This window comes from Nonomuraea sp. NPDC049750, from assembly GCF_040659625.1.
GTDB lineage: Bacteria > Actinomycetota > Actinomycetes > Streptosporangiales > Streptosporangiaceae > Nonomuraea.
In genome coordinates, this window is record NZ_JBFANB010000026.1 from 1 (window position 1) to 57177 (window position 57177).

48 protein-coding genes and 2 pseudogenes (1 of these 50 only partly in view) are annotated in these 57177 nt (G+C 70.6%); 24 read left to right on the top strand and 26 right to left on the bottom strand.

The genetic code is table 11. From position 1 onward, the window contains the following. From AB0J16_RS43770 to AB0J16_RS43780, 3 genes and pseudogenes are all read right to left on the bottom strand, one after another. Nucleotides 1-642, bottom strand: a pseudogene (locus tag AB0J16_RS43770) (RNA-guided endonuclease TnpB family protein); the annotation flags it as partial. 304 nt (nt 643-946) lie between these two features. Next, a complete protein-coding gene (locus AB0J16_RS43775; protein ID WP_358551229.1) occupies nt 947-2845 on the bottom strand; it encodes a protein kinase in 1899 nt (632 codons plus the stop codon). 45 nt (nt 2846-2890) lie between these two features. Continuing rightward, on the bottom strand, nt 2891-3589 hold the full coding sequence (locus AB0J16_RS43780; protein ID WP_358551231.1) for a M50 family metallopeptidase: 699 nt from the start codon (nt 3587-3589) through the stop codon (nt 2891-2893). 241 nt (nt 3590-3830) lie between these two features. Here AB0J16_RS43780 and AB0J16_RS43785 point away from each other — a divergent pair, with 241 nt between their 5' ends. Continuing rightward, nucleotides 3831-4307 carry a nuclear transport factor 2 family protein gene (locus tag AB0J16_RS43785; RefSeq protein ID WP_358551233.1) on the top strand — a complete coding sequence of 159 codons (477 nt, stop codon included), beginning with the start codon at nt 3831-3833 and terminating at the stop codon, nt 4305-4307. Nucleotides 4308-4328: 21 nt separating this feature from the next. Further along, nucleotides 4329-5450 (top strand): magnesium and cobalt transport protein CorA, encoded by a 1122-nt coding sequence (locus AB0J16_RS43790; protein WP_358551235.1) that lies wholly within the window; start codon nt 4329-4331, stop codon nt 5448-5450. Between the two features lie 17 nt (nt 5451-5467). Here AB0J16_RS43790 and gap read toward each other — a convergent pair whose 3' ends face one another. Next, nucleotides 5468-6463, bottom strand: a complete 996-nt coding sequence (gap, locus tag AB0J16_RS43795) for a type I glyceraldehyde-3-phosphate dehydrogenase (protein ID WP_358551237.1) — start codon at nt 6461-6463, stop codon at nt 5468-5470. Between the two features lie 47 nt (nt 6464-6510). Between gap and AB0J16_RS43800 the strand changes: the two genes are divergently transcribed. After that, entirely contained in the window at nt 6511-7056 is a 546-nt protein-coding gene (locus AB0J16_RS43800) for a MarR family transcriptional regulator (RefSeq protein WP_358551239.1), read from the top strand. Nucleotides 7057-7517: 461 nt separating this feature from the next. Here AB0J16_RS43800 and AB0J16_RS43805 read toward each other — a convergent pair whose 3' ends face one another. Genes AB0J16_RS43805 through AB0J16_RS43815 form a run of 3 tightly spaced genes read right to left on the bottom strand, consistent with a single transcriptional unit; the run spans nt 7518 to nt 9836 of the window. Continuing rightward, nucleotides 7518-7982 carry a nuclear transport factor 2 family protein gene (locus tag AB0J16_RS43805; protein WP_358551241.1) on the bottom strand — a complete coding sequence of 155 codons (465 nt, stop codon included), beginning with the start codon at nt 7980-7982 and terminating at the stop codon, nt 7518-7520. Nucleotides 7983-8041: 59 nt separating this feature from the next. Then, nucleotides 8042-8683, bottom strand: coding sequence for a response regulator transcription factor (locus AB0J16_RS43810; RefSeq protein ID WP_358551243.1), 642 nt, complete (start codon nt 8681-8683; stop codon nt 8042-8044). Next, entirely contained in the window at nt 8658-9836 is a 1179-nt protein-coding gene (locus tag AB0J16_RS43815; protein ID WP_358551245.1) for a histidine kinase, read from the bottom strand. Before AB0J16_RS43815 ends, AB0J16_RS43810 begins: the two co-directional genes overlap by 26 nt. Before the next feature lie 130 nt (nt 9837-9966). Between AB0J16_RS43815 and AB0J16_RS43820 the strand changes: the two genes are divergently transcribed. Genes AB0J16_RS43820 through AB0J16_RS43830 form a run of 3 tightly spaced genes read left to right on the top strand, consistent with a single transcriptional unit; the run spans nt 9967 to nt 12660 of the window. Further along, nucleotides 9967-10680, top strand: coding sequence for an ATP-binding cassette domain-containing protein (locus AB0J16_RS43820; RefSeq protein ID WP_358551247.1), 714 nt, complete (start codon nt 9967-9969; stop codon nt 10678-10680). Continuing rightward, a complete protein-coding gene (locus AB0J16_RS43825; RefSeq protein WP_358551249.1) occupies nt 10677-11411 on the top strand; it encodes an ABC transporter permease in 735 nt (244 codons plus the stop codon). Before AB0J16_RS43820 ends, AB0J16_RS43825 begins: the two co-directional genes overlap by 4 nt. Before the next feature lies 1 nt (nt 11412). Then, on the top strand, nt 11413-12660 hold the full coding sequence (locus AB0J16_RS43830) for an erythromycin esterase family protein (protein WP_358551250.1): 1248 nt from the start codon (nt 11413-11415) through the stop codon (nt 12658-12660). Here the strand turns inward: AB0J16_RS43830 and AB0J16_RS43835 are convergent, their stop codons facing one another. Continuing rightward, nucleotides 12661-13413 carry an IclR family transcriptional regulator gene (locus AB0J16_RS43835; RefSeq protein WP_358551252.1) on the bottom strand — a complete coding sequence of 251 codons (753 nt, stop codon included), beginning with the start codon at nt 13411-13413 and terminating at the stop codon, nt 12661-12663. Nucleotides 13414-13460: 47 nt separating this feature from the next. On the opposite strand from AB0J16_RS43835, the gene AB0J16_RS43840 reads away from it, so the two are divergent. From AB0J16_RS43840 to AB0J16_RS43850, 3 genes are read left to right on the top strand one after another with little or no spacing between them, the layout of a single operon-like run. After that, nucleotides 13461-14501, top strand: coding sequence for a cupin domain-containing protein (locus AB0J16_RS43840; protein WP_358551254.1), 1041 nt, complete (start codon nt 13461-13463; stop codon nt 14499-14501). Between the two features lie 40 nt (nt 14502-14541). Then, nucleotides 14542-15363, top strand: a complete 822-nt coding sequence (locus AB0J16_RS43845; RefSeq protein WP_358551256.1) for a fumarylacetoacetate hydrolase family protein — start codon at nt 14542-14544, stop codon at nt 15361-15363. Further along, nucleotides 15353-16051: a maleylpyruvate isomerase family mycothiol-dependent enzyme gene (locus AB0J16_RS43850; protein WP_358551258.1), complete on the top strand. Its 699-nt coding sequence runs from the start codon at nt 15353-15355 to the stop codon at nt 16049-16051. The genes AB0J16_RS43845 and AB0J16_RS43850 overlap by 11 nt, the downstream gene beginning before the upstream one ends. A gap of 24 nt (nt 16052-16075) precedes the next feature. Here the strand turns inward: AB0J16_RS43850 and AB0J16_RS43855 are convergent, their stop codons facing one another. From AB0J16_RS43855 to AB0J16_RS43870, 4 genes are all read right to left on the bottom strand, one after another. Continuing rightward, nucleotides 16076-17647, bottom strand: coding sequence for a heparinase II/III family protein (locus AB0J16_RS43855; RefSeq protein WP_358551260.1), 1572 nt, complete (start codon nt 17645-17647; stop codon nt 16076-16078). Nucleotides 17648-17865: 218 nt separating this feature from the next. Next, nucleotides 17866-18723, bottom strand: coding sequence for a hypothetical protein (locus AB0J16_RS43860; protein WP_358551262.1), 858 nt, complete (start codon nt 18721-18723; stop codon nt 17866-17868). Continuing rightward, on the bottom strand, nt 18716-19363 hold the full coding sequence (locus AB0J16_RS43865) for an RNA polymerase sigma factor (RefSeq protein ID WP_358551264.1): 648 nt from the start codon (nt 19361-19363) through the stop codon (nt 18716-18718). Before AB0J16_RS43865 ends, AB0J16_RS43860 begins: the two co-directional genes overlap by 8 nt. A gap of 49 nt (nt 19364-19412) precedes the next feature. Next, nucleotides 19413-20444, bottom strand: coding sequence for a DUF5937 family protein (locus AB0J16_RS43870; RefSeq protein ID WP_358551266.1), 1032 nt, complete (start codon nt 20442-20444; stop codon nt 19413-19415). Nucleotides 20445-20504: 60 nt separating this feature from the next. Here AB0J16_RS43870 and AB0J16_RS43875 point away from each other — a divergent pair, with 60 nt between their 5' ends. The 3 genes and pseudogenes from AB0J16_RS43875 (at nt 20505) to AB0J16_RS43885 (ending at nt 23511) form a co-directional block, all read left to right on the top strand. Next, nucleotides 20505-21722: an MFS transporter gene (locus AB0J16_RS43875; protein WP_358551268.1), complete on the top strand. Its 1218-nt coding sequence runs from the start codon at nt 20505-20507 to the stop codon at nt 21720-21722. Nucleotides 21723-22229: 507 nt separating this feature from the next. Next, a pseudogene (locus tag AB0J16_RS43880) lies at nt 22230-22808 on the top strand (LLM class flavin-dependent oxidoreductase); the annotation flags it as partial. Nucleotides 22809-23214: 406 nt separating this feature from the next. After that, nucleotides 23215-23511, top strand: a complete 297-nt coding sequence (locus AB0J16_RS43885) for an SCP2 sterol-binding domain-containing protein (protein WP_358551270.1) — start codon at nt 23215-23217, stop codon at nt 23509-23511. 41 nt (nt 23512-23552) lie between these two features. On the opposite strand, the gene AB0J16_RS43890 is transcribed toward AB0J16_RS43885, so the two are convergent. Next, on the bottom strand, nt 23553-25772 hold the full coding sequence (locus AB0J16_RS43890; protein ID WP_358551272.1) for a thiamine pyrophosphate-dependent enzyme: 2220 nt from the start codon (nt 25770-25772) through the stop codon (nt 23553-23555). 198 nt (nt 25773-25970) lie between these two features. Between AB0J16_RS43890 and AB0J16_RS43895 the strand changes: the two genes are divergently transcribed. Further along, nucleotides 25971-27320: a hypothetical protein gene (locus tag AB0J16_RS43895; RefSeq protein WP_358551274.1), complete on the top strand. Its 1350-nt coding sequence runs from the start codon at nt 25971-25973 to the stop codon at nt 27318-27320. Nucleotides 27321-27384: 64 nt separating this feature from the next. Here the strand turns inward: AB0J16_RS43895 and AB0J16_RS43900 are convergent, their stop codons facing one another. From AB0J16_RS43900 to AB0J16_RS43920, 5 genes are all read right to left on the bottom strand, one after another. Further along, nucleotides 27385-27936, bottom strand: coding sequence for a hypothetical protein (locus AB0J16_RS43900; RefSeq protein ID WP_358551276.1), 552 nt, complete (start codon nt 27934-27936; stop codon nt 27385-27387). A 95-nt stretch (nt 27937-28031) separates the two neighbouring features. Further along, on the bottom strand, nt 28032-28886 hold the full coding sequence (locus AB0J16_RS43905) for an ABC transporter permease (protein ID WP_358551278.1): 855 nt from the start codon (nt 28884-28886) through the stop codon (nt 28032-28034). Nucleotides 28887-28941: 55 nt separating this feature from the next. Continuing rightward, the gene (locus tag AB0J16_RS43910) at nt 28942-29922 is read right to left on the bottom strand and encodes an ATP-binding cassette domain-containing protein (protein ID WP_358551280.1); all 981 of its coding nucleotides are present in this window, start codon (nt 29920-29922) and stop codon (nt 28942-28944) included. Nucleotides 29923-29925: 3 nt separating this feature from the next. Beyond that, a complete protein-coding gene (locus AB0J16_RS43915; protein WP_358551282.1) occupies nt 29926-30408 on the bottom strand; it encodes a PadR family transcriptional regulator in 483 nt (160 codons plus the stop codon). A gap of 232 nt (nt 30409-30640) precedes the next feature. Beyond that, nucleotides 30641-31225, bottom strand: a complete 585-nt coding sequence (locus tag AB0J16_RS43920; RefSeq protein ID WP_225289634.1) for a TetR/AcrR family transcriptional regulator — start codon at nt 31223-31225, stop codon at nt 30641-30643. A 64-nt stretch (nt 31226-31289) separates the two neighbouring features. On the opposite strand from AB0J16_RS43920, the gene AB0J16_RS43925 reads away from it, so the two are divergent. Genes AB0J16_RS43925 through AB0J16_RS43940 form a run of 4 tightly spaced genes read left to right on the top strand, consistent with a single transcriptional unit; the run spans nt 31290 to nt 36948 of the window. Next, nucleotides 31290-32858, top strand: a complete 1569-nt coding sequence (locus tag AB0J16_RS43925) for a carboxyl transferase domain-containing protein (RefSeq protein ID WP_358551284.1) — start codon at nt 31290-31292, stop codon at nt 32856-32858. A 20-nt stretch (nt 32859-32878) separates the two neighbouring features. Beyond that, nucleotides 32879-34894 carry a biotin carboxylase N-terminal domain-containing protein gene (locus AB0J16_RS43930; protein ID WP_358551464.1) on the top strand — a complete coding sequence of 672 codons (2016 nt, stop codon included), beginning with the start codon at nt 32879-32881 and terminating at the stop codon, nt 34892-34894. After that, nucleotides 34894-35805 carry a hydroxymethylglutaryl-CoA lyase gene (locus AB0J16_RS43935; RefSeq protein ID WP_357642855.1) on the top strand — a complete coding sequence of 304 codons (912 nt, stop codon included), beginning with the start codon at nt 34894-34896 and terminating at the stop codon, nt 35803-35805. Before AB0J16_RS43930 ends, AB0J16_RS43935 begins: the two co-directional genes overlap by 1 nt. A gap of 6 nt (nt 35806-35811) precedes the next feature. Then, complete coding sequence (locus AB0J16_RS43940; protein WP_358551286.1) at nt 35812-36948, top strand: acyl-CoA dehydrogenase family protein; 1137 nt, start codon at nt 35812-35814, stop codon at nt 36946-36948. A gap of 5 nt (nt 36949-36953) precedes the next feature. On the opposite strand, the gene AB0J16_RS43945 is transcribed toward AB0J16_RS43940, so the two are convergent. Genes AB0J16_RS43945 through AB0J16_RS43960 form a run of 4 tightly spaced genes read right to left on the bottom strand, consistent with a single transcriptional unit; the run spans nt 36954 to nt 42526 of the window. Then, a complete protein-coding gene (locus AB0J16_RS43945) occupies nt 36954-37718 on the bottom strand; it encodes a hypothetical protein (protein WP_358551288.1) in 765 nt (254 codons plus the stop codon). Further along, entirely contained in the window at nt 37715-39283 is a 1569-nt protein-coding gene (locus AB0J16_RS43950) for a serine/threonine-protein kinase (protein ID WP_358551290.1), read from the bottom strand. The genes AB0J16_RS43945 and AB0J16_RS43950 overlap by 4 nt, the downstream gene beginning before the upstream one ends. A gap of 2 nt (nt 39284-39285) precedes the next feature. After that, nucleotides 39286-40887 carry a serine/threonine-protein kinase gene (locus AB0J16_RS43955; RefSeq protein WP_358551292.1) on the bottom strand — a complete coding sequence of 534 codons (1602 nt, stop codon included), beginning with the start codon at nt 40885-40887 and terminating at the stop codon, nt 39286-39288. 4 nt (nt 40888-40891) lie between these two features. Further along, nucleotides 40892-42526 carry a serine/threonine-protein kinase gene (locus AB0J16_RS43960; protein ID WP_358551294.1) on the bottom strand — a complete coding sequence of 545 codons (1635 nt, stop codon included), beginning with the start codon at nt 42524-42526 and terminating at the stop codon, nt 40892-40894. Nucleotides 42527-42562: 36 nt separating this feature from the next. Between AB0J16_RS43960 and AB0J16_RS43965 the strand changes: the two genes are divergently transcribed. The 4 genes from AB0J16_RS43965 (at nt 42563) to AB0J16_RS43980 (ending at nt 48838) form a co-directional block, all read left to right on the top strand. Beyond that, nucleotides 42563-43474, top strand: a complete 912-nt coding sequence (locus tag AB0J16_RS43965) for a hypothetical protein (RefSeq protein WP_358551296.1) — start codon at nt 42563-42565, stop codon at nt 43472-43474. A 109-nt stretch (nt 43475-43583) separates the two neighbouring features. Further along, nucleotides 43584-44018 (top strand): GNAT family N-acetyltransferase, encoded by a 435-nt coding sequence (locus AB0J16_RS43970; protein WP_358551298.1) that lies wholly within the window; start codon nt 43584-43586, stop codon nt 44016-44018. A gap of 206 nt (nt 44019-44224) precedes the next feature. After that, entirely contained in the window at nt 44225-45835 is a 1611-nt protein-coding gene (locus tag AB0J16_RS43975; RefSeq protein WP_358551300.1) for a carboxylesterase family protein, read from the top strand. 69 nt (nt 45836-45904) lie between these two features. Further along, entirely contained in the window at nt 45905-48838 is a 2934-nt protein-coding gene (locus tag AB0J16_RS43980; RefSeq protein WP_358551302.1) for an AAA family ATPase, read from the top strand. A gap of 174 nt (nt 48839-49012) precedes the next feature. Here the strand turns inward: AB0J16_RS43980 and AB0J16_RS43985 are convergent, their stop codons facing one another. From AB0J16_RS43985 to AB0J16_RS44000, 4 genes are all read right to left on the bottom strand, one after another. Next, a complete protein-coding gene (locus AB0J16_RS43985) occupies nt 49013-51904 on the bottom strand; it encodes a hypothetical protein (protein ID WP_358551304.1) in 2892 nt (963 codons plus the stop codon). Nucleotides 51905-51987: 83 nt separating this feature from the next. Further along, on the bottom strand, nt 51988-52917 hold the full coding sequence (locus AB0J16_RS43990; protein ID WP_358551306.1) for a sugar kinase: 930 nt from the start codon (nt 52915-52917) through the stop codon (nt 51988-51990). Further along, on the bottom strand, nt 52914-53840 hold the full coding sequence (locus AB0J16_RS43995; RefSeq protein ID WP_358551308.1) for a pseudouridine-5'-phosphate glycosidase: 927 nt from the start codon (nt 53838-53840) through the stop codon (nt 52914-52916). The genes AB0J16_RS43990 and AB0J16_RS43995 overlap by 4 nt, the downstream gene beginning before the upstream one ends. Before the next feature lie 100 nt (nt 53841-53940). Then, a complete protein-coding gene (locus AB0J16_RS44000) occupies nt 53941-54954 on the bottom strand; it encodes a putative sulfate exporter family transporter (protein ID WP_358551310.1) in 1014 nt (337 codons plus the stop codon). A 70-nt stretch (nt 54955-55024) separates the two neighbouring features. Between AB0J16_RS44000 and AB0J16_RS44005 the strand changes: the two genes are divergently transcribed. The 3 genes from AB0J16_RS44005 to AB0J16_RS44015 all read left to right on the top strand — a co-directional run. Further along, entirely contained in the window at nt 55025-55915 is an 891-nt protein-coding gene (locus AB0J16_RS44005; protein ID WP_358551312.1) for a LysR family transcriptional regulator, read from the top strand. Between the two features lie 67 nt (nt 55916-55982). Then, nucleotides 55983-56888, top strand: a complete 906-nt coding sequence (locus AB0J16_RS44010) for an NAD-dependent epimerase/dehydratase family protein (protein WP_358551314.1) — start codon at nt 55983-55985, stop codon at nt 56886-56888. Nucleotides 56889-56923: 35 nt separating this feature from the next. Further along, nucleotides 56924-57177: the start of an SDR family oxidoreductase gene (locus AB0J16_RS44015; RefSeq protein WP_358551316.1), read on the top strand. Its footprint extends 592 nt past the window's final position; the window shows 254 of its 846 coding nt (coding positions 1-254); the start codon lies at nt 56924-56926; the stop codon falls past the right edge of the window.

The window sequence follows — 57177 nt, forward strand, 5'->3', positions numbered from 1 at the left end:
GATCGGCCCCGGCAGCGCCGGGCCGGGCAGCACCACACCATCAGAGGTGACCGCCAGGTTCGCCACCCCTTGATCCACCCCCACAAAGCCGCCGACCGGCTCACGCACCACCGGTTGGGGCAGGGTGAGAGAGACCTGGAGTAGCCACGCGCCGCGCCGGTAGATCAGGTCGGCCTCGCCGAGCGGCAGCGTATCGATGGCTTTGAGGTCGTCTGGCCGACCGGTGTAGGAGACGGTGACGCGGCCGGTGGGAGTCCACAGCGACACGGTCCGGGCGTCCCGGTTGAAGCTCATCAGCCGGGCGTCGTAGGGGACAGCACCGTACGGCCGGAAGATGTGCGCGCGTTTCTTACTGGCGCGCCGGTTGGCGTAGGCGTCGGCGACCCGGGCGATCGCCCGCACGGCCGCTTGCGCGCCCAGCCCGGCCACCTGCGCCCGCACCTCGTAGTAGGCCAGCCGATGCAACGCCACCACGGTGAAGGTGCGATGCTGCCAGGCCAGCCGGGAGACGACAGTGGCCGCCTGATTACACAACAGCACAGTCGCCGCCAGCGCCTCGGCCTGGGCCGGGGCGGGGGTGAGCCGCAGTTGCACGATCGTGGGCAGGCCGTTGCGTTTGGTGGCGGAGCGGCGGATCGCCATCGCGCACCTCCTGTCACAGGATCCTCACCCACCGCACATATTACCGAACGTGACCGACTCTTTCCATACTGTTTTCGAAAGGAGGGGTGGCGCTTCCTCTCGGCCCTGAAGGATCGGGTCTCCGCGTCACCATTCAGATGAAAAGCCGGAAATCGCGAAGAGCGATCACCGTGAATTGGACGACAAGGACCGCACCGCCGCAAGATCCGCCCCCGCCTGGCCCCGACGACCAGCGCGAACATCGCGGACGCCATGAAAGCTTCATCCCGGAGGCATCCGGCCCGCGTGTCGATCGGTACCCGATCTAGCCGTTCTTGGCGACCGCGCCCCTGACGCAGGTCGGTTTGGACCAGGCGACCTTGCTCGTCTTCGAGATCTGCAGCGGGACGCCCACCAGGAAGCAGTAGCCGGTGTCCGGGTCCAGGCCGGTCACGCGAGCCGAGGTGGTGCCGGGCTGGAGGGCGGTGATCGCCTGCTCGCCCTGCCTGGCCGGGGATCGCTGGACCACGACCGGGTAGCGGGCGGACTCCTTGGGCAGTGCCCACCGCAGCTCCACCAGCGTGCTGCGGTCGGCCACCACGCGTACCCGGCGCGGGGCGAGCGCGGCCAGGGCGTCCTTGCCGACGTTCTCGGACGGCTCGGCGGCGGTCGACGGCGGCTGGGACCGCTGCGGGTCGGCCACGGGGGCTTCGTTCTGCCTCGAGAGGTAGACGGCGAACCCGGCGCCCGCGAGCGCCACGATCGTTGCGGCGGCTCCGATCGCCATCACCCTGGTCCTCGAACTGCCAGACGTCCTCGTACGGCCAGACGGAAGCCCGCTCGACACGTGCGCGGGACCCTCCGGCTGGGGACCCTGCGATGCCGGATAGCCCTCCGCCGGTTGGCTCTGCGGGACAGGATAGGCGCTGGGTGGATAGGTCGGTTGTGACGGGAACGCGGCGCCGAATGAGGAGCCGGTCTGCGCTGGGTGCGCCGGTGGAACTGTGGCGGGAGTGCTCGACCCGTCCGTGCTGAGCTGGGAGCCGGTCGCTTGCGGCCCGCCGAACTGCGGGCCCGACCGTTGGAGCCCAGCGGGGTAGCCGGACTGCCGCGCACCGGACGGTTGCGGCGCGAAAGGGCTCTGACCAGGCTGCCGAGGTCCCGAAGGCGGGGGCGCGAAAGGGCTATAACCGGTCGGCTGCGGGCCGCCCGCCTGGCCCGCCGGGTTGGGCGCGTAGGCACCGGTCACCGGCCCGGCCAAGTGTGCGCCAGCTCCGGTAACGGGCAAGTGCGCGCCCGTCGAAGGGCCGGGCGCCGGGGGCTCGCCACTGTCCTCTCGCCGGGGAGCCGTCGAAGGCACCGGGCCGGGATCCTGCCCGACCAGGTCCGTCACCGATAGTCCCAGCTCCGCCTGCACCTGCCGCAGCCGCTGCGCGAGATCGCGCGCCGAGCCGTACCGTACCTCCGGCTGCTTCGCCATCGCCCGCAGCACCGTCTCGAACACCACCGGCGGCACGTCGGCGCGGTTGATCGGCGGCGGATCCGCGCTCAGCACCCGGTACATCAGCGGCGCGATCGATGGGTCCGTCGGGCTGTGGAAGGCGGGCTGCCCGGCCAGCAGGTGGTAGAGCGTCGAGCCGAGCGAGTAGATGTCGCTAGAGGCGGAGTGCGGCTGCCCCGTCAGCACCTCCGGTGCCGCGTGCAGTGGCGTGAACGCCTGCGCCGTGGCTGAGATCTCCGCCGAGTCGACGACCCTGGCCACGCCGAAGTCGGCCACGGCCGGCTCGCCGTACCGGGAGATGAGGATGTTCTGCGGTTTGATGTCGCCGTGCAGGACCCCCGCCTCGTGTACGGCGGCCAGTGCCCCGGCCAGCTTCACGCCGGTGCGCAGCACGTCGGGCACCTGCAGCGGCCCCTCTTTGCGGACCTTGTCGCGCAGCGAGCCGTTCTCGAAGAAGTCCATGGCGATGTACGGCTTGCCGGAGCGCGTCACACCGGTGTCGAACACGGTGACCACGTTCGGATGGCCGGTGAGCCGGCCGGTGAGCTGGAGTTCGCGCTGGAACCTGCGCATGGTCCGCTGGTCGACCCGGTCCACGGACAGGACTTTCAGCGCCACGATCCGATCGAGGCGCTCCTGGTAGGCGCGGTAGACGATGGCGAACCCGCCCTGGCCGGCCTGATCGAGTACCCGGTAGCCGGGCGCGTCCTCGACTGGCAGCACAGTACTCCCCCCTGTCACGGGCGAGTTTAATGTGATTTTTCCTGACTAGAGCGGATTCATGAGATAGGCGCCGGCCACCACGGATGCGCCCGCCACGAGCAGGAAGAAGAACACATAGAAGCCGCCGGGCAGGATGGTCAGCCTGGCGAGCTGGTCGGCGTCGGAGTCGCGCGCCTGCCGCCTGCGCCGCTTGCGCTGCAACTCGATGATCGGCCGCACCCCGCCGAACAGCAGGAACCAGACCGCCACCAGGGCCACGACCTGCTGCACGTTGTCCGGCGCGTACATCGACAGGGCGAACACCGCGCCACCCGTCGCGAGCAGGATCAGCGCGCCGTACAGGTTGCGGATCAGCAGCAGCATGCAGACCAGGAACAGCAGCACGGTCCACATCAGCAACGTGATGCGTCCCTGCTCGGTCAGCAACGCGGCGGCCAGCCCGAGCAACGACGGCGCCAGATAGCCCGCCAGCGCGGTCAGCACCATGCCGGGGCCGGTGGGCCGGCCTCTGGTCAGCGTTACGCCGGAGGTGTCGGAATGCAAGCGAATGCCTTCGAGCTTCCGGCGGGTGACCAGCGCCATCAGCGCGTGGCCGCCTTCGTGGGCGATCGTGATCAGGCCCCTGGACAGTTGCCAGGACATGCCGAAACTGACGATCGCGAGCGCGACGAGTGCCGAGACCACCACGACCCAGGGGTCGGGGGCAGGCTGAACCTCGATCAGGTGAGCCCAGAGCTTGTCCATCGAGGTATGACCCTATCCAGGTAAAGACTCTCTCGTGCTCACAGAACAAGATTCTGACCCCACATGCTTTTCCCGACCGGTTGCCGCTTGATCTGGTTCCTGAGGGGAAGGTGGTGCTCGGCACAGATTTCCCGACAATTCCCCACTTGTACGCGCACCGGCCGGCCGCTCTTCACCTGTTCGACCTGCGAGACGACTGGCCAGGGGCCGTATGCTGGCATAACGGTACAACCATGATCTGATGGGCAAGGTGAACGACCAGCACGTGGCGCTGATCCGCGCCTTCTACGAGGCACTCGGCCGCACCGACTACGCGGCGATGGAGAGTTGCTACCACCCGGAGGTGAGCTTCGGCGACCCGGTCTTCCTGGAAGTGGAGGGGCGGCGGCGGGTGATGGCGATGTGGCGGCTGCAGCTGGGCGTGAGCGACGGGCTGAAGTCGGAGTTCAGGGACGTGACGGCCGACGACTTCACCGGCACGGCGCGCTGGACCTCCCGCTACACCTTCTCCCGTACAGGGCGCGAAGTGGTCAACGAGATCGACGCGCTGTTCAGGTTCGAGGACGGCCTGATCGTCAGGCACCACGACGACTTCGACTTCAAACGCTGGTCCCGGATGGCGCTGGGCAGGCCGCACGGGCTGCTGTTCGGCTGGACGCCCATGTGGCGCAAGTCGATCAGGGACCGGGCGACGCGGGCACTCGACGACCTCGAGTAGAGATTCTGGTAAGGGGCGGAAATGGCACGGATGAAGGGGTTCGGACGCGGCGGCGGCAGCGCCCGCGAGTCGGCGCCCGAGCACTCGATGGATCCGCGCGCCGGCGAAGAGGCCCCCTACCAGCCCACCGTCATCGACAACGCGATCTATCAGGACGGCAAGCGGGTCGACGATCCCGCCTCGCTGGCCGACGCCTTCGAACGCCTCAAGGAGCTGCCGGACAGCCTCGCCTGGATCGGCCTCTACCGGCCGAAGGACTGGGAGCTGGCCAAGCTGGCCGAGGAGTTCCAGCTGCACCCGCTGGCCATCGAGGACGCCATCGTGGGCTCCCAGCGGCCCAAGGCCGACCGCTACGGCGACATGCTGTTCGTCGTCCTGCGCGCCGCCCGCTACCTCGACGACGTCGAGGAGGTCGCGTTCGGCGAGCTGCACGTCTTCGTCGGGCCCAACTTCGTGATCACCGTACGGCACGCGGAGGCGCCTGATCTGCAGGCCGTACGCAAGCGCATGGAGTCGGACGCCGACCTGCTCCGCCAGGGCCCGCAGGCGGTGCTGTACGCCATCCTCGACGCCGTGGTCGACGGCTACGCCCCGGTGGTCGCCGGGCTGCAGAAGGACATCGAGGAGATCGAGGCCCAGGTGTTCGGCGGCGACCCGTCCGTCTCCCGGCGCGTCTACGAGCTGTCGGGCGAGGTCATCGAGTTTCAGCGGGCCACCACGCCGCTGGTACGGATGATCGACGGGTTCATCGCCGGGGCGACCAAGTACGGCGTCAACGAGGAGCTGCAGAGCTACCTGCGTGACGTGGCCGACCACGCCATCACGGTCAACGAACGCGTGGCCTCCTTCCGGCAGATGCTCCAGGACATCCTGCTGGTCAACTCGACGCTGGTCACCCAGGCGCAGAACGAGGAGATCGCCAGGATGACGGAGGCCAGCATCCGGCAGGGCGAGGAGGTCAAGAAGATCTCCGCGTGGGCGGCCATCCTGTTCGCCCCGACATTGGTCGGCACCATTTACGGGATGAACTTCGACTTCATGCCCGAGACGCACTGGGTGTTCGGCTACCCGTTCGCGATGCTGCTGATGGGCCTGGTCTGCCTGATCCTCTACACGGTCTTCAAGCGCCGCGACTGGCTTTAGAGGTCTCTTTCTGTTCGCTACAGCATGAGGGCCAGGTCGATGAGGCGGTTGGAGTATCCCCACTCGTTGTCGTACCAGCCGACGACCTTGACCTGCGAGCCCATCACGCGGGTCAGCTCGGCGTCGAAGACGCACGAGGCCGGGTCGCCGACGATGTCGCTGCTCACGATGGGCGCGTCGGTGTAGGTCAGCAGGCCCTTGTACGGACCGGCCGCGGCCTCGGCATAGGCCTCCTTCACCTCCTGCACGGTGGTGGCGCGGCTGGTGGTGACGGTCAGGTCGGTGACCGAGCCGTTGGACACGGGCACCCGCAGCGCGAACGCGTCCAGCCGGCCCCGCAACTCCGGCAGCACCAGGCCGATCGCCTTGGCCGCCCCGCTGGAGGTGGGCACGATGCTGAGCGCCGCCGCCCGGGCCCGCCGCAGGTCCTTGTGGGGTGCGTCCTGGAGGTTCTGGTCCTGCGTGTAAGCGTGGACGGTGGTCATCATGCCCGACTCGATGCCGACCGCGTCGTGCAGCACCTTGGCCAGCACACCCAGGCAGTTGGTGGTGCACGAGGCGTTGGAGATGATCGTGTGGCGCGCTGGGTCGTAGACGTCGTGGTTCACGCCGAGCACGATCGTGACATCCTCCCCGCTGGCCGGTGCGGCGATGATGACCTTCTTCGCGCCGCCGTCCACGTGCGCGCGGGCCTGCTCGGCCTTGGTGAAGATCCCGGTGGACTCGATCACCACGTCCACGCCCAGGTCACCCCACGGCAGGTCGGCGGGGTCACGCTCGGCCAGAACCTTGATGGTCGCGTCACCGGCCCGGATCGCGCCCGGCTCGGCGGCGACCTCGCCGGGGAAGCGGCCCATGATCGAGTCGTACGCCAGCAGATGCGCCATGGTCGCCACGTCGCCGAGGTCGTTGACCGCGACGATCTCGATGTCGGCGTCGGCGCGAGCGGCCACCGCGCGGAAGACGTTCCGGCCGATCCGCCCGAACCCGTTGATGCCCAAACGAAGTGTCATGCCAGACATCATAAGCAACTTAAATAAGTTTGCGATATATTTCCGGTGTGAACACCACGCCGGACCGGACGCCGGACCAGACATCGGGCGAGACGCTGGGCGACCGCGACTCGGACCGCGACCCCGCCCAGGGCGCTGACCGCGACGGCGACCTGGACGTGAATGCCTTCGCCACCGCGATCGAGAACTTCAACCGCTTCTACATCCGCCTCCCCATGCTGGAGAAGCTGTCGTTCACGACGCTGTCGGTGCTCGACACCCTCGCCACTCGCGGCGCCCCCATGCGCCTGACCGACCTCACCAAGACCGAGCAGGTCAGCCAGCCCGGCATCACCCAGCTCATCACCCGGCTGGAGCGCGACGGACTCGTGGAACGCCGCCCCGACCCCAGCGACCGGCGCGCCGTCCTGGTCCACATCACCGAGGCCGGACGCCAGATCGGGCGCTCCCGCCACGACGACCGCACCCGCCACCTGGTCCCGCTCATCGCCCAGCTGACCCCCGAGCAGCGCCAGGCGATCACCGACGCCCTCCCCGCCCTGACCCGCTTGGCCGAACTCGGACAGGCGAGCGCCGAATCAGTCGTCCGCTGAATCCGGAACTCCCGCCGGCTGGCGCGTCCAAACCGCAGAAGCGGGTCACTGGCCGGTCCGGGCGATTTCGGCGCCCTCGCGCGTCGTTGGTGCTCCTCTTGTAGCTGCGGTAGTCGGGAGAGGATGTGGACGGATAGCAGGCTTGGCGGTGCTCTCGGTCTGATTCGTTTTCGTCGAAGAGGTCTTGGAGGGTCTGGGTGGTGGCCGCGCGGGTGAGCCAGGTTCCGAGTCGGGTGAGGTCTGCGCAGGTGGTGATCTGGGCGCGAATGTCGTCGGGGGCGTTGAAGTCGCGGGCGGCCAGCACGAGCAGCACCGATATGGCAGCCTCTTCCGCCCTGGCCTCCGCTCTGCCCTCGGCTTTGCCGCGGCCGAAGTGTTCGCGGGCGAAAGGGCTGTGGACCGGCCATTCGGCAGACGCGGACATGTTGACGAGGGTGTCATGTGGGGGAGACGACATGTTCTTAGCGGCTCGCTGATGCCGGAGTGCGCACCACGCTCTCCGTTGCCTGAGCGCTGAGGGCCCGTGCGACCGTGAGACTGTCCTCGTAAATGTGGTACCGGGTGATGAGTCCGTCCTCGACGGTGAGGTGCAGCGCGAACGGCGAGCTGTAAGCGGCGCCGCTGCTCCGTACCGTCTGCACGATCTCCCCGAGGACGACGGCGTCCGCCCCGTCGACCAGGATGCGCGCCACCGACGTGCCGTTCAGCTCGGGCACGTGATGAGCTTCCAGCGTACGGAAATGGTCGGCCACGTCGGCTCGGCTCGATCGCGGCCGGATCCACGGCACCGCCGGATGCCCCTCGGCGGGCCAGTCGAGCTGCCAGTCGATCGGTTCGGCGAACAACTCGGCGACACGGTCGTGATCGCCCTCGGCGATACGCCGCATCAGCGCTTCCACGATGTCACGGGTGGGGTCAGCAGTCATGCCGCAAGCTTTTCCGAGGGTGACGCGGCCTGTCGATTACCTCCCAGATAAGCGGATCCCTAGAGGAGGCCGGCGTCGCGTACCTTCATGGCGACCTGGACGCGGCTGTCGCTGCCCAGCTTCGCGAAGATCCGGGTGATGTTCGCCTTCACGGTCGCGACGCTCATGTGGAGATGTCCGGCGATTTCGGCGTTCGATCTGCCCCGGGCCACCTCGATCGCGACCTCTCGTTCGCGTTCGGTGAGTCTGGCCAGCTCCCGTGGTGCCTGCGGCGGCTCGCCTCCGGTGGTTGCCGCGGCGATCACCTGCCGGGCGACGCTCGGCGACAGCACCGGTTCACCCCTCGCCACGGTACGGACCGCCTCGATCATCTTCGGTGGGGGCGTGTCCTTCAGCAGAAAGCCGTCGGCGCCGAGCCGCAGAGCGCGCAGCACCATGTCGTCGGCGTCGAAGGTGGTGAGTACGAGGATCCGGGGCGGGTCCGGCTGGGCCAGCAGCAGTTCGGTGGTGGTCAGCCCGTCCTGGTTGGGCATCCGGATGTCCATGAGCACGACATCGGGCCGCAGGTCGCGGATCACGTCCATGGCCTGCCGGCCGTCCCCGGCCTCGCCGACCAGGTCCAGGTCGGGCTCGCCGCCGAGAATCAGGCGCAGGCCGGTACGTACCATCGGGTCGTCATCCACGATCACCAGTCGAGTCACGGCGTGCAGTCTCCCATGGCAACGTGGCGTCGAGGATGAAGCGTCCGTCACGTACGGCGTGGCTGAGAGTGCCGCCGGCCATCCGGATGCGTTCTGCCAAGCCGACCAGCCCCAGCCTGCTGCCGGGTCCCGGGGCCGTCGCGAACAGCGCCGGATTGCTCACCTTGATGCGCAGGCCGTCCCCCGGCCGCCCGCCGAGCTCGGCCATCACCCGGCTGCCCGGCGCATGCTTGCGCGCGTTGGTCAGGGCCTCCTGCACGATCCGGTACGCGTGCCGCCCGGTCGGCGTCGGCAGCAGTTCCCGGTCACCGATGGTGTCATCCACCTCGACCTGCTGACCGGCGGTGCGCACTTCGTCGAAGAGGGCATCCAGATGGGTCAGGTTCGGCTGCGGAGCTTCCAGGGATTCGTCGCGCCGGAGCGTGCCGAGCACGGTGCGCAGCTCGTTCAGTGACTGGTGCGCGTTCTCCTGGATGGCCAGTGCGGCCTCGCGGGTCTCCTCGGCGCTGAGGTCTTTCCGGTACGCCAGGCCGCCGGCGAGCATGGACAGCAGGGAGATCCGATGAGCCAGGACGTCGTGCATCTCGTGGGCGATCTTGAGCCGTTCCGCCAGCTTGGTCTGCTCGATCAGCTGCAGTTGCTGGCGTTCGGCGAGCAGGGCCGTCTCTTGCTGTGAGGCGGCCAGGTCCTGGCGCCCGCGGTAGTAGAGGCCGAAGAGAGTCAGTCCGCCGAGGATGGCGGTATTGGTAATGATGGACACATCGGTCGCCTCGGTGATGGCGGGCAAGGCGGCGAACGCCACCGCGCTCAGCCAGGAAACGACCGCGACGGGGACGATCTGACGCCACCGGCGATGCATGCACAAGGAGACATACGTGACGTATGCCGGGCCGCTCGCCGTGCTGGAGAACGCGTTCAGCAGGGCGATGACCAGGGCGATCTGCCATGGCCAGCGACGCCGCCAGCCCATCAGGACCAGAGCGATCACGCCGAGCCCCACATCGACCAGTGCTGACGGAAGCCGGTAAAGGTCGCGGGAAACGACCGCGACCAAGATGGCTCCATGGAACAGCATCGGCAGCAGGGCGCACACATAGCGCAGTGTGATGCTCTGCGGGTCCAGGACCGCCCGGCTCTCCTGTAGGTCGTGCACGCCCTACAGCCTAGAGACAGCCCGGCCGATGGCTTAGCGACCCAGGTCCATATCCAGGTGGCCAAAGGTCTAGAACCGGACTCGACCTGGGTCCGATGACCGGCGGCGTCGCATCCGGTGAACTTGATCCATGATCGAGTTCGACCACGTCAGCAAATTCTACAAGAACGTGAAGGCACTGGACGATGTGTCCTTCACCGTCGAAGCGGGCAGCGTCACCGGCTTCCTCGGGCCCAACGGCGCCGGAAAGTCCACGGCCATGCGCATCCTGGCCGGGCTGTCCCGGCCCACCTCGGGCTCGGCCACCGTGCTGGGCCGGCCGTACGCCGACTTGGGCTGCCCGGGTTCCCAGGTGGGTGTGCTTCTCGACGCGGGCGCCCAGCATCCCGGCCGGACCGGCCGGGAGGTCTTGACCCTGAGCGCGATGCTGCTCGGACTGCCGAAGTCGCGGGTCGGCGAGGTCCTCGACCTGGTCGGACTGTCCGCCGAGGAGAGCCGGCGGACGGTCGGTGGCTACTCACTCGGCATGCGGCAACGGCTCGGCATCGCTCACGCGCTCCTCGGCCGGCCCAAAGTGCTCATCCTGGACGAGCCCGCCAACGGTCTCGACCCCCAGGGCATCCAATGGATACGCGGGCTGCTGCGTAATCTCGCCGACTCGGGTCGTGCGGTGCTGCTCAGCTCGCACCTGCTGCACGAGGTGGAACGGGTCGCCGACTACATCGTGATGATCGGCCGCGGCCGCGTCCTCGCCCAGGGCACCGTCGACGAGCTCGGCCGGGGCCGGGACCTCGAACAGACCTTCCTCGAACTGACGGCGAACGCGGACCGGAGTGCGGCATGACCACATCGATTCCCTTCCACCGGTTGCTGTCGGTCGAGGCTCGCAAGCTCTTCGACACCCGCAGCGGCAAGATCATGACGGCGATCCTGATCCTTCTGACCCTGGCGTCCATTACGGCGCGCGGCATGGCCTCCGGTCCGCGGCTGGGCACCTTGATCGGGACCGCCGGAATCGGATTCAGCACCTTGCTCCCCGTCATCGGCATTCTCACGGTGGCCGGCGAATGGAGCCACCGCACCGCCCTGACCACCTTCTCGCTCGAACCTCGACGCCTGCGGGTGCTGGCGGCCAAGTGCCTGCCTCCGTTGATCACCGCCATGGTGGCCTCCCTGTTCGCGATGCTGGTCGCGGTGCCGGTGACGGCTGCCGTCGCCAGTGCCCACGACATCCCGGCCGACTGGGAGATCGCCCCTCTCACCCTGCTGGGCTGGACCGCGACCAACGTCTTGGTGGTCGCGATGGGACTGTCCGTTGGCATGCTGCTCCTGAACGCGCCGGCCGCGATCGTGATCTGCCTGGCGACCCCGATGCTGTGGGGCGTCGTCGCCCGGCTCGGTGCCACCGGCGCGGCCCTGACCGAGTGGCTCGACCTGGGCAGCGCCACCACCCCTCTGATGGTCGGCGACATGACCGGGGGCGAGGCCGCTCGGCTGGCCGCGTCTATGATCTTCTGGATCGTCGTCCCGATGACGCTCGGCGCAGTGCGCGTGCTCCGCAAGGAAGTGAACTGACATGAGACGCAAGCTCGTCCTGAGCGTCGCACTGATCGGCTTGGCGGCGGCCGGGTGCGCGGGTGTGGACACTTCGCGAGTGACGTCCGACGCCGTGGTCCCTCTCGACCAGGTCCCCCTCGCCGACGCCGCCGGCAAACGCGTGGTCGGGATCGGCGAGGCCACGCACGGCAACAAGGAATTCGTCCAGACCCGCGCGTTGATCATCCAGAAGTTGGTACGAGAGTACGGCTTCCGCACCGTCGCCCTGGAGGCCGACTTCGGCGGCACGGCCACGGCCGACGACTATGTCATGAAGGGCCAGGGCAGCGCGGAGGACGCCGCCAAGGCGCTCGGCTTCGACATCTACCGGACCCGCGAGATGGCGGATCTGCTCAAGTGGATCCATGACCACAACGCCGCCGTCCCCGACACGGACAAGGTGCGTCTGTACGGCTTCGACATGCAGCGTTACGACCGGAACAAGGAGCGGCTGCTGCGCTATCTCGCCACGGTCGACCCCGCTCGGGTCCGCCCGGTCCAGGAGTCGCTGGCCGCTCTCACCGATGCCACCAGGTCCGAACAGGACGAGGAGAAGGTCGCCGCCGCCACCACCGCCGCTGGGCGGCTCGTCGCGCAGATGACGGCGAATCGGGAGAAGTACGTCAGCCTCAGCTCCCAGGAGTCGTTCGCCCTCGCGGTGCACCACGCCGAGACGATTCAGCGCGGGGCGCGGTTACAGACTTCCGGCAATGACTACGGCAGCAAGCGGGACGCCTGGATGGCCGAGAACGTCAGGTGGATCGCCGACACGGAGGGCGCCCATGGACGGAAGAAGGTCATATTGGGCGGTCACAACGGCCACATCGACAAGAGCGGTGCGGCGTTCTCCTTTGAGTCGATGGGGCGACGCCTTGCCAAGGCGTACGGCAAGGACTACTTCGCGATCGGCACCGAGTTCGGCACGAGCACCTTCGTCAGCAGGGACGACGGCTCCGGGGAGCGCAAGCGGTTCACCGTGAGCCACACCTCGCCTTTGGCCAAGCTGTTCGGTGACCAGCCGCTGGGCTACGTGAACCTCGCGCAGGCCTCGTCGCAGCCCGGCAACCGTGAGGTGCTCACCTCGGAGGTCCCGATGGGCGCCGTCGGTGACGGCTTCCGGTCGATCTACAGCTCCCTGAGCTGGACGTACACGGTGAAGACGGTGCCCGCCCAGGCCTACGACGCCCTGGTGTACGTGCCGCGTGCCAGCCCGGTCACCCCACTGTGATCAGTCGGGAAAGTCGGCCAGGGCCTGCTCGACCTCGGTGACCGCGCGTCTCAGCTCCCCCGCGAACACCCCCACCTGATCCCCGCCGAACCGGGTGGAAGGCACCGCGATCGACAGCCCGGCCACGGCCGATCCCCGGCCGTCGCGCACGGCGGCGCCGATGGCCGAGACGCCCTGCTCGGTGTCGTCGATGTTCAGCGCGTAGCCGCGTACCCGGATCTCGTCGAGCTCGCGGGTCAACGCGGCCCGCTCCGCGTCCGGCAGGTCGGGGTAGAGCTCCCACAGCCGCTCACGCGTCAGCGCGGCCAGCAGCACCTTGCCGCCGGAGGCGCGGTGGGCGGGCAGGATCGTGCCCCGGCGGTCGCCCACGCGCAGGATCTGCGCGGACTCCGCGCTGGCGAGGAAGCGCACCTCCGTTCCGACCCGCACGGTGAGGTTGACGGTCTCCCGCACCCGCGCGCACAGCGCCTCCATCGCCGGCCTGGCCCTGGCCCGCAACTCGCGCAGCGCGGAGCCGCTCGCCACGCCCGGCGCGGAGGCGAGGAAGGGGCCCGGCAGGTACGTGTGGTGCTCGTCCTGGACGGCGAAGTCCCGATATACCAGCATCGCCAGCAGGCGGTGCGCGGTCGAGCGGGCGATGCCGAGCTCCCGCGCAACGTCGGTGACCTTGAGCCGGCCCTGGTCGCGCAGCATGTGCAGGAGCAGGAGAACGTTGTCGACCGAGCCCAGGGCGTACGGAGGCCGGTTCTTCATAGCAGAATGCTAATGCACTGTGCAGAATTGACTCCTAACGTGGACCCATGACCCCAGAGGAGAGGCTTTACGCCGACTTCACGGCAGAGCACCTGATTCCGCTCTGGACCCAGGTCGGCGATCTGATGCCGGCCCACCCCAAGCCGAAGGCCAGGCCCCACGTTTGGGCGTGGAAGACGCTGCATCCGCTGGCCGAGCGGGCGGGCGACCTCGTGCCCGTCGGCCGGGGCGGCGAGCGGCGGGCCATCGCGCTGGCCAACCCCGGCCTCAGCGGCCTGCCGTACGCGACGCCGACGCTGTGGGCGGCCATCCAGTACCTGGGCCCACGCGAGGTCGCCCCCGAGCACCGGCACACCCAGAACGCCTTCCGCTTCGTCGTCGAGGGCGAAGGCGTGTGGACCGTGGTGAACGGCGACCCGGTGGCGATGCGGCGCGGCGACTTCCTCCTCACTCCCGGCTGGCACTTCCACGGCCACCACAACACCACTGACGCGCCCATGGCCTGGATCGACGGGCTGGACATCCCGTTCGTCCACCAGACCGACACCTCGTTCTTCGAGTTCGGCCCCGACCAGGTCACCGACAGCACCACCCCGCACCTCTCCCGCTCCGAACGTCTGTGGGCGCACCCGGGGCTGCGGCCGCTCTCAGCCCTGGGGGCCACGCCCAGCTCGCCGATCGCCGCCTACCGCTGGGAGCACACCGATCGCGCGCTCGACGAGCAACTGGCGCTGGAGGACGAAGGCCATCCCGGGCCGGTCGAGCCGGGCCACGCCGCCGTCCGCTACACCAACCCGACCACCGGGGGCGACGTCATGCCGACGATCAGGGCCGAGTTCCACCGGCTGCGTCCCGGCGCCGTCACCGCCGCGCGCAGGGAGGTGGGGTCGTCGGTCTACCAGGTGTTCGACGGCGAGGGCGCGGTCACGCTCGACGGCGTGGAGCGCCCGCTGACCCGGGGCGATCTCGTCGTGGTGCCGTCCTGGTGCGCGTGGTCGTTCCGCGCCGGCAGCCGCTTCGACCTGTTCCGCTTCGCCGACACGCCCATCTTCGAGGGCCTGCACCAGTATCGAGAAGAGCTTCTGTGAAGCTCCCTTCCATCAAGAACCCCCACCGAGAGGAAACCGCGTGAAGCTCGCGACCCTGCGGCTGCCCAGCCGTACCACCGCCGCCCGCGTCGACGGTGAGCACGCCGTGGAGATCGGGGCGCCCGACATCGGGGCGCTGCTGGCCGAGCCCGGCTGGCGCGAACGGGCCGCCACCGCGGACGGCCCCAGGCACCCGCTCGCGGGCGCGGACCTCGCTCCCGTGGTGCCGCGGCCCGGGAAGATCATCTGTGTGGGGCTCAACTACCGCACCCACATCCTGGAGATGGGCCGCGAACTGCCCGCCTACCCCACGTTGTTCGCCAAGTTCGCCGAGGCGCTGATCGGGCCGTACGACGACATCGTGCTCCCCGCCGTCTCGCCGGCCATGGACTGGGAGGCCGAGCTCGCCGTCGTCATCGGCACGGAGGTGCGGCACGCCTCGCCCGAACAGGCGCGGGCCGCCATCGCGGGCTACTCGGTGTTCAATGACGTCACGGCACGCGACTACCAGAACCGTACGTTGCAGTGGCTCCAGGGCAAGACCTTCGAGTCCACGACCCCGTTCGGCCCGTACCTCGTCACCCCCGACGAACTCGACGGCCCCTTGACCATGCGGTGTGAGGTCGACGGGGAGGTGGTACAGCAGGCGGACCCGGCCGACCTGGTGTTCCCACCGGCCGAGCTGATCGCGTACGTGTCACAGATCCTCACCCTGCGGCCGGGCGACGTGATCGCGACCGGCACTCCCGGCGGGGTGGGGCACGCCCGCAAGCCGCCGCGTTACCTCGCCGACGGCCACAAGGTCGTGACCCGGATCGCGGGCGTCGGCGAGCTGGTCAACATGGCGCGCCATGATGGCTGACCTCACCTGGCTCGACTCCGGCACCGCGTACTTCGCCGCCCGCCTCGACGCCGCCGACCTCGACCGGCCCAGCCGCCTTCCCGGGTGGACCGGACGGCACCTGGTGGCCCACGTCGCCTGCAACGCCTCGGCGCTCGGCCGGCTCACCCATTGGGCGCGGACCGGCGAGGAGACGCCGATGTACGCCGGCGCGGAGGCGCGCAACGCCGAGATCGAAGAGGTGGCGCGGCTCTCGCCGGCCGAGCTCGTACGCCTGGCCGAGGAGAGCGCGGACCGGCTGCGGGTCTCGCTGGAGGAGCTGTCGGACTGGGACGCGCGGGTACGCACCGCGCAGGGCCGCATGGTGCCCGCCTCGGAGATCCCCTGGATGCGGGCCCGCGAGGTGTGGATACACGCGGTGGACCTGGGGACGGGCGGCCGGTTCGAGGACTTCCCGCCCGAGTTCGTGGACGCGCTGCTCACGGACGTGACGGAGACGTGGGAACGGCGGGGGCAGGGGCCCGCCGTGGTGCTCGCACCGACCGACAGGCAACGGGTCTGGCGAGTGACCGTGGAGCCGGAGGCAGGCGGGGCGGCCGCGCCGCACGTGGGCCGGGTGAGCGGGACGGCCGCTGAGCTGGCCGCCTGGATCACTGGGCGTGGTCCCGCCCCGGACAGTGACGCGCCCGCGCTCGGCCGCTGGCTGTAGCCGGTTTCGGCCAGGGACGACAGCTCATAGCCTCGACCCCCGGAACGTGACCGGCCCGTCAGGCGTGCCCACCGTGATCAGGTCACCCTCGGCTGAGACGGCCGGGTCCGCGCTGCCCGGCACGATCACGGTGAGCAGCCGGGAAGCCTCCGGGGACGTCACCGTCACGGTCTCCGCCGTCCGGAGGTACCCCGGTGAGACCGTGCCCGGCCGTACCGTCTGACCGCCCACCGGCCTGCCGTCGGCCGTGAGCTGCAGGAGCGTCACGCGGCGGGCGTCGTCGCCCAGCACCACGACGCCGTCGCGCTGGTCGACCAGCCGCAGCGACGGGTCGAAGTGCCACACGTCGCGCACCGCGTGCCCCTCCGGCACCGAGTCCAGCACGGCCATCAGATCCGGTCCGTGGCTGACCAGGATCTCGCGCGTACGGCGCACGCTATACGCCTTGTCGCTGAGCCGGTACGACTGCCGCGACGGGCCGATGTCCGACGCCTCCAGGCGCGTGGCCGTACCCGCTCGGAAGCCCGCGCCCACCACCGAGGGCACGTTGTGCGCGTCGGGCGACTTGGTCCACTCCACGTAGTCCGTCTTCTCGTAGGAGTGGAAACCGGCCTCGACCAGCACCGGGCGGCCCTGCGCGTAATAGGTGACGCCCAGATGGTCCTCGTGCCCGTGCAGCCGCCGCCCCGGCCCGAACCTGATCGAGTAGAACGCCGAGCCCGGATCGTCCCAGGTGGTCCGGCCGAAGACGTACCCGCCGTCGAAGACCCGCACCCTCGCCCCGTCGTGCGCGAACCCGGCCGCCCGCGTGTCCGCCGGGCTGTCCCCGAGGGGCGCCAGGAAGCCGTCGGGCTGCGCGGCATGGGCCACGTACGCTTCGAGGGCCGTCCGGCGCGCCGCCAGCCGGTTCGGAATCTCGGCCCCGCTCTCCTCGATCGCCCGTAGCGCCACCCCGAGCCGCCGGTGCACGTACAGCCCGTATCTCGGCGCCTGCTCGTGCAGGACGCCCTGCTCGTCGATGGCGAGTTCGGCCGAGGCGAGCATCCGGCGGATCGCCAGGTCACGCCACTCGTTCCGGCCCAGGCGGCAGCCCACCACCAGCAGCGCGATGTCCTGGTCCAGGCCGTGGTTGTGGCCCTGACGGTAGAGCATCGGGTCGGAGAGGATCTCGCCGTGCTCGGCGAGGCTGTCCAGCAGGCGGCGGCTGTCGACGTGGGCGCTCAGGCACACCAGCACGGGGGCGCGCAGCGCGACGGCGTGCTCGGCCCAGGCCCAGGGGCTGAGGTCGGCGTGGTCGCGCGGGTTCTCGCGGATCCAGTCGTCGGCCAGGATCTCGGCCCGGTCGAGGTAGGCCCCCTCGCCCGAACGCTCGTACTCGGCGACCAGGCCGCCCATCCAGCGCAGGGTGTGCAGGTTCAGCGCCCAGGAGCGGTTGCCATGCGGGTTCAGCCGCCAGTCGATGTCCTGGCCGAGGTCCACCGGGGGCAGGCCGACGAAGGTCACCCGCCCGGCCATCACCTCCGGCACCTTGATCTTGGGGAACTGGTGGGCCAGGCAGATGGCCCGGCCGGGCGTCGTACGGGCACGCCAGAACACGTGGTGACTCCTGATTTCGGGCGCGCGAAACCCACGCACGGCGCTAACGGCGACGCGCGAGCTTCACGAGCGGGGGAGGGCCGCGGCGCGCGAGAACCGAGCGCGGCGGTGCGAGCGTGGTGATGTCAGCGCGGCGCGGACGCCCGCGCGGCGCGGGGCCGAGCGGGGGAGCCGCGCGGCGGTGAGGTCAGGGCACCGACGTGTCCCGACTTATGGGGTTATGGACGGGTGCTTGCGGATTCCCCCGGACCCTTGTCGGTCCAACCGGCACCCAGGACCACCTCGGACGTCTGCGAGCTGCCCGTCCCCGAGGTGTTGGAGCTGGCCAGCACCTGCGAACTGGTCACATCGATGATCAGCGTCCGCTGAACCGGCGGATCACCGGCCAGGCTGAAGGTGAACGCGTCACCGGTGCGCCCCCGCTGATCCGTCTTCCTGCCCAGGTAATGGACGTTCGGCAGGTCACCGAGCAGCCGATAGGCCGCCGCCCGGACGGCAGGTGGCGACGGCTTGCTCCACAGCAGCCCGCTGAGCGCGTCCGCCAGGACATCGTCGCCGGACCCGGCGGGCAGCATCCCGATCACCCACTCCTTCAGCGCGGTCGGGTCGGACGGCAGCCGCTGGATCTGTTCGACCGTCAGATCCTTCCCCGCCATGCTGAACGGCGCTCGTCCCGAGACCGCGACGACCTTCGCGGGCCGGCCCGTCACCCGCTCGCCCCTCCACGCCTTCCCGTCGGAGGTCGCCCAGAGGTCGGTGACCTTCGTGCCGTTGTGGAGCTTCTCGATGTGCCAGTACGTCCCCTTGTCGGCGGGACCCGACGCCGCCGTGGTCGCCGCGGCCAGCAGGATCGACCGCCCGGAGACCACCGAGTCGGGCGTACGGGGCGAAGTGAGCGCCACCACGGCCGTCACGGCGACCGCCGCCGTGGCGAGGCTGCCCACGACCCCTCTCCAGGAGAGCCATGACGTACGCGAGGAGCGCTCGGCGTCCAGTCGCTCGCGGACCCTGGCCTTGAGCGCCGGGTCGGCCGGCGGCTGGCCGTACAGCTCGCGGATCGACGACAGCTCATCCATGGTCGGCCTCCTCGGGGGCGAGCAGCGGATTGGTGTCGCCCAGGGAGCCGCGCAGCTTCTTCCTGGCCCGGCTCAGCCGGGAGCCGACCGTGCCGTACGGGATGCCGAGCGCCGTGGCGATCTCCTCATGGCTCAGCCCGGCCAGCGCGACGAGCAGGATGACGTCGCGATCGCGCTGATCCAGCGCCGCCAGGGCGGAGGCCAGGTTCGGCTGCAGGCTCTGGGCACTGACCCGCGCGGTCACCCGGTCCTCGTGTCCCGGCGCGTCGCGGTCGGGGCCGTACCGTCCCAGCGCGCGCAGCGTCCGCGCCTCCAGGCGGCGGTGCTTGCCGATGAGCTTCGTGGCGATGCCGAACAGCCAGGCCCGCACGGTCGCGCGCGCCGGGTCGTATTGTGCGCGCTTCCTGAAGGCGATGAGGAAGGTGTCGGAGACGACGTCCTCGGCATGGTCGGCCCCGAGGCGCTGGGCGACATAGCCGTGGATCTCGCCGAAACAGGCGTCGAACACCGCCCCGAACACCTCGGCGTCCACGAGCGACCCGGGCACGCCCTTGGCCCCGTCGACCGCCCCCGCGTCATCGACCGGACCCGGCACGGCGTCGGCGGAGTGGCCGGAGATCCAGGACAGTGCCGTCACCACGGCTGCCCCTTCACGATGCTTGCCCCGTCATGTGCCACCCTTCGAACGATCAGCGGATATCTCTTATCCCCCGATCCGCCCGATCGCTTTCACGCACGCTGTCGGCGGGCCTTGCGTCTCCGGCGAGGAGTGCCTCGGCGACAGCCGTACGGGCATAGAGCACGTATCTCCCCGTCCGGTGCGCACTGGCCAGTCCGGCCTTGCGGAGCGCGGTGAGATGCTGGTTCGCGCCCGGTTCTGACAGGTCGAGGCGGGTGGCCAGGTCCCTGGTCGAGGCGGGCTGGTCGAGTTCGGCCAACAGCCGGGCGCGGGTCCGGCCGAGCACGGCGGCCAGCGCTTGTGGCGGGTCGCTCTCGCGGTGCTCCCAGAGCGTCGCGACGCCCCGCGGCGGGTAGCGGATCGTGGGCTGCCAGGGCGGGGCCGTGATGGAGAAGACCCGCGGCCAGGTGAACAGCGACGGCACGAGCAACAGCCCCAGCCCGCCCAGCGGACGCACTCCTTCGCAGACCGTCTTCGGCAGGCGCAGGGTCTCTCCCTCCCACGTCACGGCCGTGTCGAGGTCGCTGAGCATGTGCCGCAGCCCACCCTCGGCCAGTGACCTGGCGCGATAGAGCACGTCGCCGTCGAGCAGAGTGCTGATCCGGGGCCAGTAAGGCGCGATGGCCGCGTCCCAGTAGCCGCGGATCTCCTCGGCCAGCCGCTCGAGACCGCCCGCGGGGTCGGCATGGAGCGTCTGAAGTGCTCTGGTGGGTGGACCGTCCCAGATGTCGAGACCCTCCCGGACCAGGGGCGCCATCGCCACCATCGTGGCCAGCTCCACCTCCAGGTCGGGCACGGAGGTTGAGGGTGGCGGGCTGACGAAGCCGACGATCGAGGTCGTGGGCACCGGCACCAGGTCGGACAGCAACCGCCAGTCGACATCGGCCAGCCGCCGGCGTACCCGCTCGGCCCAGGGCTTGAGTACGGCGTGCGCGGCCGGGTTCTTCACCACCCGGACGCTGGCGACGACCTCCCACAGAGGAGAAACGGCGAAACGGACATGGGCCGCATCCTGCGCGGTGAATGTCAGTTCAAGCCCCATTCGATTCAGCCTCTGCTTAATCAATAGCGGTCAGATCCCCTATCCCATCATCTAGGGGGCATGACAGCTGTTGCCGAGACACCGCTCCTGCGTGATTCCTCCTTCAGAAACCTCTTCGTGGCGTCGGCGGTCAGCCAGTTCGGCACCCAGGTCGGCTATGTGGCGATGCCGCTGCTCGCGGTGACCGCTCTCGGCGCGGGGCCTGGCGAAGTGGGACTGCTCAGCGCCCTCACCACGATCACCGTGCTCGTGCTGGGCCTGCCCGCCGGGGCATGGGTGGACCGGGTCAGGTGCCGCCCGGTGATGATCGCGACGGACCTCGTTCGGGGTGCGCTCCTGATGTCGGTGCCGGTCGCGTGGTGGCTGGGCGCGCTCACGATGACTCAGTTGTACGGCGTCGCCATCGCGACGGGAGTCGGCACGCTCTTCTTCGACGTGGCCGCCCAGAGCACGGTGCCGCACCTGGTGGGCCGCGACCGGCTCACCGCCGCCAACTCGGTGCTCGTGGGCACGAACGCGGCGATGGACGTGGGTGGCAGGAGCACCGCCGGGGTGCTGGTGACCCTCGCGGGCGCGCCGGCGGCGATCCTGCTCGACGCGCTCACCTACGTGTGGTCGGCCGTGTGGCTGCGCCGGATCAGCAAAAGTGAGCCCCCACCGGCCCCCGTCCCCGAGGAGCGGCTCGGGCGGCGGATCGGCGAGGGGGTGCGGTACCTGTTCGGCAACCGGGTCCTCGTCGCCATCGCGGTACAGGGCGGCATGTCGAACCTCGCCTTCCCGCTCTGCTCGACGCTGCTGCCCGTGCTCCTCGTCGACGAGCTCGGACGGCCCGCTTGGGAGCTCGGGGTCTACCTCGCCGTCGGCGGGCTCGGCGCACTGGCCGGTTCGGCCACGGCCCACCTGATCGGCCGTCGGTTTGGTCGCGGGCGTGCCGTGTGGGTCGTCGGTGTGGTCACCGCGCCGCTTGCGTTCCTGGTGCCGTTCGTCGGTTGGAGTGTCTGGGCCTCGGCGGCCGCGTGGAGCGTCCTGTGCTTCCGGACGGGGTTGAACAACGTGCTGCTCGTCAGCTTCCGGCAGCAGGTCACGCCCGACTCGATGCTCGGCCGGATGAACGCCACCATGCGCCTGATCCTGATGGGCGCGGTCGGTGTCGGCGGCCTGCTGGCGGGTCTCCTCGGCGAGGTCTGGGGTACGGGGGCGGCGATGTGGGCAGGCGCGTCGATCATGGCGGGCAGCTGGATACCGATCTGGCTCAGCCCACTGCGCCGCGAGATCTGACCCGGGACTCGGCGATGTCGCCGCCGTATGGTGGGAACCAGCGTCTCTGAGACCGGAGGGGACGAACTGTTGCTGGCGTTCGCTATGCGAGTCGGTGGTTACCGTTAGAACTGTTGTTGGATTTCTCTGACGTGATCGGGTGCGACGGATGGTAATCGTGCGGTAATTTTCTGTCACAGCCGGGTGCCTGACTGGCGCTCGGTCCCCGCCCCTGTGGGTGTCCGCATCAACGGGACAGCGTCCGGCGGGGCGGTGGCCCAAGAGGCGCACTTCCTCCAGGGGTGCGCAGTCAGGCCCCGACAGCGCGGTTCTCAACCACGGTCCGCCCGGCTTGCCGGACGGACGCGGCTTCGGCTTCCACCGGATCGCTTCCCGGCCCCGGTTGGGTGCGACGAGACTACGCCGATGTCCGCTTTACCTAGGTAAACACAGGGAACCGAAGACGCTTGAGGTGCGGTTCGGAATCTTCTACGAGCATCAGCTGCCCCGCCCCTGGAAGACCGGACAGTGAGCAGCGCCTGTACGTCGACGCGCTGGAGCAGGTCGAGATCGCCGACCGGGTCGGGTTCGACTACGTGTGGGTGGCATTCGCCCTACCTGCGGATGCCGCCGCGCAACGTGATCCCGAAGACCGTGCAGAAGCCGCACCCGCCCCTGTGGGTGGCCTGCTCGCGGCGGGAGACGATCCATCTGGCGGCGCGGAACGGGATCGGGGCGCTGTCGTTCGCGTTCGTGCATCCGGAGGAAGCGGGGAAGTGGTCGCGGGACTACTACCGGCTGCTGGAGTCGGCGGAGTGCGTGCCCGCCGGGTTCGCGGTCAACGCCAACCTGGCGGTCGTGCTGCTGATGATGTGCCACGAGGATTCCGCCGAGGCTCGGCACCGGGGCGCTCAGGGGGCGGCGTTCTTCGCCTATGCGCTGGCGCATTATTACGGGCCGTCGAAACACACTCCCGGCCACAGCAGCATTTGGGGAAATTTCACGAAAGAGCAGCCAAAGGTGGGGGCGCAGGGGAGGGATCCCCTCGCGGGCGCATTGGGGAGTCCGCAGCAACTCATCGACCTCATCAGCCGGTACGAGGAGGCGGGCGTGGACCAAATGATCTTCGTACTCCAGGCCGGGCCGAATCGCCATGAGCACATTTGCGAAAGCCTTGAATTGTTCGGGAAAAAGGTTCTGCCCGCATTCACCGAAGGGCGCGACGAGCGCGAGCGCGCCAAGTCCGCCCGGCTGGCCCCGGCCATCGAAGCCGCCCTGTCCAGGCGTTCTCCGGCCAGGACGCTCTCCCAGCCGTACGCGATCGACGAGGACGCGGAGCTGTCCCGCGTCACCCACCGGCCGCCGCCCACCCCGGCGGACGTCCTCGCCGCGGCCCGCAAGCGAGCTCGCCTCACGGGCCAGCACCCTTCTGTCCCGCTTCGTCGCGGGCCGGTCCGACGAGGACCTGGCCCGCTGGCTGAGTCCCGGCCGTCAGCGGCTCCTGTTCGCCCTCATGGCCCGCTCCTTCAAACCGGACAAGGCCTTCGGCTTCCAGGGCGCCCTCGAATTCCGTCTCCAACCCCGTGCCACCTGGACCATCGTCGTCCGAGGCCCCCGGGCCCGCGCCTTCCCTGGCCCGGCTCGCGCCCCGTCCATAACGCTCACCCTCCCGGCCGCCGACCTGCTCCGCATCGTCGCGGGCACGGCGAACCCGGCCGCCCTGCTGATGTCGGGCCGCCTCCAGATAACGGGCGACGTGACGCTGGCCTCCCGGGTGGGAGAGATGTTCGGCGGCGCTTCGCCGTACTGAGTCGTCCTGAAAGCCGTAGTAAGCCGTACTGAAAGGAGACCTCAGCCCAGCAGCTTCCGCGCCGCCTGCTCGATCTCCTCCTCGGACATCAGCACGTGAGCGGCCGCCTCGCCCAGCGGGATGAAGCTGTCCGCCGACGTCACCCGCCCCACCTGCCCGGAGAACCCCGCGTCCATCAGCTCGGCCACGATCCCCTCCGACACCCCGCCCGTGTGGCGGGTCTCGTCGGCGATCAGCACCTTGCCCGTCAGCTCCGCCGCCCGCACCAGGTCCTCCACCGGCAGCGGCGCCAGCCAGCGCAGGTCCAGCACCCGGCAGCCGTAGCCCTCCTGCGTGAGGCGTACGGCGGCACGCAGGCTCATCCGCAGCCCGTTGCCGAAGGTGACGATCGTGAGGTCGCGCCCGTCTCCATAGGACCGCGCCCGCCCGATCGGGACGTGGGTCTCCGGCCAGCGCGAGGGCGGCGCGTAGGGCGCCAGCCAGCCCGCGTCGCCCTCCTCGAACAGGTCCTTTGTGTGATAGAGCGCGATCGGCTCCAGGAACACGCACACGGAACCCTCCGTGCGGGCCGCCGCCAGGCAGGTACGCAGCATGGCCGCCGCGTCGTCGGGCCGTGACGGCGAGGCGATGACCAGGCCGGGGATGTCGCGCAGGGCCCCGACCGCGTTGTCGTTGTGGAAGTGGCCGCCGAACCCCTTCTGGTAGGCGTAGCTGGCCACCCGCACCACCAGCGGATTGAGATAGGCGCCCTGCGAGAAGAACGACAGCGTCGACGCCTCGCCCCTGAGCTGGTCGAGCGCGTTGTGCAGGTACGCCAGATACTGGATCTCCGGCACCGGCAGCAGCTTCGACACCCCCGACCCGAGCGCGAGCCCCAGGATGGACTGCTCGTCGAGGTGCGTGTCGAACACCCGCCCGCCGCCGAACCGCTTCTGCAGCCCCCGGGTGACGCCATAGACGCCGCCCTTCTTGGCGACGTCCTCACCGAAGACCATCATCTCCGGGTAGACGGCGAGCGCGTCGGTCAGCGTGCGGTTGATGGCCTGGGAGAGCGTCAGCGGCTTCTCGGCCTCGGGCAGGGAGCCGGCGAAGGCGCGTTCTCTGACCGATGCCTCGGCCGCCACCGGGCTGATCCTGGCGATCATCTCGGGCCGGCGCGGCGCGAGCGGCTCCATGATCTCCTTGGCCGAGCCGAGGCGCGGGCTGCGGGTGGTCTCCAGAGCGATCCGCAGTATGTGCTCGCGTGACGACTCGTACTGCATGAGCAGCTCGTCGGGCGTGACCAGCCCCGCCTCGACCAGCAGCCGGGCGGTGACCAGGAGCGGGTCGCGCTCCATGTCGGCGCGGATCTCCCGCTGGGTGCGGTAGGCGGATTCGACGTCGGACCCGGCGTGGCCCATGAGCCGGACCGTGCTCAGGTGCAGGAACGCGGGGGAGCGGTTGGCGCGTACGTGCTGGACCGCCCGGACGGCCGTGTCGTAGGCGTCGGCCAGGTCACAGCCGTCGGCGGCGAAGTATTCGATGCCCGGACGCCGCGCGCTCGCCGCCACCCAGCCCTTGGGCGTGCGGACGCTGATGCCGATGCCGTTGTCCTCGCACACGAACAGGATCGGCAGCGCCTGCCCCTGGTGCGTGGCGTAGGCGGCGGTGTTGAACCCGGTCAGCGCCGTGGCGTGGTTGACCGAGGCGTCGCCGAAGCTGCACACGGTGATCGCGTCGTCCGCCCACGGCGTGGGAACGCCCAGCGCGCGGCCCCGCTCGATGGCGAAGGCGACGCCCACCGCGCGCGGCAGGTGGCTGGCGATCGTCGAGGTCTGCGGGATGATCGCCAGGTCGGGATGGCCGAACACCTTGTGCCGGCCGCCCGCGATCGGCTCGTCGGCCGCGGCGGCCAGCCCCATGAGCACGTCGCGGATGCCCTGCTCGGGCAGCCGTCCGGCCTGCTCGGACCTGGTCAGGTAGAAGGCGCCGGAGCGGTAGTGCAGCAGCGCGGGGTCGCCGGGCCGCAGCGCGGCGGCGACCGCCGCGTTGCCCTCGTGCCCGGCCGAGCCGATCGTGTAGAAGGACTGCTCCTGCGCGCGCAGCCAGCGGGCCGCGATGTCGAGCAGGCGGCTGTCGAGCTGGCGCTGGAAGAGGGTGCGGCACTGCTCACCGGTCAGCGACGCGCCCTCGCGGACGGGCCGCCCGGGATCACGGGCCGCGCCCCCCTTCAGCGTCGCAATGGCTTGGGTGAAATGAGTCTCAACAGTGTCGCGCGCCACAAGGCGATTATGTCGCCCCGATCCCGGGTTCGTCTGCCCGTCGGGAGTGACATGTTGTGGACCGGTCCGATTGACCCTGATCTATAACAAGTTGTCAGATCCCGCAACTTTCTGGCCAACCTGAATGTCTACTGGGAAAGATAAGCGTGGCACCCTCAATGCCGCGTTGAGCACCAGGGGATCCAGAAAGGAACCCGTATGTTACAACGCATCCGTGTCGCCGCCGTCGCGCTCGCGACGGCCGCCGGGCTTCTCGCCCTGGCACCATCGGCGTCGGCCGCGGCCAAGGCCCCCGCCATCTCCGACGTGGACCTCAGTCCGGGCTCTCCGGCCGTGGTCTTCGACAAGCCGGTCACGGTGACGTTCACGTTCACCACCAAAGACGCCGGAAAGGCCGAACTCCAGCTCAAGCCGCCCGGCCTGAGCGTCGGCACGCCCATCGACCTCAAGTCGGCGCCGTTCGGCGTGTGGACGAAGTGGACCGGTACGAAGAGCTTCGAGGCGAAGGACGCCGGCAAGTGGAGCTTCCTCGCCATCGCCCACGGTGACGGCGACAAGTCGGCCAGCGGCACCTTCGACGTCCAGAAGGCCCTCGTCACCAAGATCGTGGACTTCGGCGCCAGCCCCGGCCAGGTGCACCGCGGTGACATGATCAAGGTCTCCGGCCGGCTCCTGGCCGACGGCAAGGGATACGCCGGGGTCGTGGCGATTACTTTCCGTGAGCGGAGCGCCGACGCCTACCGCCGGGTCGCCACGGTCACGAGCGGCCGCGACGGCTGGTTCAGCACCAGGGTGCGCGCCGATGCCACCGGCTGGTGGCGGGCCGAGTTCGGCGGGAACAAGGAAGCCAGGGCATCGGTCAGCGACAGCGACCGGGTCGACGTCCGGATCAGGCACAATTCCGACAGCAGGATCGTCGGCTTCGACGCCACCCCCGCGCCCGCCGACAAGGGCGCCCGGCTGAACTTCACCGGCTCCCTGCAGGTCGAGCGCTGGCAGGCCCTGCCCGGCCAGCGGGTCTCGATCTATTTCAGGCAGGACGGCTCGCGCCGCTGGGAGTACGTCACCAGCGACGTGACCAACCGTGACGGCCGCTTCTGGGCCACCGCGACCGCGCAGTCCTCGGGCTGGTGGCGGGCCGCGTTCGAGGGGACCAGAGGCGTCAAGGGCTCGGTCTCCGACGCCGCCTGGGTCAAGGTCGTCGAGCCCACCCCGCCGCCGACGGCGGACAAGTCGGCCAGCCGGGTGATCAAGTTCAACGCCTACCCGGAGCCGGTCAAGCGCGGCAGGTACCTGAAGGCCAGGGGCGTGCTGCAGATCGACGACAGCGGATCCTGGGAGGGGTACGCGGGCAAGGTCGCGCTGTACTTCAAGCCGGTCGGCTCGCACAAGTGGCAGTACGTGAAGACCACGCGGTCCGGTGACAGCGGCAAGCTGTACGTCAGGGTCAAGGCGTGGAAGTCGGGCTCGTGGAAGTTCGTGTTCGGCGGGGACGACGATTTCTACGGAGACGGCAGCCGTAGTGACTATGTCCGCGTGAAGCGGTAGCCGGTTCGGAACGGCAGGGTTGAGGCCCGGGGGCGCGGTTGCCCCGGGCCTCAATTGTCGGGTGCTACGACTCGGGGGCCTTCGCGCCGAGGCTGATGAGCATCGACTTGAGCTCACCGAACCCGGTCTTGAGCTCCCTGACATCGGTCTTGAGCTCACCGACATCGGTCTTGAGCTCACCGACTCCCGTCTTGAGCTCACCGACATCGGTCTTGAGCTCACCGACATCGGTCTTGAGTTCGGCTATGTCCTTGTCAACGGCCTCGAACCGACGGGCCATGGACAACTCGAGGTTGTCGAGCCTGGTGTTCTGCTGATCGAGGCGATGATTGACCTTTGCGATGTCTTGGTTGACCCGGTCGAAGCCATCCAATGTGTCGCTATTGAGCGTGTAGATCTTCTCGTCGAGCTGGTTCGCCCGGCTGTCGATCTTCTGGTTGAGCTCTTTGGTCCGCTTGTCGATCTTGTCGAGGATGTTCTTGCCCATGGCGTCTGCGCGCTCATGGTGGGTGTTGAACCGTTCGGCGACCGTCATGTCAGGCACACCGCTAACTGTACGTCTCTCGAGTACGGAGACCCGGCCCTCGAGCTCAATCACTGCCGCGTGCAAGTCCAACTCTGGCGCTCCTTTGAAGGGGGGATCGCGCTTGCATCGGAGAAGTTACCCTCCGTGACCAGAGCGTCGCAGGCAGATGCGAAAACCAGTGCGACCTACTCCGCCCGCCTGAACTGCGCGATCCCAACCCCAAGCAGAACGGCCCCCAGCAAGGCCACAACCCCGAGCTCCACCCCCACCGGCACCTGGAAGTCGAACCACCGGACCCCGGGATTGAGCACCGCGTTCACCTGCGCGGGCACGTCGAGGTGGGAGAACACCGCGTGCCGCATCGGGTCCACCGCGTACGTCATCGGGTTGATCACCGTCAGCAGGTGCAGCCACGACGGCAGGTTGGCCAGCGGGAACATGGCCCCCGAAAGGAACAGCATCGGCATGATCGCCATCTGCATGAGCCCGAAGAAGGTCTGCATGTTCCGCATCCGGGCGGCCAGCATCACCCCGAACGCCGTGATCGTGAACGCCGCGAGGAACATCTCCGCCAGCATCGTCATGATCAGGCCCGGCGAGTACGGTACGCCGACCAGCCCGGCCATCGCCAGGATGATGACGCCCTGCCCGGTGGCCACCACCGCCCCTCCCAGGCACTTGCCGACCACGATCGCCCCGCGTGAGACCGGCGCGACGAGCATCTCGCGCAGGAAGCCGAACTCGCGGTCCCACACGATGGACCCGGCCGAGAACATGCCGGTCATGATCACGGTCATCGAGATCATGCCGGGATACATGAAGGTGCGGTAGTCGATGCCCGGGATGGCGCCGCGCACCAGTGAGCCGAGCCCGGTGCCCATCACGAACAACCACAGCACCGGCTGCAGCAGCATCGACAGCATGCGGGTGCGGTCGTTGACGAACCGCAGCAGCTCCCGATGCAGGACTACCTTGACCGCCCGGAGGTCGTGCCCGGTGCCGCGCACCGGCACCCGGACGGCGATCGCCTCTGTCGCCATGTCTACCGCCCCGCCCTCGCGTTCATCCGCGCCATCGCGTTGATCCAGGCCATGACTACCGCCTCGCCATCGCTCTCATCCACGTCCGGCCGCCCGACTCGGCGCCTTCCTCGGCGTCGCGGATCGTGGAACCCGTGTAGTTCATGAACACGTCGTCGAGTGAGGGCCGTGAGACGCTCACCGACCTGATCGGCATGCCCAGTTCGGCGAACAGCCGGGGCACGAACTCCTCGCCCGACGCCACGGCGAACGTCACCGCGCCCTCGTGCACGGCCGCCTCCAGGCCGAACTCCTCGCGCAGCGCCCGGATCGCGGCGTCGTCGTCGCCGGTCTGGATCTGTACCCGGTCCTTGCCGACGCTGGCCTTCAGCGCCTCCGGCGAGTCGATGACGACGACCTCGCCGTGGTCGATGATCGCGATCCGGTCGCAGTACTCGGCCTCGTCCATGTAGTGGGTGGTCATGAAGATGGTGATGTCCTCCAGGCGCCGGAGCTGGTTGATGTAGCCCCAGATGGCCGAGCGGGTCTGCGGGTCGAGGCCGACCGTGGGCTCGTCCAGGAACAGCACCCGCGGTGAGTGCAGGAGCCCGCGGGCGATCTCCAGCCGCCGCTTCATGCCGCCGGAGAACGTCATGACCTTGGCGTCCTTGCGGTCCCAGAGCGCGACCATCTCCATGACCTGCCGGATCCGGTCGCCGACGACGCTCTTCGGCACGCCGTACAGCTCGGCGTGGAAGCGCAGGTTCTGCTCGGCGCTCAGGTAGCCGTCGAGCGTCGGGTCCTGGAAGACCAGGCCGATGTTCCGGCGTACCTCGTCGCGCTGGCGCACCACGTCGTACCCGGCGACCGTCGCGCTGCCGCCGGTCGGGTTGACGAGTGTGCAGAGCATGCTGATCGTGGTGGTCTTCCCGGCGCCGTTCGGGCCGAGGAAGCCGAAGACCTCGCCGGGGGCCACGTCGAAGTCGACGCCTTTGACGGCCTCGATCTTCCCGTAGTCCTTCCTTAAACCGTGTACGGCCACCGCCGCGTCTGTCATCGCTCAGTCCTCCGCGAGGATCTGGAAAACGGACTTGCGCGTCTGCCTGAGCAACTTCTTGGCCCGCGCGACCTGCTGGTCGTTGGCCGTCCGAGCCAGGTGGCTGAACGCCTCGTTGAGCTGCGCCCACAGCAGCCGCAGCTCGTGCCGGTCCTCGGGCACGGAGCGCGCCACCTCGTCCCAGGGCGGCTCGCCGTCGAGGTGGCGTACGGCCCGCTCACGGCCCTGCTCGGTCAGGCTGTAGAGCCGGGAGCCGCCGGTGTCGTCGCCGGTGACCAGGCCCTCGTCCTCCAGCTGCTGGAGTGCCGGATAGACCGAGCCGGGACTGGGCCGCCACACTCCGCGGCTGCGCTCCTCTATGTCCTGGATCATCTGGTAGCCGTTCTTCGGCCCTTCGGCGAGCAGGCTCAGCAGCGCGGCCCTGACGTCTCCCCGCCGTACCCGCGGAGCGCCGCCCTCCCAGCCCATCGGCGGCACATCGGGCATGCCGCCCATCCCCGGCGCACCTCCCATTCCCGGCCCGCCGCCCGAAAAGACCGGAGGACCAGGCGGGCCCGGGGGGAGCGGGGGGTGCGCGGGGTGCGGTGGCGGTGGGGCGCCGGGCGGCCCTTCCCACATGTGTGGATCACGCATCACGCCTCCAACTATCGAGATAGCGTGACGATATATCTAGATAGTTGGCATGAATAGCCCCATTTTTGGGTGTTGTGGCGCCGTGTTAGTGAGCGTTAACCGAGGCCGCGATGGCAGCCCGCGCCATCGCGTGCAGGAGGAGGCGCATGGCGCGCGCGGGCAGCTCGCCCGCGCTGTGCGGCGTGGAGTTGAGCAGCCCGAAGACGGCGTGTGTGGCGGCCCGCAGGCGCGGGGGCGGGCACGACGGGTGCAGTTCGGCCAGCACGGTGACCCATTCCTCGACGTACAGCCGCTGCAGCCGCCTGATCTGCCGCCGCTCCGGCTCGGGCACGTTGCCCAGCTCCCGGTCGTGCACGGTGATCAGCGCGGGCTGTTCGAGCGCGAAGGTGATCTGCACGTTCAGGAGCGCGTCGAGCGTCTCCTCGGGCCCGCCGGGCGAGGTGACCGCCGCGGCGGCCGACTCGCGCAGCCGCGAGCTGATGCCCAGCAGCATCTCGGCGAGCAGCGCCTCCTTGCCGCTGAAGTGGCGATAGAGCGCCGGGCCCGAGACGCCGACGGCGCCGCCGATGTCCTCGATCGAGACGCCGTGGAAGCCGCGCGCGGCGAACAGGTTCGCGGCCGCGCCGAGGATCTCCAGGCGCCGGCTGCCCCGGCTCCGCGTCGTCGTCACGTCTCACATGGTAGACGGTTACGTTAATGATGACTAACATCGGCCTCATAACGGAGGGGGATACATGAGCGACTGGCCGGTGCTGAACTCGGCCGCGGACCCCGGCAGCGAGGCGTACAAGCACAACGCCGAGCTCAACGAGCGGCTCGCCGCCGACCTGCTGGAGCGCCTCGCCGCAGCCGCCGCGGGCGGTCCCGAGCGGTCGCGGCAGCGCCACGTCGAACGTGGCAAGCTGCTGCCGCGCGACCGCGTCGACGGCCTGCTCGACCCCGGTTCCCGCTTCCTGGAGCTGTCGCCGCTGGCCGCCAACGGCCTCTACGACGACCAGGCGCCGGCCGCCGGGATCATCACCGGTGTCGGCCGGATCACCGGGCGCGAGTGCGTGGTCGTGGCCAACGACGCCACCGTGAAAGGCGGCACGTACTACCCGATCACCGTCAAGAAGCACCTGCGCGCGCAGGAGGTGGCGCTGCACAACCACCTGCCGTGCGTGTACCTGGTCGACTCGGGCGGCGCCTTCCTCCCCAAGCAGGACGAGGTCTTTCCCGACCGGGAGCACTTCGGTCGCATCTTCTACAACCAGGCCACGATGTCCGCGCGCGGCATCCCGCAGATCGCCGCCGTGCTGGGATCGTGTACGGCGGGCGGCGCGTACGTCCCGGCCATGAGCGACGAGGCCGTCATCGTCCGCGACCAGGGCACGATCTTCCTCGGCGGCCCGCCGCTGGTGAAGGCCGCCACCGGCGAGGAGGTCACGGCCGAGGAGCTGGGCGGCGGCGACCTGCACGCCCGCGTCAGCGGCGTCACCGACCACCTGGCCGACGACGACGCGCACGCGCTGGCCATCGTCCGCGACATCGTCTCCACGCTGGCCCCGAGAGCCGAGCGGCCCTGGGACCGGGTCGAGCCCGAGGAGCCCCGCCACGACCCGCGCGACCTCTACGGCATCGTGCCCGCCGACACCCGCCGGCCGTACGAGGTGCGGGAGATCATCGCGCGGCTCGTCGACGGCTCGCGGTTCCTGGAGTTCAAGGCCGAGTACGGCGCGACGCTGGTCACCGGCTTCGCCCACCTGCACGGGCACCCGGTCGGGATCATCGCCAACAACGGCATCCTGTTCAGCGAGTCCGCGCTGAAGGGGGCGCACTTCATCGAGTTGTGCGACCGCAGGCGCATCCCGCTGGTGTTCCTGCAGAACATCAGCGGGTTCATGGTCGGCAAGGCGTACGAGGCGGGCGGCATCGCCAAGCACGGCGCCAAGATGGTCACCGCGGTCTCCTGCGCCAGGGTGCCGAAGTTCACCGTGGTGATCGGCGGGTCGTTCGGCGCGGGCAACTACGCGATGGCCGGGCGGGCGTACTCTCCCAGGTTCCTGTGGATGTGGCCGAACGCCCGCATCTCGGTCATGGGCGGCGAGCAGGCCGCGAACGTGCTCACCACCGTCGGTAACGCCGACCCGGAGGCCATCAGGGCGCAGTACGAGCACCAGGGCAATCCCTACTACTCCACGGCCCGGCTGTGGGACGACGGCGTGATCGACCCGCTCGACACCCGTACGGTCCTCGGCCTGGCACTCTCCGCGGCGGCCAACGCCCCGCTCGACCCCGTCGGCTACGGCGTCTTCCGGATGTGACCACGTTGACCACGCTGCCCATGTTCACCCGTGTTCTCGTCGCCAACCGGGGCGAGATCGCCGTCCGGGTCATCCGCACGCTGCGCGCGCTCGGCATCACGTCGGTGGCCGTCCACACGGCCTCGGACGCGGACGCCCGCCACGTCCGCGAGGCCGACACCGCCCTCCAGATCCCGAAATATCTGGACATGGGGGCGATGGTGGCGGCGGCCGAGGCGTCCGGGGCGCAGGCCGTACATCCTGGATACGGGTTCCTCGCGGAGAACGCCGAGTTCGCCCGCCGGTGCGCCGAGGCGGGGCTGGTCTTCGTCGGCCCGCCGCCCGCGGCCATCGACGCCATGGGGGACAAGATCCGCGCCAAGGCCACCGTCTCGGCCGCCGGGGTCCCCGTGGTGCCGGGCGGCGCCGAGCCCGGCGACTCGCTGCTGTCCTGGACGGACTTCCCCGCGCTGATCAAGCCGTCGGCGGGCGGGGGCGGCAAGGGCATGGTGCTGGTCCGTTCGGCGGCCGAGCTGCCCGACGCGCTGGAGTCGGCCCGCCGTACGGCCCGCTCGGCGTTCGGCGACGCGACCCTGCTGATCGAGCGCTACGTCGAGAACCCCCGCCACATCGAGATCCAGGTGCTGGCCGACACCCACGGCAACGTCGTCCACCTGGGCGAACGCGAGTGCAGCCTGCAACGCCGCCACCAGAAGATCATCGAGGAGGCGCCGTCCCCCTTCGTCGACGCCGCGATGCGCGAGCGGATGGGCGCCGCGGCGGTGGAGGCCGCCCGCGCGGTGGGCTATGTGAGCGCGGGCACGGTCGAGTTCATCGTCGACGGCACGACCGGCGAGTACCACTTCATGGAGATGAACACCCGCCTCCAGGTGGAGCACCCGGTCACCGAGCTGGTCACGGACCTCGACCTGGTGGAGCTCCAGCTCCGGGTCGCGGCGGGCGAGCCGCTGCCCTTCACCCAGGACGAGGTACGGCTTCGCGGCCACGCCGTCGAGGCCCGCGTCTACGCCGAGGACCCGTCGCGCGGCTTCTTGCCCACGGGCGGCCGGGTGCTGCGCCTTGCGGAGCCCGGCGGCGTGCGGGGCGGCTCGGGACTGGGAGACAGCGGCGTCCGGATCGGCTCGGGACTGGTCGAGGGTGGCATCCGGGTCGACTCGGGGCTCGTCGAGGGCGGTGTCGTGGGCAGCGAGTTCGACCCGATGCTGGCCAAGGTCATCGCGTGGGCGCCCACGCGGGAGGCGGCCTTCCGGCGGCTCGACCAGGCGCTCGCCGAGACGGTCGTGCTGGGCGTGATCACGAACGTGCCGTTCCTGCGGGCGCTCGCGGCGCACCCGGAGGTGCGGGCGGGCGAGCTCGACACCGGGCTGGTCGAGCGGGTCCTGCCCGCGCTGGTCCCGGCCGCCGGACCGCCGGACGAGGTGCTGGCCGCCGCCGCGCTGGTCTTCCACACCGTGCCTCAGGGCTCGGATCCGTGGGAGGTCGCGGACGGCTGGCGGGTCGGCGAGCGCGCGTGGACGACCTGGCGGCTGGAGTCACGGGACGGCGTCCACACGATCCAGGTACGCGGCCTGCCCGAAAAATCATCAGAAATCCGCATCGGGTGCGCACGCCAGGAGACCGGGGAGGCCGTTCAGGCCAGGCTCCTGATCGATAGCGCCAAGCTGACCGTCACCCTGGCCGGCCGTACCCAGCACTACACCCACGCCCGCCACGACGACACCCTCTGGCTGGGCAGGGACGGACAGTCCTGGGCCCTGACCCGCCACCGCATCGGTGACCCCGGCGACCGCCCCGGCACCGCGCACGCGGGCGACGGCGTGGTCAGAAGCCCCATGCCCGGCACCGTCCTGGTCGTCAAGGCCCAGCCGGGCGACCAGGTGAGCGCGGGCCAGCCACTCCTCATCGTGGAGGCCATGAAGATGGAACACACCGTCACCGCCCCTTGCGATGGACGGGTCACCGAACTGCCCGTACAGGCGGGCCAGCCGGTCGACATGGACGCCGTCCTGGCCGTGGTCACCGCCGGGGAGTCCTGATGCGCAGGCCGTACCCGATGGAGGGCCTTCCGCACCAGGTCACCGTCTACGAGGTGGGGCCGCGCGACGGCCTGCAGAACGAGTCCGCGATCGTCCCGGTCGAGGTGAAGGCCGAGTTCATCGACCGGCTCGCCGACGCGGGCCACCGGGTGATCGAGGCCACCAGCTTCGTCCACCCGACCTGGGTGCCCCAGCTGGCCGACGCGGAAGAGCTGCTCACCAGGCTCGACCGGCGGCCGGGCGTCCGCTACCCGGTGCTCGTCCCGAACGCGCGCGGCCTGGACCGGGCGCTGGCCCACGACGTCGAGGAGATCGCCGTCTTCGCCAGCGCCACCGAGACCTTCGCCGCCAAGAACCTGAACCGGAGCCTGGAGAGCCAGTTCGACATGTTCGAGCCGGTCGTGGCCAGGGCGATCGACAACGGCGTCAAGGTCCGCGCGTACGTCTCGATGTGCTTCGGCGACCCGTGGGAGGGCCCGACACCGATCGCCCAGGTCGTCGCGGTCGGCGAGCGGCTGCTCGGCCTGGGCTGCCACGAACTGTCGCTCGGCGACACGATCGGCGTCGGCACCCCGGGCCACGTGACCGCGCTGATCGAGTCGTTCCGCGATCCCGACCGGCTGGCCGTGCACTTCCACGACACCTACGGCCAGGCCCTGGCCAACACGCTGGCCGCGCTCCGGTCGGGCGTGACCGTCGTCGACGCCTCGACCGGCGGCATCGGCGGCTGCCCCTACGCCGAGTCGGCCACCGGCAACCTCGCCACCGAGGACCTCGTGTGGATGCTGCACGGACTCGGCATCGACACCGGTCTCGATCTCGACAAGCTCGTGTCCACGAGCACCTGGCTGGCCGAGCGGCTCGGCCGCCCCAGCCCGTCCCGCGTCGTCCAGGCCCTCGCGAAAGGCTGACCCACCATGCTGACCGACGAGTACGAAGAGCTGCGCAAGACCGTCGAGGCGTTCGCCCGCGACGTGGTGGCGCCGGTGATCGGCGACTACTACGAGCGGGAGGAGTTCCCGTACGACATCGTCCGCCGGATGGGCGCGATGGGCCTGTTCGGCCTGCCCTTCCCCGAGGAGTACGGCGGCATGGGCGGCGACTACTTCGCGCTCTGCCTGGCCCTGGAGGAGCTGGCACGCGCCGACTCCAGCGTGGCGATCACGCTGGAGGCCGCGGTGTCGCTGGGCGCCATGCCGATCTACCGATTCGGTACGCCCGAGCAGCGGGCGACCTGGCTGCCGGAGATGGCGGCGGGCGAGACCCTCGGCGCGTTCGGCCTGACGGAGCCCGGCGGCGGCTCCGACGTGCCCGGCGGCATGCGCACCACGGCCACGCTCGACGGCGCCGAGTGGGTGATCAACGGCACCAAGGCGTTCATCACCAACTCGGGCACCGACCTCACCGGCGTGGTCGGCGTCGCCGCGCTGACCGGCGAGCGGGAGATCTCCACCATCCTCGTGCCGTCCGGGACGCCCGGCTTCACGGTCTCGAAGAAGTACTCCAAGGTCGGCTGGAACGCCTCCGACACCAGGGAGCTGTCCTTCTCCGACTGCCGCGTCCCCGCCGCGAACCTGCTCGGCGAGCGCGGCCGCGGCTACGCCCAGTTCCTGCAGACCCTCGACGAGGGCCGCATCGCCATCGCCGCCCTCGGCGTCGGCCTGGCCCAGGGCTGCGTGGACGAATGCCTGCGCTACGTCAGGGACAGACGCGCGTTCGGCCACCCGATCGGCCACTACCAGGCCATCCAGTTCAAGATCGCCGACATGGAGGCCCGCACCCACACCGCCCGCCTGGCCTACTACCACGCGGCCGAGAAGATGCTGGCCGGCGTGCCGTTCAAGAAGGAGGCGGCGATCGCCAAGCTCGTCTCCTCCAACGCCGCCATGGACAACTCCCGCGAAGCGACGCAGGTCTTCGGCGGCTACGGGTTCATGAACGAGTTCCCGGTGGGCCGCTTCTACCGCGACGCCAAGATCCTGGAGATCGGCGAGGGCACCAGCGAGGTCCAGCGCATGCTGATCGCCCGCCAGCTGGGGCTGGGCGACCTGTAAACCGATCAGTTCGACGTGCCGAGCTTCTCGGCGACCGATCTGGCCACGTCCAGGGCGCCCTTGGTGAGCCTGCCCGTCGGGTCCTCGGTGACGCGCCGCTGGTAGGCCACCTGGATCACCGCGTTGCTGACCCGGACGCCGACGGTCGCGGTGGTCGGTCCCTTACCCGTGTCGCCGGGCAGCGTGTAGAGGGTGGTCCAGGAGGCGTCGCCGACGGGCGGCACGGCGGGGGTGGAGGTCTTGGCCAGAAGTACGGCCTCCTGCCGCTGCGCGACGAACTGCTCGTGCGCCGCTGCCACGTCACCCGGGAAGACCTTCACGTACACCTGGAGCCGGAACTGCATGTTGCCCGGCATCCCCGACCCGGGCGCGAGCGTCGACCACTCGCACTCCTCGGCCTTGATCTGCGACTTGTCCGGGAACAACGTCAGCTTCTTGACCAGGTCCTCGTCCGTGACCGTGCATGGGTCGACGGTCTTGGTGAACATGGCGGCCCCGGTCGGCGCGGGCTCGCTCGTGGTGGCCTGCTCGCTGGGCGAAGGCTGGCTGACTGAGGGCTCGACCGCCCGCGTGGTCTTGACGGGTACGGCCACGGCCTCCGACTTGTCGGGCTGCCGGGTGAGCAGGAACAGGACGGTGAACAGCATGAGCACGACCACGGCCGCCGCCCCGCTCAGGATCGCCGGCGTCACCCGCAGCCCGGGGCGGGACTGCTGGGTGGGAGCGGTGCGCGGCACGGCCGCGGTCGGGAAGTCATTTTGCTGGTTCATCGTGCCTTCTGGAGGGTGTCGGCCACCGCGCGGGCGGTCTTGAGAGCGGTGTCCCGGAGTTGGGGGGTCACCTTCGTTCGCTTCGGATGGCTGGCCTCAACCTGGATGATCACGTTGCTGACCCGCATCCATATGGTGGTCGTCGAGGTGTGGGTGATGCCGGCCTCGTTGTCCTGGGCGGCCGCCTCGTCGCCCGCGCGCACCGTCCTGGTGCGCGAGATCGTCACCGTCTGCTGGCTGCCCGCCTTGGTGTCGCGGGACCGTACGGTCTGGGTGAAGGCACGTTCGGCGGCCTTGACCGTGCCGGAGTACTTGACCTTGAGGTTGATGGACGGGCGGTCGATGAGCCCGACCATGCCGACCGACCAGTAGCATTCGCTCTCGTCGTAGAGGGCGGGCTGCTTGGAGTGGGAGCCGGGCAGGACGGTCCGCGCCTGGTCGTCGGTGAGCAGGGCGCACGCCTTCGGCGGCTGACCGAACTGGCCGTCGCCCCTGGCCGGTGCGGTCGGGGGCGCCGTGGTGGGAGAGGGCGCCGGGGTCGGGGGCGCCGTGGTCGAGGCGGGCTGGGCGACCTGGGTGGCCGGCGCCGTGGCGGTGGGAGAGCCTCCGGAGCTGTTGACGAGTACGACCGCCGTGACCGCTACGGCCGTACCCGCCGCCAGACCGCCCAGCACGAGCGGCGTACGGCGGCGCGGGTGAGCGCGGACCGGGATCGTGGCGGGCGCGGTCTCGCGCGGCCGGACGGGCAGCGGGACCGCCAGTGACTCCAGGTGCGCCCTGATGGCCCGGGGGTGCGGACGGGCGGCGGGGTTGCGGTCGAGCATCGCCAGAAGCAGGCCGGCCAGTGGGCCCGAGTTGACGGGTGGCGGTGGTGGCAGCGTGAGCACGGCCGCGACGATCGCCATCGCCGAGTCGCGCTCGAACGGCGCCCGGCCCTCCGCGGCCAGGTACAGGGTGGCGCCGAGCGACCACAGGTCGGCCATCGGGCCCGCGGGCTCGCCGCGCAGGTGCTCGGGCGCGATGTAGCCGGGGGAGCCCGCGACGTCACCGGCGTGCGCCGCGGCGGCGGCCGTACCCGCGCCGGGGGCGTCGCCCGTGTGCGCAGCGATGCCGAAGTCGGTCAGCACGACCTCGCCGACATCGGTGATCATCACGTTGCCGGGTTTCACGTCCCTGTGCAGGATGCCGCGGTGGTGGGCGGCCTCCAGCGCGTCGAGCACGCGCAGGCCGATCGTGGCGACGTGGCCGGGCGGCAGCGGGCCGCGCGTCTTGACCAGATCGCCCAGCGAGGTGCCCGCGAGCAGGTCCATGATGATCCAGGGCTGGCCGCCCTCGGAGATCACGTCGTGCACGGTGATGATCGACGGGTGGTTCAGCGCCGCCGCCGCCCTGGCCTCGCGCAGCGTGTCGATCAGGGCCCGCTGCTGGTCCTGGCCGGGCGGCAGCCGTACCTCCTTGACCGCGACCTCGCGGTGCAGCAGCTCGTCACGCGCCCGCCACACCGTGCCCGCGCCGCCCGCCCCGAGCGGGGCGAGCAACTGGTAGCGTCCGGCGATCACGCGCATGGTCAGGAGGCCTTGGCGTCGAGGTTCGCGGCCAGGAACTTAGCCGCCCGCGCGGCCTTGTCCCGCAGCGTGGCGTCCTTGGCCACGTCGTGCACGAAGCGGAACTCGCCCACCATGTTGCCGGTGCGGAAGAGTACGTGTACCTCGGCCTCCGCCTTGTCGTTGAACTTCACCCGGGAGATCTCGTACGCGATGGCCTCCTCGCCCGCGCCGGGGATCTCGAAGACCTCGCCCTGCTTCTCGCCCGAGCCGCCCCTGCCCGCCTTGTCCTCGGCTTCCTTCCGCGCCCCGGCGATGTGCTCCTGCGCGAGCGTGGTCTCGTAGCCGTCGCCCTGCGGCGCGTAGAGCCAGAGTGTCAGGAAGACGCTCAGCTCCTTGCCCGCCGGGGGGAGGCCCGTGGTTGACCACGCGCATCTGAACGTCGGGTCGGTCGAGGAGGTGATGAACGCGCCGACGAGCTGGGTGGCCTGCGCCCTGGTGAGCAGCTGGCAGGGCCGGGGGACCTTGGAGAACTTCCCGGCCGGCAGCGTGACCGCGGGCGAGGGACTGGCGGAAACCGAGGCCGTGGGCGCCGCGCTCGTCGGGGCGGCCTTGCTCGGCGCCGGCTTCGTGGTCCGTGCCGCCGCCGACGGCGTGGCCTGCGGCGGGGCGGCGGACGACCCCATGGTCAGGATGAGCGTGACCGCGACGACGAACGCCACGACCACGGCCGCCGCCGAGCCGTACGCGGCCGTGCGCGAGACCACCCACGCGGGCGCGGGCGTCCTGACGGTGGGCACCGCGTGGCCCGCCACCTGCTCCAGTCCCCGCCGCAGCGCGCGTAGGTCGGGCCGGTGGGCGGGGTCCTTGGCCAGCAGGCCGAGCAGGAGCGGGGTGAGCGCGCCGGCCCGCTGCGCCGGTCTGGGCGGCTCGGTCATCACCGCGCCGAGCGTGGCCAACGCGGTGTTGCGCTGGAACGGCGGCACGCCCTCCACCGCCGTGTAGATCGTCGCGCCGAGCGAGAACAGGTCGGACGGCGGTCCCGGCGCCACGCTCTCGGTGAGGCATTCGGGCGCGGTGAACCCCGCAGTCCCCACCGGCACGCCGCCCTGCTGGGGACCCGTTTGGGCCGCACCCGTCGGGGCGGCGATGCCGAAGTCGGACAGCAGGATGCGGCCGTCGTCGGCGAGCAGCACGTTGCCCGGCTTGACGTCGCGGTGGAGCAGGCCGCGCGTGTGCGCCGAGGCCAGCGCCGAGAGCACGAACAGCCCGATCGAGGCCGCCCACGGCGCCCCCATCGGCCCGCCGGCCTTGACGACCTGGTCGAGCGAGCGCCCGCGGACCAGCTCCATGATGATCCACAGCTGGCCGCCGTCGTCGATCACGTCGTGGATGCCGACCACGGCGGGGTGCCGGATCCCGGCCGCCGCGCGGGCCTCGTGCAGCGTACGGTGGCGCAGCGCGGCCTGGTCGGCGGGGGAGAGGTTCAGCGGGAGCAGTACCTGCTTCACCGCCACCTCGCGGCCGATCATGGTGTCCTGCGCGCGCCAGACGATGCCCATGCCGCCGCGGCCGAGCTGTTCGAGCAGCTGGTAGCGGCCGCCCACGAGTCGCGGTTGGTTCATTGCCTCACTCCTGGCGGTTCAATGCCTCGGCCAGCCATCGCGCGGCGTCGCGCGCCCCCTTGCGCAGGGCGGCGTTGTCGCCGATCTTGTTGACGTTGACGTAGCCGATCTGGACGTTCACGTTGCTGAGCCGGAAGACCACGGTGACGTTCTCGGCGTTGCCCTTGGGGCTGACGAGCTCGTAGCCGTACGCCTCATCGCCGATGCCGTCGATGTCCTCGACGTGGCGGCGCTGCTGTTTGATCCCCTTGGTGAGGCCGACCTCCGGCCAGGTCCACGTGATCTCCGCTCCCTCGTAGGCACCGTTGCGCCGGCCGATGTAGTCCTCCTCGGCGTCTTCCGGGACCGTGCTCCACCTCTCGGGCCCGCCGATGTTGGCCAGTACCTCGGCGGACAGTCCCTTGCCGCGGGTGGTCCACTCGCACATGTCGCCGTCGCGCTTGCCCTTGCCCGCGCCGGGCACGAGCTTGGCGACCTGCGCTGGGGTGAGCAGTGTGCACAGGTTCACGGCTGCGGTGAACTTGGGGGTCTTCGCCGGCTCGGGTTCCTCGCTGGGGGTGGGAGTGGGGGACGTGGTGTGCGGCTGCCGCGTCACGGTCTCCGCCACGGGTGTCGCGGGGGTGTCCGCGGGCCGCAGGGCCACGAACGCCACCGTACCCGCCACCACCGCCGCCGCGACCACCGCGCCGCCGACGATGAGCGGCAGCCGGCTCGCGCGCCCGGCCATCGGCTGCGTGACCGCCAGTGCCGGGCCGCCCTCCGCGACCCGCCGCAACAGCTGCTCGGCCGCCTGTGGGGCGGGTCTCTGGTACGGGTCGCGGGCCAGCATCATCATCAGCACCGGCCCGAGGTTCCCGGCGCGCTGGGGCGGCCGGGGCGGCAGGGTCAGGGCGTCACGCAGCACCGACATAGGGGAGGTGCCGACGTACGGAGCCTGACCCTCCACGGCCGCGTACAGCGTGGCGGCCAGCGACCACAGGTCCGACTCGGGCCCGCCGCGCTCGCCGCGCAGTCGCTCGGGGGCGATGAACCCGGGCGACCCGATCAGCAGCCCGGACTCGGTGATCGTCGCCTGGTCCTCCAGCCTGGCGATGCCGAAGTCGGTCAGCACCACCCGGCCGTCGTCGGTCAGGTACACGTTGGCGGGCTTGACGTCGCGATGTTGGATGCCGTGCGCGTGGGCGACGGACAGCGCCTCCAGCACCCGTAACCCGATCGCCGCCGTCCGCTCCGGCGACCACGGGCCCTCGGCGGCCACCGCGTCCTTGAGGTCACGGCCTCGGAGGAGTTCCATGACGATCCACGGCCGCCCGTCCTCGGACAGTACGTCGTGAATGGTGATGATGCCCGGATGCCGCAGCTGGGCGGCCGCCATCGCCTCGCGCATGGCCCGCTGAAGCGCCTCCGCCCGTTCGGCCGGGGCGAGGGACTGCGGGAGCAGTACTTCCTTGATGGCGACCTGGCGGTCGAGCAGCTCGTCGTGAGCCAGCCAGATGGTGCCCATGCCACCCTGACCGAGCGCCCGTAGCACCCGATAGCGGCCTGCGATTTTGGAATCCCCCAGACCAGGCACGTTGGAGACCATAGTGTGCAAGACTTTCGGTTCGCTATATTTCCATCCCGGACGCGTCAACAGCATCCCATTCGTAATGATCCGCCGCGATGAGGGGTGGCCATGATCCAGGGCCCGCAGGCACCGCAGGCGCCGCCCGTTCCGCCGGCCTCGTACTGGCCGGACGCCGGCGGCGAGCGGCCCGTCTCGTCGAAGGCGCCCGGCTGGGCCAAGGGCGTGCTGGCGGGGGCCGCGGCGGTGGCGGTGCTGGGCGGGGCGCTCATCGCGGTACGCAACGTCGGTCAGGAGGCGCCTCCGGTCGCGCTGCCGTCGCCCTCGTTCGACCTGCCGTCCACGCTGCCCTCGTCGCTGCCCTCGTCGTCCGGGCTGCCTTCGTCGTCCGGGCTGCCCTCGGAGGCGGCTTCGTCGGATCCGGCCGAGACGCCCGCGGCCACCTCCACCTTCCCGCCGCTGAAAGCGGTGCCGGAGGTGTGCGACCTGCTGCCCGCGAGCCTGACCACGCGGCTCGCGCCCAAGTCGCAGTCCGCGCCGGGCGTCCAGAAGGACGGTTACGGAGCGCTGCGCAAGGGCTGCGAGTGGACCCAGACGTCCAAGAACATCAAGAACGGCACCCTGGAATCGCGGACCATCCACCTGGCCGTCAACGTCTGGCCCAGCGTCGCGGCCGCGAGGGACGACGCCGAGTTCAACTTCCGCTCGATGAAGGACATGGCGGGCACCAAGGAGGAGAACCCCGGCCTGCGGTTTCTGAGCACGTACGGTGAGATGAAGAACTTCGACGGCGTCGGCGACGAGACCCACGCCATGTACACCCAGAACCTCAAAGGCACCACGAACGTCTGGGCCTACATCGTGATGGGCAACACGACGATCAACGTCCGCTACTTCGGCACCGACAACAAGAACGGTGACATCCTGGCCCAGGGCAAGGACACCCAGCCGGTCGCCGAGGACGTGCTCATGAAGGGCGCCCAGGAGGTCGCCGAACAGGCCGTCAAGGCGCTGACGAGCTGACCTGACCAGACCGGCCCGCTGTCCTGAGCGGGCTGACGAGGCGACATGACCGGGCTGACGGGCTGACCTGAGTGGACGGCGGCCACGCCACGACTTAAGGTCGTACGACATGACGTCAGACGATCTCCACATCAGGAGAGCGGAGAAGGCCGACGCGGACGAGCTGTTCGCCTTGGCGATGGAGTTCGGGCTGACCTTCAGGCCCGAGCGGGACGCCTTCGACGCGGCGCTGCCGCAGTTGCTGCGCGATGACGACGTCATGCTGATCGCGGCCGTGGTGGGCGGCCGGGTGCACGGTTATCTGCTGGGGTTCGTCCACCTGACGCTGTTCGCCAACGGGCCGGTCGCCTGGGTCGAGGAGGCGATGGTGCAGAGCGGGTCGCGCCGGCAGGGTATCGGGCGGGCGCTGCTGGTGGAGTTCGAGGCGTGGGCCCGTTCGCGGCAGGCCGGTTATGTGGCCATGGCCACGCGGCGGGCGCCCGAGTTCTACCACGCGCTGGGCTACGAGGCGTCGGCGACGATGTTCAGGAAGATCCTCCGCTAGCGCCGACGGCGTCGCACCGTCCAGGGCGCTTCGGTAGGTGAATGGGTAACGTTACCCATATTTCGCGATGGACTATTAGGGCATCGACGCCTATGGTCGGGGGAAGCGTGGAAAACGTTACCCATTGACTGCAGGCTAGTCCTGCATGCGTGTGCGCTCTCCAAGAGAGGAGCCTGATGGCGGGCTCGGGAATGAACCGCAGGGCGATGATCGGCACGTCGTTATCCGTGGTCGCCGCCGTGATGGGTGAGGGCTCCCCGGCACTCGCGCGGGGAACTGGGCGAACGGACGAGGCGGCAACCCGTTACGGCAGGGTGCGCGGGAGACGCGAGGACGGCATCGTCAAGTTTCTCGGCGTGCCCTACGCCACGCCGCCGCTCGGCGAGCTCCGCTTCAAGGCTCCGAAGCCGCCCACGCGCTGGACCGGCGTGCGCGACGCAGTGAACTTCCCCAACCCGGCATTCCAGGCAGCGGGCAACGAGATGGGCCCCAACGGCAACGGCCGGATGCCGGCACCCTCTGAAGACTGCCTCTATCTCAATATCTGGACCCCGGCCGCCGACTGCGAGCGGCGGCCGGTGATGTTCTACAACCACGGCGGCGGCTACATGATCGGCTCCGGTTCCGCCACCGGGCAGGACGGCACCCATCTGGCGCAGCTCTATGACGTGGTGGTGGTCGAGTCCAACCACCGGCTGGGCCTGCTGGGCTATCTGTTCCTGGGCGATCTCGCCGGCGGCGACTACGCCGCCAACCAGGGGATGCTGGACATTCTCGCGGCGCTGCGCTGGACCAGGGAGAACATCGAGAATTTCGGCGGCGACCCCGACAACATCATGGTCTGGGGCGAGAGCGGCGGCGGCGCCAAGACCGCGGCCGTCTACACCATGCCGGATGCCGCGTCGCTGTTCCACAAGGCCTCGATCGAAAGCGCCGCACCGCTGCGCTTTCCCACCCGCGAAGGCGCCACCGCGCGGGCCGAGCGCACGCTGGAGCTCTTGGGACTGACCACGGCCGACATTCCCCAGCTGCACGACATTCCGGCTGGGAGGCTGCTCGAGATCCAGCAGTCCGAAGCCGCGAACGGCGTCGCGCCCTGGGGCGACCCCGGCCCGCTCCCCGGCTTCGGCGCCTTCGTCGATGGCGCCATCATTCCGCGGCATCCCTTCGCCGACGGCGTCGCGTCCTTCTCGGCCGGCAAGCCGCTGATGTGCGGCACATGCCGCGATGAAACGGTGTTCTTCAGCCTCTTCGGGCCGCCCGACATCTTCCGCATCGACGAGGCCGGCCTGCGCAGAGAGCTGAGTCGTACGTACCAGGGTGCCGAGCTCGACCAGATCATCAGGACCTTCCACGCGTCGCGGCCCGACGCGACGCCGGCGCAGCTCTACTTCGCGATCACGACCTCGCCCATCTGGCGCGACGCGATCAAGATCGCGGAGGCCAAGGTGGCGCAGCGCGCCGCGTCTGTGTTCATGTACCAGCTTGCCTATAAGAACCCGACCGTGGTGCCAGGCACCGATTTCCCCATCGGCTCGCCGCACGCGTCCGACATCAACCTCAAGTTCGCCAACACCGACAAGAACCTCGACTTCTTCCTCTACGCCGATCAATCGCCGGGGCGGCTGGCGACCGCGCGGCACATGAGCGCACTGTGGGCGGGCTTCGCCCGTAAGGGCCGTCCCACTGCGGCGGACGTGCCGAGATGGCCCGCCTACACGCTGAAAGACCGTGCCACGATGTGGCTCGACGCCGAGTGCGAGATCGTCACCGATCCGGACAAGGACGAGAGGTTGTTCTGGGAGAACCGCGCCTGAGGCGCGTCGCCCGTACTGGTGATCAGGCCCAGGGCCGTTTCTGTCGCCGCCTGATGGCATTCTTGGGGCGTGAGCATCCACGCGGTGAGCCCGCTCTTCGTCGGCCGCGCCGGCGAGCTGAGCGCGCTCGAGCGCGCGCTGGCCGGCGCCCGGACCGGCGCGGCGTCCACCGTGCTGGTCGGCGGCGAGGCGGGTGTCGGCAAGACGCGCCTGGTCAGGGAGTTCGCCGACCGGGCGGGCGAGGCGATGGTGCTCGTCGGCGGCTGCATGGAGCTCGGCACCGAGGGCCTGCCGTTCGCCCCCTTCACCGCGGTGCTGCGCGGCCTGGTGCGCGAGCTCGGCCGCGACGGTGTCGCGGCGCTCGTGCCGGGCGGCACCACGCGCGGGCTGGCCCGGCTGCTGCCCGAGTTCGGCGAGCCCGACGGTGACGGCTCCGAGGCCCGCGCCCGGCTCTTCGAGCAACTGCTCGGCCTGCTGGAGCGGCTGGCGGAGGACCGGCCGGTCGTCCTGGTCGTCGAGGACGCCCACTGGGCCGACCGATCCACCCGCGACCTGCTCTCGTTCCTGGTCCGCTACCAGCGCGCCGGCGTACGGCTGCTGATCGTCGTCACCTACCGCGCCGACGAGCTGCACCGCACCCACCCGCTGCGCCCGCTGCTGGCCGAGCTGGGCCGCGTCGACTGGGTGGCCAGGCTGGAGCTGCGCAGGCTCACCCGCAAGGAGGTCGTCGAGCAGGCGGCGAGCATCCTGGAGCGCGAGCCGTCCGGCTCCGACATGGACCTGATCTACGCGCGCAGCGAGGGCAACCCGCTGTTCGTCGAGGCGCTGCTCAGCGAGTCCGGCGTCGGGGAGGCGCTGCCCGAGTCGCTGCGCGACCTGCTGCTCGCCGGCGTCGAACGGCTGCCCGACGACACCCAGGAGCTGCTCCGCGTGGCCAGCGCGGGTGGCCAGCGCATCGAGCACGACCTGCTGTCCGCCGTCGCCGGGCGGGACGACGTGGCGCTGTCCAACGCGTTGCGGCCCGCCGTGGCAGGCAACGTGCTGGTCGTCGACGGCGAAGGCTACTCCTTCAGGCACGCGCTGATCCGCGAGGCGCTCCACGACGACCTGCTGCCGGGCGAGCACACCCGCCTGCACACGCGCTTCGCCGAGGCGCTGGAGCGCGACCTGTCGATCCTGCCCGTCCCGCGCGGGGCGATCGAGCTGGCCCACCACTGGCACGCCGCCCACGACACCACGTGGGCGTTGATCAGCGCCTGGCACGCCGCGGCCGCCGCCCGCCGCTCCGCCGCCTATGACGAGCAGCTCAGGATGCTGTCCCGGGTGCTGGAGCTGTGGGATCAGGTGCCCGACGCCGCGGAGCGCATCGGCACCGACCATGTCGACGTGCTCAGGCAGACGGCCACGGTCGCCCATCTGGCGGGCGAGTACGAACGTTCGATCGCCCTGGCCACCGCCGGGCTCGCCGAGATCGACGAGACGGCAGAGCCGGCCAGGGCCGCCAGGCTGCTGCGCCAGCGCGGTCTCACCGGTTACGACCTCAGCCGGCCCGGTCATGTCGACGACCTGCGCCGGGCGGCATCGCTGGTGCCCGCCGACAAGCCCAGCAGGCTGCGGGCCCAAGTGCTGGAGAGCCTGGCGCGCATGCTCTACGACGACTGGCAGGAGAGGATCTCGACGGCCCAACTGGCCATGGAGCTCGGCCACGAGGTAGGCGACGCCAACACCGAGGCGCACGCGCTGATCAGCCTGACCTGGGCGCGCTGCCAGTTCTCCGACATCGACACCTATCTGGACGGGTTCGCCGAAGCGCGCCGCATCGCGGCCACGGCCGACGCCCACAACGCGATGCTGCGTGGTGCCATCTCCGAATCCGACGTGCTGGAGGGCGCCGGCCGCCACGAACGCGCCGCGCAGGTCGCCCGCGACGGCATCGCCGAGGCCGAACGCTATGGCGTGGCGCGCACGTCGGGCACGTTCCTGTCGATCAACCTGGCGGAGCCGCTGTGGTCGCTCGGGCGCTGGGACGAGGCGCTGAAGGTGATCGAGCACGCCCTGGAGCTCATGCCGCCGCCGCCCTACCGGGCCAGCCTGCAGGGGTTGGCCTCCGACATCGCGCTCGCGCGCGGACGGGTCGATCGGGCCGAGGAGCTGTTCGCGGCCTCACGCAGTGTGCTGGCGCGCGGGCGGTTCCGCGACCAGAGCGTGCTGCCGCACGCCTGCAGGGAGGTCGAGCTTCTGGTGGCGCGGGGGCGCCTGGACGAGGCGCGGGAGGCGGCGGCCCGGACACTGCGTGCGCAGGATCTGGTGGCCAGCCCGCGTTACGCCTGGCCGCTGCTGGTGGTGATCGCGCAGCTTGGCGGGGATCTTGTGGCGGAGTTGCGGTCGGTCGCGGGCCGGCTCGAGACTGAGGGAGACTGCCAGGAGGCGCACCGGCTCACGTTCATGGCTTTGACGGGGCTGTCCGAGTCCGAGCTGGAGTCCGGTTCTGGGTCCGGTGTCGGATCTGAGGCTGGTTCCGCGGCCGGTCTCGATGGTGCGTCCTGGCGGCTCAAGATGTGGGACGCGGCGGTGGCGGCTTGGGCGGGGCTGCGGGAGCCCTACTCCGAAGCTTGGACCCTGGAAGGTGCCGCCCGTGCGGCGCTGGAGGCCGGTGATCGGCAGGGGGCGGGGGCCAGACTGGCGAGAGCCCGGGAGCTGGCCGAGCAACTCGGTGCGGCGCCGTTGGTCGAGCGGCTGGACGCGTTCGCGCGGCGGGGCCGTGTCGCCGTGGCCGACGAGCCGGCGCCCGACGGGCTGCCGTTGGGGCTGACGGCGCGCGAGCTGGAGGTGCTGCGGCACGTGGCTGAGGGGCACAGCAATCGGGAGATCGCGGGGGAGCTGTTCATCTCCGTCAAGACCGTGAGCGTGCACGTCTCCAACATCCTGGCCAAACTGGGCGTCGCCTCCCGCGGCGAGGCATCCGCGGTGGCCCATCGGATCCGCCTCTTCGCCGACGACTGACCGGCCTCACGGTCCGGTGTCTACCGCCGAGAAGTGATCGGCTTCGCGGTCCGGTGCCTGTCGCCGACGAGTGCGTGACCCCGGCAGCAAGGCGCGGTCGCTGCTGACCTCCGGTGCCGAGGCACCAGACACCGCTTGGCCTCTGGGGTCAAGCGGCATCCCGGGCGGCTGTGGTCAGCCGGTGAGCTGGGCTTCCAGGCGGTAGCCGTCGACCGTGACGTACACCTGGTCGCCGGGGCGGGCGTTGAGGCGCATGAGGACCGGCTGGAGCGAATCGAAGACCGGCTGGTGACCCTGCCAGACCAGGACGATCGCGTTGTCGCCCGGACCGGTCACCGACAGGAGGGTGCCGGGGCGCATGCCGAGCTGCGTGGCGTACCCCTCGGGCACCGGGACCGGGCCGCCCCGGAGGTGCTCGTTGGTGACCTCGATGCGCTGCCAGCGGCGCGGGTCCGACGAAGGGCTCGGCAGCGGCGGCGGTGGGGTGGCCGGAGTGCCCGCGAGCGTGGGGGGCAGCATGCCGGACCGGCCACCCGACAAGGCGGAGAGCGTGGCGAGGGCCGCCGACGGGTCGATGGAGTTGGTCTCCGCCGAGGGGATGGGCTGGCCGCCCCTGTGGTGGTGGCCGTTGGCTCCGGGGGTACGGCGGGGGAGCGGCTGGGCCGGTGAGGGGGCGGAGGCCACGGGGTCCGACGTCTCCGGCAGCGCCTCGAACCACGCCTTGGCCGAGTGCGCGCGGATGCCCAGCTCGCTGAGCAGCTCCACCACGTCGGCGTCGGCGGGCTGACCGGCCAGCAGCTGCCTGGTACGGGCCTGCAGGCCGTGGAGGTCGCCCACCACCAGCCAGCCGTCCTGGAGGCGGCGGTCGGGCATGAGCGTCACGAGTACCCGCCAGAGCGGAGTGCGCAGCGACGGCACCATCACCGGGTGCGCCGGGTCGGCGCCGATGAGCTGATCCTGCGTGGCGGCCGCGCCGAGCCACTCCGTCAGCCGGAACATGTGCCCGGTGACCGGCGCCGACTCCGACGAACGCAGCCAGTGCAGCACGCGCTCCTCGGCCGTCCGCTGCGCCTGGGAGAGCGCGTCGCGGTCGACGAGCATCTTGTGGGCGAGCGTACGCAGGCTGACGGGGTCTTCGGCGAACAGGCGGTGTACGGCCACCGCGAGCGCCAGCTTGTCCAGGCTGCGGAACAGGCTGTCGACGACCCGGACCATGGCGTGGTCGGTCTCGGAGGGCGCGGGCGTCGCCGCCGGTGCGGGTGTGTCGTACGCGCCGCCGAGGCCCGGAACGTTTGTCGCCGGCAGAGAGACGTCGCCGGTGTGGCCGGAGGGGTCCGCGTTCGGGGTGCGGGACGTGGTGCCCAGGTCGCCTGGGAAGGCGCCTCCGGGGCGCGATCCCGGGCCGGCTCCGGTGGATGATCCGTTGCCTGCGGGCGTTCCGGTGCCCGCGAGTGGCCCGACAGCGGGGAAGGAGCCGGTGCCTGTGACGGACCCGACGGCTGGGAACGAGCCGGTGCCGCCGACGGACCCGACCGCTGGGAAGGAGCCGGTGCCGCTGCCGGACCCGTTGCCCGCGGGTGTTCCGGTGCCCGCGAGCGGCCCGGTGGCGGGGCGTGGTCCGGTGTGGGGTGTTCCGCCGGGGAGGCGGTCGGCGCCGGGGAGAGCACCCGGCTGGGCGCCCGGTTGGGCTGTCCCGCCAGGACGGTCGGCACCGGACCGGGGGTCGGTGTGCGGGCCGCCGCTGGGCGGCAGCTGGCCGCCGGTGGGCGACGTGCCGGCCTGAGGGCCGCTGGTGGGGTGCGAACCGGTGTTCGGGCCGACGGTCGAGTGCGGACCGGTGGCAGTGGGGTGCGGGCCCGTGTGCGGGCCGGCGGTGGGATGGGGACCGGTGTGCGGGCCGGTGCGCTCGGGGTCCGCGTTGCCGGGGACGTTGGCGCCCGGAAGCCCGGTGCCCGAAAGGCCGGTGCCGGACCCGACCGCTGGGAAGGAGCCGGTGCCTGGACCGTTGGCGGCCGGGAGGCCGGTGTTCGGGAACCCGCCGCTCTGCTGGCCAGTGCCCGGGGCGTTGGTGCCGGGGAAGAGGCCGCCCTGCTGGGCGGTGCCGGGGGGATTGGCGCCGGGAGGATTGGCGATGGGAGGATTGGCGATGGGGGAGTTCGTGTCCTGGCGGGCGGCCTGGGGGTCGGACTGAGGTTGCGGAGCGGACAGCGGCTGCCGACCGGCCGTGGGCGCCGGAGTGCCCTCGTTCTGCGCCGGGAACGAGCCGGTCTGGCGGGCGGCCCCGCCCAGCGCGGCGAAGGAGCCGGTCTGCGGCCCACCTTGGTCAGGGAAGGAACCCGACTGCGGGGCCCCCTGGACGGGAAAGGAGCCGGTCTGGCGGGGAGAGCCGCCGTTGTTCTGGGCCACGGCGGGCAGCGGGCCAGTGTGCGCCGGGCTCTGCCCCGGGCCTCCGTCGCGCTGAGCAGGACCTCCGTCGCGCTGGCCAGGGACCGTGCCGCGCTGAAGCGGGCGGGTCACCTCTGGATGGCCCTGTCCCGGATGGGCGGCGGGCTGGCCCTGCCCCGGATGGCCGGGTTGGCCCGGCCGGTTCTGTGCCAGGTGGCCCTGCTGCGCGGGCTGGGTGGCGGGCTGGCCAGGTTCGCGTTGGACCGGGATGCGGCTGAGCACCTCGCGGAACACCGAGCCGATCACCACTTCCGGCGTGGCCGACGGCGTTTTCAGGTCGCCGGGCGACAGCCGGCGCAACCGCTGCCAGCCCCCCAGGCCGGTGATCGCCGTCCTGGTGGCCTCCGGCCAGCCGGGCAGCGCCGGGTCGATGGGGTGCACGGTCAGCGCGGGCAGCACGTCCGAGAGGGCGAGGTGGTCCCAGCGGGCCGAGGCCAGCAGGGCGAGCCGGTCGCAGATCCAGTCGAGTCCGGTCGTGCCGAGCGCCCTCGAAAGAGCCACGGACGACCACCACCCGGCCGGCAGGCGCGGATCGCCCAGCGCCTCCGCGACTTGCTGGGGACGGCTCCAGCGCAAGGCAGGGACCAGGTCGCTCAGGCAGATCGATGACTCGACTTCCATCGGCGGACCTTATCCTCCCCAGTGAGCCGCGTGATGCCACTCAATACGCATGTGGTTCTTGGTGCAGCCTACGCGGCAAGCTATCAATCGGTGTGAATAGGGTAAAGAAGGTTCAGCTCCAAACCGTACCGTGGCCGACCGCCCACCAGGGCCACGCACTCGGCTCCGGCCCGGCATCCGGCGTCCAAAGACTGCCCTTCACCGGCACCGTTCAACCTCGCTGTGAGATATCCCGCAGCGAACGCATCGCCCGCTCCCGTCGAGTCGACGACCTCGGCTGGAACCCCCGCTGCCGCCGCCGTCACAGTGCCCTCCGTGGCCGCCAGAGCTCCCTGGGGTCCCAGCTTGACGATCGCGGTGCCGTACCTCTCGCTGAGGAGTTCGGCGGCCCGCTCGGGCGCCTGCGCGCCGGCGAGCAGGAGGGCCTCGTCCCGGTTGGGGATGATGAGGTGGGCGGGGGCGGATTCGCGCAGGAAACGAGCGACGCCGAACTCGCGCAGAAAGCCGGTCGAGGCGGGATCCATGCTGACGGTCACCCCGGCGGCGCGGGCCTCGGCCATGGCGAGCCTGGCCAGCGCCAGCCCCGCCTCCGCGAAGAGCGTGTAGCCGGACAGGTGCAGGCGGCCCACGCCGTCGAGCAGCGAGTCGTCCCAGTCCTCGGCGGAGATCTGACCGCCCGCGCCCCGGTTGGTGAGGAACGAGCGTTCGCCGGTCTGGTCCACCATGGCGATCACGATCGCCGTCGGATGGTGGGGATCGACGCGTACGTGCGGGCGTACCCCTGTTTTGCGCAGTTCGGCGGTGTGCCACCCGCTGCTGTCGTAGCCGAGCCGGGCCAGCAGCCGTACGTCGGCGCCCAGGTGGGCGGCCCAGGAGGCGGTGTTCGCGCCCGAGCCGCCGGGACGGAGCACGATGTCGGCGGCCGTGTCGGTGCCCGACATGACCGGAGTGTCGTGCAGGGCCACCACATCGGTGACGACGTCGCCGATGACGAGGAGGCCGCCGCCGCTCACGCTCGGGACCAGGCGAGCGCGATCTGGGCCGCGAGGGCGACGTTGCCGCGGACCGCGGCCAGGTTCGCCTCCAGGGAGGCGCCGCCGGTGCCGCGTACCAGGTAGTCGAGGAGGAACGGGGTGATCTTCTGCCCGATCACGCCCTCGCGGTCGGCGGCGGCCAGCGCCTCGCCTAGCACGCGGTCGTGCAGCGCGGGATCGAGCTGCCGGTCCACCGGGATGGGGTTGGCGACGATCAGCGCGGTCTCCTGGCCGCCGAACCCGTCCTGTCCGCGCATGATGGCCGCGGCCTCGTCGGCCGACTCGATCCGCCAGTCGATCGGCTCGCCGGAGGAGTGCAGGTAGAAGCCCGGGAAGGTGTCCGTACGGTATCCCGCCACGGTCACGCCGCGGGTCTCCAGGCGCTGGAGGGTGGAGGGCACGTCCAGGATCGACTTGACCCCGGCGCACACGACGGTGATGCGGGTACGCGCGAGCGTGTCGAGGTCGGCCGACTCGTCCTGCGCCTGGGTCCAGCCCCGGTGCACGCCGCCGAGCCCGCCGGTGGCGAAGATCCGGATGCCCGCGCGGGCGGCCAGGAACGACGTGGCCGACACGGTCGTCGCGCCGCTCGCCTTCAGCGCCGCCGCCACCGGCAGGTCGCGCTGGCCCAGCTTGCGCAGGCCAGACTCGGTGGCGACGCGTTCGAGCTCCACCTCGTCCAGGCCGACGCGGGCCACGCCGTCGAGCACCGCGATCGTGGCCGGTACGGCACCCGCCGCCCTGACGACGTCCTCCAGCTCCCGGGCGACCGCCAGATTGCGCGGCTGCGGCAGGCCGTGCGAGATGATCGTGGACTCCAGGGCCACGACCGGAGCGCCGGTGGCAAGGGCTTCGGCGACCTCGTCGGACGGCCGGAGGATGGGGTCGGCGGCGCTGCGCATGTGGGTTTCGTGCTCCTTCGTAGAACGGCTTGGTGGAACGGTCTATTTTACGAAGTTTGTTCCGGATAAGCACGTTACGGAGGAGGACGTCCGCCGGTGATCACACGAGAAGCATGACACCCGCGAGCGAGATGGTCCCGATCAAGCCGGTGGCCATGGCACCGAGCAGCAGCGCGCGTCCGTCCTTGATCAGCGCGCGAGCGTCGATCCCCGTACCGAGGCCGAACAGGGCGGCGGCCATGAGAACGTTCGTGACCTGGGGGACCACGGTGGTCAAGGCGGCGGGAACCAGGCCGCTGCTGCGGAGGGCGACCATCGCCAGGAAGCCGGCCACGAAGAGCGGGATGACCGGCGGACGCTTGAGCCGGCCGGGGGAGTCGACGCGGTGACGGTACGAGGTCAGGGCGACGATCGGGGCGAGCAGGATGACGCGGCCCAGCTTGACCGTGACGGCGGTGGCCAGCACGCCCGAGGCGGCGCCGATCGCGGCCACCTGGGCCACCTCGTGCACCGCCGCCCCGGCCCACACCCCCAGTTGCGTCGCCGACAGCCCGAGCCAGGAGGCCGCCAGCGGCACCACAGCGATGGCGGCGGTGCCGTACAGGACCACCACGCTGAGCGCGCCGGCCGCGTCCTCGTCGGAGGAGCCGTCGGTACTTTCCCGCATGGCCGCGATCGCGGCGGCGCCGCAGATCGAGACACCGGTGGCGACCAGCAGTGACGCGCCAGGCGTGAGGCCGAGGCGACGGCCGATCAGCGGAGTGAGCGTGAACGTGACGCCGGTCGCCATCACCACGACGGCCACCGTCCGCCAGCCCAGCGCCAGCACCTGCGGCACCGCGATCTGCAGGCCGAGCAGCACGATCGCGATACGCAGCACCCGCTTGGCGACGAACCGCAGACCGGGCTTGAGCCGCTCGCCGACACCCACCAGGTTCGCCAGCGCCGCGCCCGACACCACGGCGATGGCCGCGGGGCTGAGCACGGGCACGAACCGGTTCACGACCAGCGCGAACACCACCGCCAGCGCCGCCGCGCCGATGCCGGGCAGGCGATCGTCGCGCAGCCGATCACCAGGCGGACGATCGTGCGGCGCGCGGGTGGTGAAGTTCATGATCTCAGTGTTCTGAGCGCCGGGAGGGCTCGGTAGCCACGCGTTGGCTGGTAGGTCATAGCCTTGGGCTATGAGTACGCTGCCGGATCTCGACTCGCTCAAGCTCCTGGTCGACGTGGGCGAGCTGGGCAGCCTGGGGCAGGCGGCCAAGGTCGCGGGCATCGCCCAGCCGTCGGCCAGCAAGCGGATCGCCCACCTGGAGCGCCGCCTGGGCCTGCCGCTGCTGGAGCGTACGCCGCGCGGGTCCACGCTGACCGCCGAGGGAAAGATGGTGGCGGGCTGGGCCGCGCACGTGCTGGCCGCCGCCCAGGAGCTGATGCGCGCCGCCCAGGCGGTACGGCGCAGCGAGGCAGCTCATCTGCGGGTGGCGGCGAGCATGACGGTGGCCGAGTACCTGGTGCCGCGCTGGCTGGGTGAGCTGCAGAACCGGGAGCCGGACATCCAGGTCGGCCTCGACGTGGTGAACTCCGCCGACGTCGCCGCCCGGGTCCTGGCCGAAGAGGTGGAGCTGGGCTTCGTCGAGGGGCCGAGCGTGCCCGAGGGGCTGGCCAGCCGGGTGGTGGGCACCGACCGGCTGGTGGTCGTGGTGGCGCCTGGGCACGCCTGGGCGCGGCGCCGTACCGCGCTGATGGGGGCGGAGCTGGCCGCCACGCCGCTCGTCGTCCGCGAACCCGGCTCGGGCACGCGGGAGATACTGGACGTGGCATTCAAGAGCCTGCACCGGGCCAGCCCGCGCCTGGAGCTTGGTTCGAACTCGGCCGTCAAGGGCGCCGCCCAGGCCGGGGCGGCGCCCGCGGTGCTCAGCGGGTACGCCGTGGAGGCGGAGGTGGCCACGGGCCGGCTGGTGGAGGTGCCGCTGGCCGGGATCAACCTGGTCAGGAGCCTGCGCGCGGTATGGCGCCGCGGCCGCTCACTCGCCGCCCCCGCCGCCACCCTGCTGGCGATCGCCAGCCGACCCTGACCGATGGTTTTGCCGCTTCGGCAAAGCAGCTTGCGATCCCATCCAGCGCAGGCTGATCCTTTCCGCCATGTATGTCTTCGTCACCGGCGCGAGCGGCTACATCGGCGGTTCCGTCGCCGCCCGCCTCATTCAGGCAGGCCATACCGTCACCGGCCTGATCCGCGACCAGGCCAAAGCCGAGGACCTCGCCCGGCTCGGCTGCCGACCGGTGGTGGGCACCCTTGACGACCCGGCGGTGCTCACCGAGCAGGCCCGCCGCGCCGACGGTGTCGTCAACGCCGCCAGCAGCGACCACCGGGGGGCCGTCGAAGCACTCATCGCCGCGCTGGCCGGGTCCGGCAAGCCGCTGATCCACACCAGCGGCTCCAGCATCGTGGGCGTCGGCGCCGATGGCGAGGCATCCGGGAAGACCTTCGGCGAGGACATCCTCGATGCGGACTCCGCCTGGGAGCCCGACCATCCCATCCGCAAGGCACGCCTCGCGATCGACCGCTTGGTGCTGAGCGCCGCGGAGAAGGACGTACGGTCCGCGGTCCTGTGCAACAGCCTGATCTACGGGCCTGGACGGGGCCTGGGCCGCGACAGCGTCCTGATCGCGGCACTGGTCCACCAGGCGCGCTCCGGCGGTGTGGTCCGCCACGTAGGGAGCGGCGGCAACATCTGGTCCAACGTCCACATCGACGACATGGCCGACCTGTACCTTCTCGCCCTGGAGAAGACGCCCGCCGGCACGTTCTATTTCGTGGAGAACGGCGAGGAGTCCTTCGCCGCGATGACCGGCGCCATCGCCCGCTCCCTCGGCCTGCCCGGCCCGCGGCCCTGGGACCCCGACTCACCGGACAACGTCTGGGATCCCCAGTTCGCCCGCCACGCCCTGGGCTCCAACAGCCGCGTGCGCGGCACCCGTACCCGCGATCTCCTCGGCTGGCGCCCGCGGCACCGATCGATCACCGACTGGCTCACCGATCTTTGACACCATGGAGAGCCTTCGACAGGAAAGGCCCATCCATGATCAGCCAAGCGAGGATCGCCGTGACCGGCGCCACCGGCCGCCTCGGCGGGCGCGTCGTCCGCCGGCTCGCCGCCGCCGATATCCCGCAGACCATGGTGGTACGCGACCTGGACCGCGCCCCTCAGTTGGCCGGAGCCACCGCGGTCCGCGGCGGTTTCGGCGACCGTGACGCCGTCCTGCGGGCCCTGGACGGCGTCGACCGGGTCCTGATGGTGTCGGCCTCGGAGACCCCTGACCGCCTCCAGCAGCA

Coding starts and splice junctions, on each gene's coding strand:
- AB0J16_RS43780 (WP_358551231.1), bottom strand. CDS start 3,589: ATGGACAAGCTCTGGGCTCACCTGATCGAGGTTCAGCCTGCCCCCGAC.
- AB0J16_RS43785 (WP_358551233.1), top strand. CDS start 3,831: ATGGGCAAGGTGAACGACCAGCACGTGGCGCTGATCCGCGCCTTCTAC.
- AB0J16_RS43790 (WP_358551235.1), top strand. CDS start 4,329: ATGGCACGGATGAAGGGGTTCGGACGCGGCGGCGGCAGCGCCCGCGAG.
- gap (WP_358551237.1), bottom strand. CDS start 6,463: ATGACACTTCGTTTGGGCATCAACGGGTTCGGGCGGATCGGCCGGAAC.
- AB0J16_RS43805 (WP_358551241.1), bottom strand. CDS start 7,982: ATGACTGCTGACCCCACCCGTGACATCGTGGAAGCGCTGATGCGGCGT.
- AB0J16_RS43820 (WP_358551247.1), top strand. CDS start 9,967: ATGATCGAGTTCGACCACGTCAGCAAATTCTACAAGAACGTGAAGGCA.
- AB0J16_RS43825 (WP_358551249.1), top strand. CDS start 10,677: ATGACCACATCGATTCCCTTCCACCGGTTGCTGTCGGTCGAGGCTCGC.
- AB0J16_RS43830 (WP_358551250.1), top strand. CDS start 11,413: ATGAGACGCAAGCTCGTCCTGAGCGTCGCACTGATCGGCTTGGCGGCG.
- AB0J16_RS43835 (WP_358551252.1), bottom strand. CDS start 13,413: ATGAAGAACCGGCCTCCGTACGCCCTGGGCTCGGTCGACAACGTTCTC.
- AB0J16_RS43840 (WP_358551254.1), top strand. CDS start 13,461: ATGACCCCAGAGGAGAGGCTTTACGCCGACTTCACGGCAGAGCACCTG.
- AB0J16_RS43850 (WP_358551258.1), top strand. CDS start 15,353: ATGATGGCTGACCTCACCTGGCTCGACTCCGGCACCGCGTACTTCGCC.
- AB0J16_RS43860 (WP_358551262.1), bottom strand. CDS start 18,723: ATGGATGAGCTGTCGTCGATCCGCGAGCTGTACGGCCAGCCGCCGGCC.
- AB0J16_RS43870 (WP_358551266.1), bottom strand. CDS start 20,444: ATGGGGCTTGAACTGACATTCACCGCGCAGGATGCGGCCCATGTCCGT.
- AB0J16_RS43875 (WP_358551268.1), top strand. CDS start 20,505: ATGACAGCTGTTGCCGAGACACCGCTCCTGCGTGATTCCTCCTTCAGA.
- AB0J16_RS43885 (WP_358551270.1), top strand. CDS start 23,215: ATGGCCCGCTCCTTCAAACCGGACAAGGCCTTCGGCTTCCAGGGCGCC.
- AB0J16_RS43895 (WP_358551274.1), top strand. CDS start 25,971: ATGTTACAACGCATCCGTGTCGCCGCCGTCGCGCTCGCGACGGCCGCC.
- AB0J16_RS43905 (WP_358551278.1), bottom strand. CDS start 28,886: ATGGCGACAGAGGCGATCGCCGTCCGGGTGCCGGTGCGCGGCACCGGG.
- AB0J16_RS43910 (WP_358551280.1), bottom strand. CDS start 29,922: ATGACAGACGCGGCGGTGGCCGTACACGGTTTAAGGAAGGACTACGGG.
- AB0J16_RS43915 (WP_358551282.1), bottom strand. CDS start 30,408: ATGCCCGATGTGCCGCCGATGGGCTGGGAGGGCGGCGCTCCGCGGGTA.
- AB0J16_RS43925 (WP_358551284.1), top strand. CDS start 31,290: ATGAGCGACTGGCCGGTGCTGAACTCGGCCGCGGACCCCGGCAGCGAG.
- AB0J16_RS43930 (WP_358551464.1), top strand. CDS start 32,879: ATGTTCACCCGTGTTCTCGTCGCCAACCGGGGCGAGATCGCCGTCCGG.
- AB0J16_RS43935 (WP_357642855.1), top strand. CDS start 34,894: ATGCGCAGGCCGTACCCGATGGAGGGCCTTCCGCACCAGGTCACCGTC.
- AB0J16_RS43940 (WP_358551286.1), top strand. CDS start 35,812: ATGCTGACCGACGAGTACGAAGAGCTGCGCAAGACCGTCGAGGCGTTC.
- AB0J16_RS43945 (WP_358551288.1), bottom strand. CDS start 37,718: ATGAACCAGCAAAATGACTTCCCGACCGCGGCCGTGCCGCGCACCGCT.
- AB0J16_RS43950 (WP_358551290.1), bottom strand. CDS start 39,283: ATGCGCGTGATCGCCGGACGCTACCAGTTGCTCGCCCCGCTCGGGGCG.
- AB0J16_RS43955 (WP_358551292.1), bottom strand. CDS start 40,887: ATGAACCAACCGCGACTCGTGGGCGGCCGCTACCAGCTGCTCGAACAG.
- AB0J16_RS43960 (WP_358551294.1), bottom strand. CDS start 42,526: ATGCTGTTGACGCGTCCGGGATGGAAATATAGCGAACCGAAAGTCTTG.
- AB0J16_RS43965 (WP_358551296.1), top strand. CDS start 42,563: ATGATCCAGGGCCCGCAGGCACCGCAGGCGCCGCCCGTTCCGCCGGCC.
- AB0J16_RS43970 (WP_358551298.1), top strand. CDS start 43,584: ATGACGTCAGACGATCTCCACATCAGGAGAGCGGAGAAGGCCGACGCG.
- AB0J16_RS43975 (WP_358551300.1), top strand. CDS start 44,225: ATGATCGGCACGTCGTTATCCGTGGTCGCCGCCGTGATGGGTGAGGGC.
- AB0J16_RS43985 (WP_358551304.1), bottom strand. CDS start 51,904: ATGGAAGTCGAGTCATCGATCTGCCTGAGCGACCTGGTCCCTGCCTTG.
- AB0J16_RS43995 (WP_358551308.1), bottom strand. CDS start 53,840: ATGCGCAGCGCCGCCGACCCCATCCTCCGGCCGTCCGACGAGGTCGCC.
- AB0J16_RS44000 (WP_358551310.1), bottom strand. CDS start 54,954: ATGAACTTCACCACCCGCGCGCCGCACGATCGTCCGCCTGGTGATCGG.
- AB0J16_RS44005 (WP_358551312.1), top strand. CDS start 55,025: ATGAGTACGCTGCCGGATCTCGACTCGCTCAAGCTCCTGGTCGACGTG.
- AB0J16_RS44010 (WP_358551314.1), top strand. CDS start 55,983: ATGTATGTCTTCGTCACCGGCGCGAGCGGCTACATCGGCGGTTCCGTC.